Raw genomic sequence first — 52720 nt, forward strand, 5'->3', positions numbered from 1 at the left:
ATGCCGGCGCCAGATTTTTCGCGAAGTTCTTTAACTTTTGCAGCTGTAATTTCAGCCATAACCGATCCTCATTTCAATAAATGTGATTGATTTAAACTGTCACATGCCCATTGCGAGCATGTGACAATCGTCAAATTATTCAGAAGCCGCTGGTTGTTCAGCTGGTGCTTCGGCTGCTTCAGCAGGTGCGTCTGCAACTGGAAGCTCTTCTACTGGTGCTTCGAGTGCTTCGCCGAGATCTTCACCCTTCAGTTCCATTCCTTCAGAGATACCGTCGATAACGGCCTGTTTGAACAGATCACAATAAAGGTTGATGGCGCGCAAGGCATCGTCATTACCAGGAACCGGATAGTCAATGCCATCTGGGTTTGAGTTACTATCAAGAATACCAACAACCGGAATGCCCAGTTTGTTTGCTTCTTTAACAGCCAGTTCTTCTTTGTTTGTATCAATCACGACGATGATGCTTGGAAGACCGCCCATGTCTTTAATACCGCCAAGAGCCAGTTCCAGTTTGTCACGCTCGCGTGTCATTTTCAGGATTTCTTTCTTGGTCAGACCCAATTCGTCTGAAGAAAGACGCTCTTCAACCGTGCGAAGACGTTTGATTGATTCAGAAACTGTTTTCCAGTTTGTCAGCATGCCGCCGAGCCAGCGATGGTTCACATAGAACTGTGCGCACTGCTTGGCACTTTCAGCAACAACTTCTGATGCCTGGCGTTTTGTGCCAACAAAAAGGACACGACCGTTACCAGCGACAACTTTGCGAACCGCCGCGAGGGCCTGGTCCAGCATAGGAACTGTCTGCTGTAGATCGATAATGTGGATGTTATTTCTTTTGCCGAAGATGTATGGACCCATTTTTGGGTTCCAACGACGGGCTTGGTGACCAAAGTGAACACCAGCTTCTAAAAGCTGCTGCATACTGAAGAGAGGCTGTTGCGGCTGCATAATGCATACTCCTTTTCCGGTTGAACCTCCGTGAGCCTTGGTCCAGAAACATTCTGAACACCGGATGGTCGTTACCAACACAGTAACTACCGAACTCACGTGTGAATTTACAAGGCGGTGTCTATAGCCCTACTTCCAAAGATGCAAGTGAAAAGTGAGCTTTTCCCTTAAATATCGTGAACATCAACAACACCGGGAACATATTTGATCGCCTGACGTATTTCTGGAGAGATATTGTAGGTTTTGGCCAAGTCCAGCTCGACCTCTTTTGAATCGCCCTCAAGGGTCAGGATAAAGGCCACCCGGCCCCGCCCGACGCCACCATTCTGAAGAATATCCGAGACTTGTTTCAACGGACCATCATCATCGATAAAGATCTTGACCCCGTCGCCTGTCTGGGCGGCGACTGTTTCAAGCCGTTGAACTCCTTGCGCTGTCAGTCGGGGTTGTTCGTTATCGACATTGCCAAGGACGTTAATGACAAGAGAACTACCAACCTCCAGAATCTCGCGGCATTGAAACAGTACCTCTTCGAACATTGTGACCTCAAAGGCCCCTGAAGAATCTGACAGTTGAACAAAGGCGAGTGCTTTTCCCTTCTTCGTTCTCAACTGGCGTTTTCCCATAACAGTCCCGGCAAGGCGCGCCGCCGTTTCCGATGCGCCAAGCGATTCCAGGTATGTGGCGCTGCTGCGAACCCCTGCTTTCTCAAGTGTTTTCGCATAAGCATCGAGAGGGTGACCCGATAAATAGAAGCCGATTGCGTCAAACTCGTGCTTCAGGCTTTCCATGGATGTCCAACGGGAAGCTTTTGCCAAACTCGGCGTTACTTCCGCCACCGTGTCGGACCCTCCAAAAAGATTAACCTGTCCGCTGCCCCGCTCTTCTTCTGCTTGCTGCGCATATCGTAAAAGCAATTCCAATGAGGCGAAAACCTGTGCCCTGTCCGCATGCAGGGTATCAAACGCGCCTGCCCGGGTCAGGTTTTCTGCCTGACGTTTATTCATATGCTTAGGATTGATCCGGGACGCGAAATCGAACAGGTCCTTGAAGGGTCCATTTTCATAGCGTTCCTTGACGATGCCTGCCATTGCTTCGCGGCCTACATTCTTAACCGCTGACAAGGCATAGCGTACCGCGCCCTCGTCGCCCTTGAACTCGACAGAAAATTCCACCTCTGAATGATTGAGACAAGGGGGATAAACAGGGATTTTCATTCTATCCAGATCTTGTCGGAATATGTTCAGTTTATCTGTATTGTTCAGGTCCAAACTCATGGACGCCGCCATGAATTCGACCGGATAATTCGCCTTCAGATAAGCCGTGTGATACGACACCAACGCATAGGCCGCCGCATGGGATTTATTGAAACCATAACTCGCAAATTTTGCCACAAGGTCAAAAATATGACTGGCATCCTTCGCCTTGACCCCCTGCTCGACCGCCCCATCACAGAAACGCTCGCGCTGTTTGTCCATTTCTTCTTTAATTTTTTTACCCATGGCACGGCGCAGCAAATCCGCTTCACCCAGACTGTATCCTGCAAGAACCTTGGCAATCTCCATCACCTGTTCCTGATAGATGATCACGCCATAAGTTTCTTCCAGAATATGCTTCAACTTATCATGCAGCAAATTTGGCTCTTCAAGACCATGTTTACAGCGAATATAGGTCGGAATATTTTCCATAGGGCCCGGACGATACAAGGCCACAATCGCGATAATATCCTCAAACGCATCAGGTCGCATTTTTCGAAGCATGTCCCGCATGCCCGAACTCTCAAGCTGGAAAACACCAACCGTGTCGCCACTGGACAACAACTCAAACGTTTTAGGGTCATCAAGCGGGATTTTGGCAAAATCAATGGGAATATTCCGTTTTGCCAGAAGATCCTTGGCCCGGTCCAACACAGTCAGGGTTTTCAACCCCAAGAAGTCAAACTTTACCAGACCAGCCGTTTCCACATATTTCATGGAATATTGAGTAACCGGCATATCAGATCGCGGATCGCGATACAGGGGCACCAGTTTATCCAGTTCCCGGTCCCCGATCACCACGCCCGCCGCATGGGTTGAGGCATGCCGATACAGACCTTCAAGCTGCAGCGCAATTTCAATCAGTCGAGCGACATCCGCATCCGTATCCCGGGCCTCGCGTAATGGATACTCCGTATCCAGTGCTTCCTGAAGGCTCATAGGGTTGGCCGGATTAGACGGTATCAGCTTACTGATCCTGTCAACCTGACCATAGGGCATCTGCAAAACACGACCCACATCACGAATGGCCGCCTTGGCCTGCAACTTACCGAACGTGATAATCTGAGCGACCTGATCATGTCCGTATTTGTCCTGAACATACCGGATCACGCGCTCTCGTTTATCCTGACAGAAATCGATATCAAAGTCGGGCATGCTCACCCGCTCCGGGTTCAAAAACCGCTCGAACAGCAAACCGAAACGCAACGGATCAAGGTCTGTAATAGTCAAGGCCCACGCAACCACCGAGCCCGCGCCCGATCCACGCCCCGGCCCGACTGGAATATCATTTTCTTTCGACCACTGAATAAAATCCGAAACGATCAGGAAGTATCCGGGAAATCCCATCTGGTTGATCACACCGGTTTCATATTCCAGTCGGTCAAAATATTCCTTGTGCTTGGCTGCCTTGACATCCTCGTCCATGTCCGCGGTAAACACTTCTTCTTCCAGACGCTTTTGCAAGCCCTGACGGGCCAATGCTTCCAGAGCCCCGGCTTCATCCCGACCCTCAGAGGAAGAAAAGGCGGGCAGGATGGGATCCCGCGCAGGCGACAACACGGCGCAGCGTTTTGCAATCACCAGCGTATTTTGGATCGCCTCAGGCAAATCACTGAACAGGGCCTGCATCTCTTCGGCAGACTTGAAATAATGTTCCGGTGTTCTTCTTTTCCGCTCCAGATCCCCGACATAGGTGCCGTTGGCGATACATAACAAGGCATCATGGGCGTCATACATTTCCTTTTTTGGAAAAAAACATTCATTGGTCGCAACCAAGGGAATGTCGTGCTCGTAAGCCAGATCTAGCATGAACGGCTCAGTCAGTTTTTCCAAGTCCAGATCATGTCGTTGAATTTCCATATAAAGGCGGCCAGGGAAGATCGTTTTCAACCGAAGCAGATAAGATTCGGCCTCCTCCATCTGCTCGTTCTCAATCAGCTTTCCGATGGGGCCCTCTGCGCCGCCGGTCAAGCAGATCAATCCTTCAGAACAACTCTCCAGATACTCAAGACTGACCTGCGCTGTGTCGCCCGCTTCGGTTTCAAGAAAGGCATGAGAGGTCAATTTTAAAAGATTGTAATATCCAGCTTCATTCTGAGCCAAAAAGACCATGGGATCCGGATCCGGTTTCCTGCCATTTCGGTCAAGCGGTCCGGTACTGGTCACGGAGACCTGACACCCCATAATGGGCTGGACGCCGCCAGAGGGAAAAGACAGTGACATTTCCAGACTACCAAACAAATTATTAGTATCTGTCAATGCGACCGCAGGCATTTTAAAATCCTGACACAACCCTAACAGTCGTTTGACCGGTATCGCCCCTTCGGACAGGGAGTACGCGGTGTGAACCCGCAAATGGACAAAACCGGCATGGGACAAGGAAACATTCTCCATCAGTGACTTTATACGTCCCATTATCACACATCCCTTTTAAAAGATCAGTCCTTGACACCCTCCGTTTTGATAAATTCTTGTGGATAAGTTGCGGTGGCTGGATCCCCAAGCCGCAACCAATCAAACTTCATCCTGTAAAGCTGTGAACAATTTCGGCCCAAAAAACCATGGTCGCCAAAGCACCCCCGAAAACGAGACATTCAAAACCGTTTTTCATCCAATTAAAGTTCGACATTTTCATCTCCATTGTTCTTATGGAGGCCATTTTGTTCTTGTTTTGTTCTTTTGTCAAACAAAAAAAACACCCTCAAATAAAGGGTGCCTAAACTGTTATTTATCAATGTCTTAGAACGCACCCCTATTTTTCGATCAGGCCACATTCCCGCATGACAGCCAAAATATTGCTCAGCGCCTGCTCCACATCCCTTCCTGACGTATTAACGGTCATCTCGGCCCGCGCATATAATGCCTCACGGCTCATCAGGATACTTTTCAATTCATCCATCGCTTCTGGATTGCCCGCCATGGGTCGTTCGTCCCCTTGCCCCCGAACCCGTGACATATGATCATCAGGATCGGCCTTGAGCCAAATAGTGTGATAGTGGCGCAAAAGATAATTGAAGGTTTCCGGTTCCGACACAATACCGCCCGCCACAGCAAGAACGATAGAATCATGTGTGACAGCAATCCTTTCCACGGATTGTTTTTCAAGCCTTCGGTACCCCTCCTGTCCATATAAGGCAATCACCTCATTTACCGGCATACCACTGGCTTGTTCAATTTCCTCGTTCAACTCCAAAAATGGAACGCCAATTTTATCTGCGGACATCCGACCCAAGGTGGATTTACCGGCCCCGCGCAATCCAATGAAAGCAATACGCCGCGACCGCTTTATGGCAGGGTGGTCGGGATCAAGTATTTCCAGCACGCGATTTCGCTGTTCTTTTGTCGACTGCTGCAATAATGACAGAATGGGAAGAATTTCTGAATGGTAAGGGTCTTCTTCGCCAACAAGCCATTCGATTTTATAATCAAGGGCATCGGCCACCCGTCTCAACAAAACAATGGAAATATTCCCAGATCCGGTCTCCAGCTGCGCAAGATAGCGTTGCGACACACCCGAAATATCGGACAGCGCCTTACGGGAAATATTTTTCCGGGACCGCGCCTCGCGAACCCGCTGCCCCACAAGCTCCATAAAAGGAGCCGCTAGGTCGTCTTCAAAAGAGGAAGTCTCTTTCTCTCTTGTGAGCGCTTTACCGCTAAAAGACGCAATTTCATTTTCCATAGGCTGCATACCAAATCGTTCGTAACACGCGAAAAACACTATATTTCAATAGTTTCAACATATAACACGCAGTATTACCGAGGTCATTACTCAATCATCAATGGTTCAATAAGCGACCGTATATCCGGAGGCGCCGATTGCTTTTTAAAACTATCCGCCTCGACAAAAACATTGACAAATGTCCCGGTGAAACAGTCGATCCCGTCCTGACGCCCGATCACCTGAAACGTAACCGAGCTCTCGCCAATTTTGCGAAGCCTCACTTCACATTCCAGTGCAAATCGAGGCGTAACAGGGGAAGAAAAATCAAGACTCAAATGAACAAAAGGAGTTCCAACATTTCGGTCCAGATTTAAACAATACCAATCCTGCCCTACATGCTCCTGCCACCAGGCGTCGATGGCCTCTAGCGCAAAGCATGGAAGCCTGCCGGTATAGGCTATCTTCGCGGGGTCACAATCTCCCCAGCCAACCCGCACCGAATGAATAAAAGGAAGTGCGACCATTTAATCCTCAATATGTTTCCAGATGATAACGGCCGTTTTCCCGTAACTCACTTCGTATATCCTGCCAGTTCAGGCCAGCACTGCTTGCAATGGTTTCAAAGGCCTCTTCAACCCCCTCTTCCATGTCTTTCAGGCCGCACACATAGATATAGGTATGCGGAGAACTGATGAGTTGACTGATCAGCTCGGCTTTTTTGATCATTCGGTCCTGAACATATTCCTTGTCATGCCCTTCCTCGCGGGAGAATACCAGTTCTTTGTGAAGGAAACGATCAGGCACTTTTTTCAAAGGTCCAAAATAAGGAAGCGCATCCGGTGTTCGTGCCCCGAAGAACAACACCAGATTTGCATTACTTTCTGGTGCGATACGCTGGCGACGCATAGTAAATGCTCGGAACGGTGCTGATCCTGTTCCCGTACAAATCATCAGTAAGTTCGCCTGAGGGTCATTCGGCATCAGGAAGGTCGCACCAAAAGGACCAGTAACCTTGACCTTATCGCCCTTTTTGAGGTCACAGACATAGTTGGAACAGACGCCGTTTGTTTCGCGCTTTACAGTCAGCGCGATATTGTTTGTGTTTGGTCGCTCGCCATCGCGGGGGCTGGAGAGTGAATAAAGGCGTGGCAAATATGGCATCCCACTTTCATCCGTACCGGGAGGCGTAATTCCAACACTTTGACCTTCAAGAACAGGAAAGGTTTGACCGCCCATATCCAGAATAATGTGCCGCACATCATTGTCGGACTGTTCATTGGTCAGGCGAAAGTTTCCCTGTACTGTCGCTTCTGCAGGATTTCCCAGATTGAACAGGTTCACCGTCGGTTTCGATGCACTTGGCGGTGCAATGGCTTTCCCGCCTGCCCCTGCATGGGCTTCGGCCAGCAATGCTTCAATAGACTGATCAAGCGCCTCAATACTGCCGCCGCCATCCTTATCAGAAATCTCTTCCTGTTCGGGCAACTCCATCCAGAAAAACTGATCTTCCAGACTGTAAGGGGTTGTCACTACCCGCCAGTTATCGATCGACCCGGTTGGGCATGGCGCAATACAATCCATACAAAAATTACATTTTGTAAAGTCAACAACCACATTGTCATCATTATGCGTTATGGCATCAACAGGGCATGCATCTTCGCATGTGTAACACCGGATGCAGACTTCAGGATCGATTACATGTTGCTTCTGAGGAGTGCTCATAAGGTGATCTATTCCCTATTTCAGAGATGCATTGAGGACCGAGAGGCCCGGTCCTCGACTTTATCTATCTGTTACGAGTCGTGCAGCTGTACATATTCAAAGTCGCCCGGCTTATTGTCAATTCCAATACGGGGCGGTGCTATCCAGCCTGCATATTTCCCGGCCTCAAGGCAAGGCTTCATCAGGGATTGGATATAGGCTGCATCATCTGATGAGGGCAGCCACTCATCCCGGCGGGCATCATATTCTTCCTGAGAAATAATGTCACCGGCAGGCGTTGTCCGTACAGACGCAAATTCACCGATCTGGCGATGGAATGCCTGATGTGGAATGGTCATTTCGAACTGCACACCGGTTTTGGCAATCAGCGCATTCCAACGTTTCACACCACCAGCCGCATCTTTGATATAATCATCCCGCAGACGCATATTGATCGCTGACAATGCCGGAACCTCTTCCAGCGTAATAACCCCGTTTTGCAAGCGAGTTACCGGGTATGTGCTGTTTTTCAACTGATGGTCATCATCAATTTTGGTTTCCTGAAAACGACCCTTAATCCCAGCATTAAAGGCATTTGCCGCGTTCGTGGAAACTTCTGAACCAAACAGGTCCAAAGACAACGTATAATGAAAATTCAGTTTTTTCTGAATGGTTGGAAGATCAATCACACCCAGATTACGTACAGCATCGATATCGTAAGGATCTTCAATGCCCGCCTCTTTCATCGCATCACAGGTGCGCTGAATGACCCGGCCAACGCCTGTTTCACCCACAAACATATGATGGGCTTCTTCTGTCAGCATGAAACGGCAGGAGCGTGACAATGGATCAAAGCCCGACTGCGCCAGACTTTCCAATTGCATTTTACCATCCCGGTCAGTGAAATAGGTAAACATGAAAAAGGACAGCCAATCCGGTGTTTCTTCGTTGAAGGCACCCAGCATCCGTGGGGCTTCTTCCGATCCGGACTGCCGGCGTAATAACTCGTTGGCTTCTTCACGGCCATCACGGCCAAAATATTTTTGTAACAGATACACCATTGCCCAAAGGTGACGCCCTTCTTCGACATTCACCTGAAACAGGTTCCGCATGTCATACAAAGACGGGGCCGTTTTCCCCAAAAAGCGTTGCTGCTCGACAGACGCAGGTTCCGTATCGCCCTGAATAACGATCAGACGACGCAACATGGAACGGTATTCGCCGGGCACTTCCTGCCAAACAGGTTCACCGTAATGTTCACCGCACGGGATAGTTCGGTTTTCAACCTGCGGCGACAATAGAACGCCCCACCGGTATTCAGGCATCTTTACATACCCAAATTTTGCCCAGCCTTTTGGATCGACACTCACCGCCGTCCGCAGATAGACCTGACTTTCATGAAAGCCGCTTGGTCCAAGATCTTTCCACCAGTTAATATATCCCGGATGCCAGCGTTCCAAAGCTTTCAGAACACGTTTATCCGTCGACAGCCCAACATTATTGGGAATTTGTGTATCGTAACTCACATTTATCAGATCAACCATATCATGTTCCTCAGCCTAGTCAGTTATATCAAGTGGCACTGCCACACATCTTTTTTGTCGGATATTGCCTTAAACGCGGCGCATATCATATTCACCCCGAACACCGGTTCCGTAGCGTTGCAACGCACCACTTTCACCCACCGCATTCGGCCGCTGGAAAATCCAGTTCTGCCAAGCGGTCAAGCGCCCGAAAATCCTGGTTTCCATGGTTTCCGGACCAGCAAAGCGAAGATTGGCTTCCATTCCGGTCATTGCATCTGGCGAGAATTTTGTTCGTTCTTCCAGAAAAATGCGGATTTCATCTTCCCAATCGATATCATCGAACGAGTAAGTTACAAGCCCTTGCTCTTCCGCATCCTCAGCGTCAATTAATTGACCTTTCCGTTTCTCTACCATCGAGACCTGCGCCGGATCTCCCAGGAAACGGGTCTGCAATCGTGTCAGGTCATTGGACATTGGATAAGGCCCGAAATTACCATCTGTCAGCAAAATGGTCGCTATTGGACGATTATCGCCCTCAAACTCACCTTCTGCCATATAACTGCGATCGACTGAAAACAGTATTTCAGCCAGCATGCCAGCGTAACAGGACCCCGGTTCCACCAAGGCAACCAATGACCGGGATGTTAAGTCAATGCGTTTTAAAACCCGTTTCCAATAAAGAGAAATTTCCTTGGCAAACCAATGGTCCTGATTGTCCAGAACCAGTTTTTCGTGGGCTGCGACCTGCTCAGGATCTCCCTGTGTAGAGAATAAAAGAACGCCAATTTCAAGCTCGTTGAGCCGCAATTGAAGGATCGCGTCATCCAATTCACGGGAACAACGTAAAATCCAGGCATCTGCCCCCTGATCCAATAACTCTTCCATTGATTGTGGGACCGTCGATTTTGGACCGGTAATATGGATTGTGGCCGTTCCCGCATCACGGTCGATTTCAACCTCAACCGTTGAGTAAACAAGATTACCATTATCTTCGATCTCGCGGGCCAACGGTGTCAAGGCAACACCCTTATCCGCAGGACCCCGATTTGATTTTTCTGCAAAAGCCAAAGCTCTTTCTTTTACCGTTTCATCAAATTTGGAGTTGGCGAGCACTTCATCCACCAAATTCCACTTTAACGCACGCTTTCCCCGAACACCTTCTTCGAGAGAACAGAAAACATCGGCCAGATCACGGCGCACCTTACGTTTATCTGTGACACGCGTAAGGCCGCCCGTTCCCGGAAGAACAGCCAGAAGCGGAACTTCAGGAAGCGCGACATTCGAAGAACCATCGTCCGTCAGCATGATATAGTCACAGGCCAGAGCAAGTTCATAACCACCACCGGCACAGGCGCCTCTTATTGCGCTGATATAATGCTGCCCGGATTCTTCACCTGCTGCTTCAAAAGTGTTGCGTGTCTCATTGGTAAATTTACAGAAATTCACTTTATGGGCATGCTCTGCACCACCCAGCATGCGAATGTTTGCACCCGCACAGAAGACCTTTTCCTTGCCAGATTGAAGCACCACTGTTTTGACTTCCGGATGTTCAAATCGCATCCGCTGGACGATATCGGCAAGTTCAATGTCGACCCCCAGATCATAAGAGTTGAGCTTAAGCTCATAACCGTCAAACAGGCCCCCATTTTCATCAACATCCATAAAGAGATTGGCAATCTCGCCATCATACTCAATCCGCCAATGGCGATAAGATGTCGGATCTACCTGAAAATCGATGCGCTTGCTCACAACTGTTCTCCTCTAGCGTTTAGCATTATGCATAATAATGCATTAAAATGCCGATTGTCCAGAAAAATCTCTGTCAAATTTGTCAAAACAATAGACTGTTTGTGCATTATATATCATTCTACGATTTAAACTCTTCAAAAAAGGGGATGATATCCGTTAGTCTTATCTGGTATATGCTTTCACCTTTTCCCGAAAAGGCCTGCTCCAGCAATGCCCTGGACAATTCCCCCAATCGCACTGCCGCCGCAAATCTTCCCAAATCCTTTTTAAGTTTTGCATTGGTAAGCTGTATCATCGCCTGCAGAAAAAATTTTTCAGCACTGTTTGGTTGACATTCCAGCCACACGCTTTCCCAAACCTCATGGGCCTCCCAATAGTATCCCGCTTCAAAAAAAACGCATCCCAACAATACCTTCTCCTGCGATTTCAGCGAGACCTGATCCTCCCGATCCAAGAAAAGCTTAATGGCCTGCTTCGTCTCAGCGTGAATATGGTCCCGATCACCCACACGTCGATGCATTGGGCCTTGCGGCAGGATATCTGCAGCCGAATAAGGCGCTTTCTTAGCCAGTAATGTCATTTATTTTCAATGACCTATTCTGTTATCTTGAATGAAATTCTTTATCGCATGCACGACATCTTCTGGCTTTTCCAGATGCGGACTGTGCCCACAATCTGGCAGCATAAAAACAGTACCATCGCCGGGCAACTCTCTCTCAAATGCTTCAACCTGCCGGTACGTGCCATACTCGTCCTGCGCCCCCTGTATCATCAATACCGGCACGGTAATGTTGCGCACGGAGGACAGGATCTGCCAACTCATAAACTCTGGATCAAGCCAAGCTTCACACCATCCATAAAAGGCACCATCAATATCTGAATGATATTTTGCAAGCCTGCCTTTCAACCCGCCTTGCTCGAAAGCCTCTTTTATCAGGCGTATGGACGCCACACTGATATCCTCTGCAAAAAAATGAGGGGCAATCAATACAATCCCGGCCAGGTGCGGATCCGAACAGTCCCCTGCATACAAGGCGCCGATGGATGCGCCGTCACTATGCCCAATAACCACATAGCGCCGGGCCCCAACGAAGGAAATGACTTTCGGCAACCACTCCGCAGCCTCGACATTCATATAGTCAAGCGCGCGGGGCAGTGTTATCGGATCAGACCGTCCATACCCCTGCCTAGAATAAGCAAAAACCCCAAATCCGAGGCTTTTTACTAACTGAAGCGGAAAGTCCCGCCACAAGTCAATACAGCCCAACCCTTCATGTAAAAGAAGGATCGTCGGCGCTTCAGTGGGGGCCGGGCCATAGCACCGCCCCTCCAAAGACACACCGTCCACTTCAAAAGTAAAGGGGTTTTTGGTTTGCCAAATCACATCAGATCCTAATGAGACCGTAGTTTAAAGCGTTGTACTTTTCCGGTGGCTGTTTTTGGAAGATCGTCGACAATTTCGATCCAGCGTGGATATTTCCATTTGCCAACGGCCTCCTTCACATGCTCTTTCAAACGGTCTTCCAACCCTTCCTTGATGACACCGTCCTTTAAGACGACATAGGCTTTTGGTTTTTCCAGATCGTTTTCATCCATCGCGGCAACAACCGCGGCTTCCAGAACATCTTTATGGGTAACCAAAGCCTGCTCGATCTCAAACGGGGACACCCAGATCCCGCTGACCTTGAACATATCGTCTGTCCGCCCACAATAAACCAGACGGTCATCCGCCTGCTTTTCATACTTATCGCCAGTTCGGGTCCACACACCTTCAAAGGTGGCGCGGGTCTTGTCCCTTTGGTTCCAGTATCCTTCAGCAGCCGACGGCCCGTTCACCAGAAGTTCACCGATCTCGCCGACGCCAACTTCGGCACCGGTTTCATCAACCAGCCTAAGCTGATACCCCGGGACGGCTCGACCGGAGGTTCCATAAAGAACATCATCTGGTGCATTAGACAGGAAAATATGCAACATCTCCGTCGATCCGACGCCGTCCAGAATATCAACACCAGTCGCCGACTTCCACTTGCGACCGATTTCAGCGGGCAAAGCCTCTCCAGCCGAGATACAGCAGCGCAAGCGGTCCATTCCTTCAGGCACATTTTCTGCCATTGCCGCGACGAGCGCGGCATAAAGAGTCGGCACCCCGCAAAACACGGTGGGATTTGATCGCCTGATTACATCAAACACCGTGTCCGGTGTCGGCCGCCCTGGAAACAGGACGGTTGTCGCCCCCACCGACATGGGGAACGTCATACCGTTCCCAAGACCATAGGCAAAGAAAAGCTTGGCAACCGAGAAAACCACATCATCCGCGTTAATCTTGAGGGTTTGGGCGCCATAGGTATCTGACGTCGCCCGAAGGCTGCCATGTACATGCCGAACCCCTTTGGGCTGCCCGGTTGATCCTGACGAATACAGCCAAAACGCACATTCATCTGCACTCGCCTGCGCCGTTGGGCTTTCCGGAAGCATCGCCAATTCATCCTTGAAAGACAAGAATTCATCCTGCGGTTCACCAATAACAAAAACGGATTTCGGATAGTTCCTGCCCTTTAGTATAGGCTTAACCACATCCAGCAAAGCCTCAGAAACAAACAGACTTTTAGCTTTGCTGTCATCCAGTATCAGGGCATATAGATCCGCAGCAAGTAGCGTATTTACCGGAACCGGTATGACGCCCGCCTTAAGGCTTCCCCAAAAAATAATGGGAAACTCAATAACATCATGGGTTAGCATGACAACCCGGTCTTCCGGCTGGATATTATATTTCTCGAACAAAGCTGGCATCTTACCAGATTGCGCACCGAGTGCCGAATAGGTTAAGGAACGCCCACCATCAACCGCCTCGGTAAACGCAACTTTTTCAGCCGCAGCCCCCGTGGCATGACGGTCCACAAAATAGGCGGCCGCATTTTCATTGACTTGCCCCAACTCTCCATCCTCCCAGATTTGGCTTTTAATCTTACATTAAACGGCCAACTTTATCCCTGCTTATATGCAGGATTTCTTTTTCTGCATTATTATGCCTTTCAGGAGAAATAATGCAAGATTATCGGAGGATATTAGACATAAAAATACCGTTATCTGACAATAAAATGTTTATTTTCAGTATTTTAAACATTATTTGTCAGAAAAAACATCATGTGCAATATAATGCTTACGATGAAAAGAGGGCGACCAACTGTTCAGAAAATATCGCCCAAAAGCAATAACGGACTATTCTTCTATCAGCCTGTGATCCCGAACATGAACAATCCGGTCCATTCTTTTGGCCAGGTCCCGGTTGTGGGTTGCGACAAGCGCGGCAACATTGTGCTGGCGAACAAGGTCCATAAAGTTTGCAAAAACCAATTCAGCCGTCTGCTCATCCAGATTACCCGTTGGTTCGTCCGCAAGCAACAAGGCCGGATCATTGGCCAAAGCACGCGCAATAGCAACACGTTGCTGCTCCCCGCCGGAGAGTTTCGCAGGGCGATGGCTCAATCGATGCTCCAACCCCATTTTTGTCAACAGGGCGGTTGCTTTCTGCTTGGATACAGATCTGGAAATGCCTGCAATCAAATTTGGCATCATCACATTTTCCAACGCCGAAAACTCCGGAAGAAGATGATGGAATTGATAGACGAAACCAATTTTATCGCGGCGCATTTCGGTTCTGCGCTTATCGGATGCTTTTGTACAATCAGTCTGTGCGATTATCACGCGCCCACTGGTCGGAGGCTCAAGTAGTCCTGCAATTTGAAGTAACGTCGACTTGCCAGCACCGGATTGGCCCAACAAAGCGACAATCTCACCCGGTTTGATTTGCAGGTCCACATTATCAAGGATCTCAAGCGTCTCGGGCCCCTGCTTGAAGGTCCGACCTACTTTTTCCAGCTTTAAAACAGGATTACTCATAACGAAGCGCCTCTACCGGATCAAGACGCGCGGCCCGCCATGACGGATAAATCGTTGCCGCGAGGGAAATGACAAGCGCCATGATAACTACGGTTGTTACCTCTGCCGGATCAACTTTTGCAGGCAGGTTTGACAGGAAATAAATCTCGGCGGAAAAAAGTTCGGCTCCGGTCAGTCCTTCAATCAGGTTTTTGATCTGATCAATATTGGCGCAAAAGCCAAGCCCCAGTAAAAACCCGAACAGGGTACCAATAACACCAACACTCGCGCCTGCAATGAAGAAGACACGCATAATCATACCACGGGTCGCCCCCATGGTGCGCAAAATGGCGACATCCCGCCCCTTGTCCTTCACCAGCATGATCAGGCTAGAAATAATGTTAAATGCGGCCACAAGAATAATCAGGGTCAAAATCAGGAACATAACATTCCGTTCAACTTCCAGAGCGTTGAAGAAGCTGGCCCGTGATTGCTGCCAGTCATAAATGTAGGCCCGAACATTCACCGCATTAATAATATCTGATCTGAGGGCAAGTGCCCGATCCGGATCGGTTGCAAAAACCTCAATGGAGGTTACCCCTTCGCCATGCTTGAAATATTTCTGAGCGGCCGAGAGGGACATAAACACATACCCGCTGTCATATTCATACATTCCCGTATTGAACAGACCCGCGACCGTATAGGTTTTCACTCTGGGAAAGGTGCCAAACGCTGTGGAACTGCCTTTTGGCGACAGAAGCTTGATTTTATCTCCCGCCCGAACCCCAAGGGAGCGAGCAAATCGGTGCCCAATAATAACGGCTTTATCCTCAGAAAATCCTTCAAGGGAGCCGGAAACAATATTCTTCGACAGCAATTCCAGCTTATCCAACTGATCCGGCGCCATCCCTCGTACCAATGCGCCACTGGCGTTTTTACCTGCCGCCGCCATTACCTGTCCCTGAATAAGCGGTGTTACCCGCACAATATCTTTCAGGGCAGACAATCGGGCCACCAGCGGATCATAGTCCACTAATACGCCGTTTTCAGCCGCCTTGATTTCATAATGACCGTTCATTCCGAGAATTCTGTCCAGCAGGTCTGCCCGAAATCCGTTCATTACAGACATGACGATGATCAGAGTGGCTACGCCTAATCCAATCCCGAGAAATGAAAATAGGGCAATAACAGAGATAAAGCCCTCTTGCCTGCGCGCCCGCAAATACCGAAGCGCCATCGTCCATTCAAATCGGGAAAACACGGTCTATCAGCCCACCATTTTGGTCAGCGCATCTTCGGGGCTTAATTCCACTTTTTCCCCGGTCGCGCGATTTTTCACTTCAAACACACCAGATTTTAGTCCGCGTGGTCCAATTGTCACCTGCCAAGGAAGACCGATCAGATCCATCTTTGCAAATTTTCCGCCTGCCCGGTCTGAAGTATCATCATAAAGAACCTCAACACCCGCTGCGGTCAACTTCTCGTAAAAAGCATCACACGCAGCATCGCACGCCTCGTCACCAGACTTAAGGTTGATCAACCCAACTTTAAAGGGGGCAACTTCTTCAGGCCAGACGATACCGTTCTCGTCGTGACATGCCTCGATAATGCCTCCTACCAATCGGGAAACCCCGATACCGTAGGAACCCATTGAAACCGTGACATCTTTTCCATCAGGACCGGCAACACTCGCGCCCATAGCTGCTGAATATTTTTCACCAAAATGGAAAATATGGCCAACCTCGATCCCCCGCCGGGTAACCAGGTCACCCTCGGAAACCGTGCAGGTCTTCGGGTCATGCATATCATCTGCCGCGGCGTAATAAGAAGTCCAGTTATCCACAATTTCCTGTAATTCCTCAGGACTGTGGTCTTTCTCTTCAGGTGTCGCCAGTGTCAGAATGTCTTTGTGATAGAAGACTTCGCTTTCACCGGTTTCCGCAAGAACGATAAATTCGTGGGACAGGTCGCCGCCAATTGGTCCTGTGTCTGCACGCAGTGGAATGGCTTGCAAACCAAGCCGCGCATAAGTCTTCAGATAGGCTACGAACATACGATTGTAGGCGATCTTTGATGTTTCATAATCCAGATCGAACGAATAAGCGTCCTTCATCAAAAATTCGCGACCGCGCATCACTCCAAACCGCGGGCGGACTTCATCTCTGAATTTCCACTGGATATGGTAGAGGTTAAGCGGCAAATCCTTATAGCTTTTCACGTTCGAGCGGAAAATGTCTGTCACCTGCTCTTCGTTTGTTGGGCCATACAGCATTGAACGATCATGACGATCAGTGATACGCAGCATTTCCTTGCCGTAATCGTCATACCGACCCGACTCCTGCCACAAGTCCGCCGGTTGGATTGTTGGCATCAGAATTTCCAGAGCACCTGCTTTATTTTGCTCTTCGCGAACAACTTTTTCGATATTTTTTAGAACCTTATGCCCCAGTGGCAGCCATGAGTAGATTCCCGCGGATGATTGTTGGATCATTCCGGCCCGTAGCATCAACCGATGAGAAACGATTTGTGCTTCTTTTGGATCTTCTTTCAATGTTGGCATAAAATAGCGGGAAAGACGCATTGGGTCCTCGTGTTCAAATATGGAAATACCGAATTTAAACGGACCCGGTTCAGGGACCGTTTTTTCTAACTTTTATAGGGATTTCGCAAGATTGCAAGGCATAAGGCGCGCATAGGTTCGCTTAAGGCTTGCTGTATCGTTTTTTGCATTCTTCCGCGATGGCATGGATCGCCGGATCTGCCAGTTCCTGACCATTAAATGTCATGCGCCCGGACAGCAGATTGTATTTCAGCGTTCCGATATAAGCCTCGGCATTTTCAAGACCGGCAGGCGGATCTGTCAGTAAATCGGAAAGCGGCAGATTTAGATCAATGACGATGTTTTCGGGCAGAACCAGTCGGTTGTCCTGTAAGTCTGCTGGAGCCACCAGGTTCCCATCTACATCGACACCGGGTTTATAGGTAACGTCCTGCTGTGCGACATATTTTTGGATATGAGAACAATCTTCTTTGCTGACTGTGATCGTTGCTGTTTCGGCGGGTGCGTCGCTTTTTTCCACTGTTTCAGCATGCGCGATAAAAGCTACGGATGCCAAAAGGATCCATAACTGCCAAACAAAAAAGGTCCGTAGCATCATTCAACCTTCCCAAGAAACAGGTGTATTGAACAGCATACGGACATTTTCATAAAAAAGCCTGAAGAAAACGAAATCAGTTCTCGATCAAAGCCCGATAATCAATCAGGTCAAATTCTAGGGTCGACCAAAAGGCGAGGAATAACAGAGCCGTTACAAGGGTCGTAATGGCGAATTTCCTTAATATCCTTGGCTGAACCGGCGCACTTTCCACTGTGCCCGGTTCAATTTCAGTATTCTCATCTTCAAGTTGGGAACGGACCCCCCATGGCAGAACCATGAAAAGAACGACCATCCAAGTAATTGAAAAGACAACGATACCACCAACAATGGTCATAATATTCAGCCTTTAATTAAACCTGTTCCAACTCGACAAGGGTCCCGTTGAAATCTTTCGGGTGCAGGAACAAAACTGGCTTTTTGTGAGCGCCAATTTTAGGCTCTCCGCTTCCCAATATACGGGCGCCCTGTTCAACAAGCTTGTCGCGAGCCGCCAGAATATCTTCAACTTCGTAACACACGTGATGCATTCCGCCGGACTTATTCTTTTCAAGATATCCAGCAATCGGCGACCCCTCTCCCAGCGGGTGGAGAAGCTCGATCTTTGTATTGTCCAGCTCCACAAACACAACGGTAACACCGTGATCCGGTTCTGCCTGAGGGGCGCTCACTTTAGCGCCTAATACGTCCCGGTAGGTTTTCGTTGCCGCTTCCAGATCCGGTACAGCGATAGCAACATGATTTAAACGACCAATCATTTTCTTATTCCTTGTGATCCGCTTATTTACTTTATGTTCGTTTGTTAGCTTTTACACATCTTCTTCAATTCGCACAACATGCACATCGGTTATTGGCCGTCGGCCTGCAAGTTTCCGAAAGACCTTACGAATGGAACGTCGTGCGGTTTCAGCGACCTCATCGTCCCTCAGTCTATTCGGTTTTGACATTTCATAATGACGCGCCAGAATTTCTTTCTTTAAATCTGCCTGCAGATCTGGAAACAGATCCACATCAACAACACCCCGCAGATTAATCACCGGATCTTCTGTAATTTGACCCGCCTCATTGATAATGATCAACGCATTGGCGGCCCCGTTAAAAATCATGCGCCGACGGGTAGACAGAAAATCACCGTCCATAGGGGTCATTCCGCCCACATCCACGGCGAAACGGCCTGAAGGCACAGTTCCAACGATAGACGCGTCGCCGGGTGCCAGCTTTAGGACATCGCCATTTTTAATTTCAACTGCCTGCGACACTCCCAGGGATAGTGCCAATTCACAATGTGCTTTCAAGTGACGGGCTTCCCCATGAACCGGGATCGCGATTTTCGGCTGAACGGTCTTGTACATCTGTTCAAGTTCTGATTTGGCCGGGTGGCCGGAAACATGCACAAATTCATCTGCTTCAGTGATCACATTGACGCCATTTTCCGTCAACTGATTATGCAGCGCATAGAGACTTTTTTCATTGCCGGGGATCACCTTGGACGAAAAGATGACTGTATCGCCCTTTTCCAACCGGACATTCTGGTGATCATTCCGGGCAATCCTTGCCATGGCGCCGCGGGTTTCCCCCTGGCTGCCTGTACAGAGAAGCAGAACACTTTCACGGGGCAGATACCCCAGATCCTTTTCATTCAGAAAGGGCGGTATGTCATTCAAATATCCAGACTTTTTTGCAGCTTCAGTCATTCTGTGCAAGGATCGTCCGACAAGCACCACATGCCGCTGATGTTTTTCGGCAATGGCTGAAATGGTCTTAAGGCGTGCAATGTTGGAGGCAAAGGTTGTTATCGCCACACGTCCCTGTTTAAGCGTGCCCAGCAACGTATCCAGACTGGCCTGAACATCCCCCTCAGAGCCAGAGGTTCCGCTTTTAAAAACATTTGTGGAATCGCATATCATGGCAAGGACATCATTAGAGATGTCCCCCATTTTACTCATGTTACTTTCCGGGCCAACGACCGGATCAGGGTCCAGTTTCCAGTCACCACTATGCAACACCTTGCCATGCGGCGTTGTAATCATCAAAGCCTGCATTTCCGGAATTGAATGGGTTAGATCAACGAAATCCAGATGGAAATCACCGATTTGAATGGAACTACCGGGGGAGACGATATTGACAATAACGTCATCCTCCAAGCCTTCTTCGACCAGCTTATTGTGTAGTATTTGCGCCGTGAAAGGGCTGGTATAAACAGGACACTGAAACTGACGCCACATCCGGGCAACGGCACCGACATGGTCTTCATGCGCGTGGGTCACAACAATCGCCAGCAAATCAGCACGTCGCTCGGCAATCCAGCCGGCATCCGGCACAATGAGGTCAATTCCAGGAGCCCGCTCATCCGCAAAAGAAATACCACAATCAACCATCAACCATTTGCCATTACAGCAATATAAATTGAGGTTCATACCAATTTCACCGCTTCCTCCGAGAGGGAGGAAATGCAGGCTATTATTAAAATCCATAAAAAAACCAATACTTAGAGGCGCAGAAAGGAATAACTAGCAGTAACAGGTAAAAACAAAAAGTCTGAAATTCAGGAAGAGCCCAAGTTTCGCAGGCTTATAAAGGGTGGCACCATATCAATTTCCGGCAAATGCAGCCAATCCAGAACGGCTTGTGAATTCTTGATAACGTTTATATCAAAAATTTTATATTCGCTGTTATCTTTACCAGTGTGTGAATTAAACATGCGCGCAACACCATGGGCCAATGTCGTATCGACAAGATAGGCCCCTCGAAAACTCACATCAGAATGTTGAATTGTCAATTTTTTGGCCGCCAAAAATCGTATGTCGTCAGGGCTTAGGTCCAAAGAACAGCCAGAAACATCGATCAAACGGTTCAGACCTCTGCGATAAGCACTATCCTCCGCCACGGCCTTGTTACCGTTCATTAAAATTTCTTTTGTCAAAACGCCGTAGTGCTTTACGAAAAAGCATTTGGCTTCGTTGACTATAGAATACTCAAAACCTGAATTAATCACACGCCCACTCAAAATTTAAATATCAAAATTTTTATATATTAGCATTAACCTTAATCAGGACTTCATACAGAAATCGGTTGTAAGACACAAACTAAAAAGGCTACAGGACTATAAAAAGGCTATCGGATGGCCAAAAAATCCGGAAACAAATAATCGTTCCCCAAAGAAAGTGCTTTTTTAACGTCAGCACCTAAATTCGGCGCGTCCGCATACAGAATAAGGTAGCGCACAAAATCTTCATCAAGCAAACCGCTTATCACGCGTCCAAAACCAAACGCCAATGCACTATCTACGATAAGTATTTCTGTATAGGTCCCACGCAGGGCCGATTGTTCTTTTATGTAACCAGCAACGGCCCGTATTCCAGCCGGATCAATCTCAATGCTGCATCCTGTCAAATCCAGAACTCTGTTCAATCCCGGTCGGTGATCAGGGTGAGCACCAGTATCATTTGATCTTTCCCGCAAGCTATCAAAGGTGATCGACCCGTAATGTTTAATAAAAATACAGTTGGCAATCAGATCAATTTTATAGTTGTAGCCAGTTGTCGCCATAAACCATTTACACACAATTGTTGTTGGTTGGGAACTACTTTCTTATAACCACTTGATATACAATCATAATCACAAACTATTACAGCTTGTTTTTATGAAAAATCTCGACAAGACCACTTAGGGTTAAATCTTTGTCAATAAAATCAATATAATCCGTATGCCGCCCAAAAAGGCTTGCCAATCCCCCGGTTGCGACTGTTTTCAACGGCAACCCGTATTCTTCCCGGATCCGGTTGATCAGTCCTTCAATCATGCTGATATATCCCCAGAATATACCTGATTGCATACATTCCAGAGTATTCTTACCGATAACCTGCCGAGGTTTTTCTATCGCAATTCGAGGGAGTTTCGCCGCGGCGCTGTGAAGGGCGTCCAGGCTCAAATTAACGCCAGGGGCAATAATCCCCCCAGCATAATTGCCCTGCTCATCCACCACGTCCAAAGTTGTTGCCGTCCCAAAATCCAAAACGATAAGAGGTCCGCCGTATTTAGAATGCGCCGCCACAGCATCCACCAGACGATCAGCGCCTGCTTCTTGAGGATTATCAATTTGTGGGGTCATCCCCAAGTCAACGTTAGGCTCACCAATCACTAACGGTGTACACCCAAAATACCGTTTGCACATGCCCTTCAAGTTGAAAAGTGCACCGGGCACAACGGTTCCGATGATGACATCTTTTATATCGATAAGCTTAAGGTCATCCAGTGCCATCGACTGGCTTAGCCAGACACCATATTCTTCGGCTGTACGGGTTCCTGATGTCGCAATACGCCATTCATTAACGAGACTTTTTCCTGAAAAAGCAGCGAAGGTAATATTTGTATTTCCAACGTCAATTGCCAACAGCATGAGAACCTCACTTAATCATTAGGCAGAAAAAAGACCTCTCCTGCCGTTACCATTCTTTGTGATCCATCTTCTAACTGAAGCACAAGTGCCCCCGCCGTATCAAGATCAATAAATGTTCCATTAAAAGTTTCATTGGGCAAGCGGACGGTTATTTTCTTCTTCATCCCGGAGGCATATTGAAGCCATTCCCGGCGTATAGGCTCGAAACCATCCTTTTGCCAAACACGATAAAGATCCAAAAAATGAGCCGCATACAGTTCTAAAACCTGCTCAACAGAACAATCGCTTCCCTGTTTTTCGAATGATGTCGCGGGCAATCCGTCAGTATGCTCGGGAAAAAAAGCAATATTAACGCCTGTTCCAACGACCAGCCATTCAAGATTACCGTCAGACGCGCTTTTGCTTTCAAGGAGGATCCCCGCCACCTTGTGACGATCAATCAATAGATCATTTGGCCATTTTAAGGAAAGATCCGCATGATCTGGCAGGACGTCTTTCGCCGACCGGTATAATGCCAACGCAATAAGAAAGGAAAGTTTAGCACCTTCCTGAACCGAACAATTTGGTCGAAGCATCAAGGAGCAATAGAGATTACCTTCCGGGCTGCTCCAACCTCGGCCTCTGCGACCGACACCCTGATTTTGAGAACGCGCCCAAACCAGTTGGCCTTCAACGGCCCCTTTATCAGCAAGTGCCCGCGCTTCTTCATTTGTACTGCCTATACTGTCAAAGGCATGAAGGGTAAAAAAGGGCGGCAGATTAACCGGTCGGCCGCCCTGATCTTTGATCACTGAAACAGGGCTCCAGCGGCTGAAGCTGCGCCCGCCAGCAATGGAGCGGGATACACAAAGAACAGCATCGTGAAGACGCCAGACGCCCCCATAATAACAGCCAATGTTTTGGTGAGAGGTTCAAAGCCTTCTGCTTCATCATCAAAATACATGATTTTAACGATACGGATATAATAGAAAGCACCCACGACCGACGCCAACAAGCCGATAATAGCAAGAGCATACAGGCCAGCATTAATAGCCGCTACGAACACATAGAATTTACCGAAGAACCCGGCCAACGGCGGAATGCCCGCCAGACTAAACATAAAGATCATCAACAAAAAGGCCATCATCGGGCGGGATTTACCCAGACCAGCCAACTGCGAGATGTCTTCCACCATGCCGTCTTTCTGACGCATGGACAGAATAATGGCAAACGTTCCGATATTCATCACAACGTAGATGGTCAGATAGATAAGCACGCCTTTAACACCTTCTTCGGTGCCAGCTGCAAGACCAACGAGCGCATATCCGATATGACCGATTGATGAATAAGCCATCAGGCGTTTGATATTCTTTTGGTTGATAGCCGCAAACGCGCCAAGAACCATGGAAAGAATAGAAACGAACACAATAATCTGCTGCCACTGATCGACCATGTCACCAAATGGTGTCAGGAACGCCCGCATAAACAATGCCATACCGGCCACCTTCGGCGCGGCTGCAAAGAAAGCCGTTACAGGAGTTGGAACCCCTTCGTAAACATCCGGTGTCCACATGTGAAAAGGAACCGCAGAAACCTTGAAACACAGTCCTGCTACCAGGAAGACCAAGCCAATCAACAAGCCGATATTTGGACCGTCATGCCCTTCAGTTATTGACTGAGCAATCAGATCAAAATTTGTTGTCCCGGTGAAGCCGTAAATCAAAGAACAGCCATAAAGCAGCATTCCTGATGAAAGCGCACCCAATACAAAATATTTCAGACCCGCTTCTGTTGAACGCAAGCTGTCTCTTCTGAAGGCCGCTGTCACGTATAGCGACAGGCTCATCAACTCAATACCCAGATAAAGGGACATCAGGTCATTGGCCGAGATCATCAGCAACATACCCAGTGCCGCGATAACGATCAGTACCGGGAATTCAAACCGGTCAATCCGCTCCCGCGCATTGAAATCCATGCTCATGATGATCGCCAATGCCGACGCACCAAGCGCAAGAACCTTCATGAAAGAACCGAAAACGTCGACCTGAAACAGACCATTAAAAGTTACGGCTGAATTGCCATTGCCCAATAGCACCAGAACGGCTGCTATAATCAGGGAAATCGTTGCCATCCAGGAAACAGGCTTTGTTGCCCCCTTCCCTTTATACACACCGAACATCAACAAGGCCATTGAGGCCAAGGCCAGAAAGATTTCCGGAAGCGCGATTGAAAAGTCATGCAAATCCATTGTCAAATCCTACCTATTTAGCCGCTTGAACGGCTGTTTTGGCGGCATCTAGCGCCAGTTGATGCTGTTCCATGAGGTTCGTCACAGAAGCATGCATGATATTAAGAAACGGTTCCGGGTAAACGCCGATCCACATTGCGACAACAATCAAGGGTGCGAAAATCAGAAGTTCGCGTTTATTGACGTCCAGAATGTTTTTCAGGTCTTCTTTAACCAACTCACCAAAAACAACCCGGCGATACAGGTACAGGCTGTAAGCTGCGCCCAGAATAACACCGGTGGTCGCGAAGAAAGCAGTCCATGTGCTGACTTGATAGGTTCCGACCAGAATAAGAAACTCGCCAACGAAGCCACTTGTTCCGGGAAGACCAATCGTTGCCATCGTAAAGATCATGAAGATCACAGCATATTTCGGCATCCGATGGACAAGTCCGCCATAGCGGGAGATTTCGCGGGTATGAATACGATCGTAGATCACCCCCACACACAGGAACAGAGCGCCAGAGACAATACCGTGGCTGATCATCTGCAGTATGCCGCCTTCAAGCCCCTGTTGGGTGAAAGTAAAAATACCGATTGTGATGAAACCCATATGCGCGACAGAGGAATAAGCAATCAGCTTCTTCATGTCTTTCTGCACCAATGCCACCAAGGACGTGTAAATAATAGCCACCACACTCAGGGCGAAAACCATTGGGGCAAAATAATCGGATGCTTCAGGGAACATCGGAATTGAGAACCGCAAAAAGCCGTACCCACCCATTTTCAGCAAAACACCTGCCAGGATCACAGAACCTGCCGTTGGGGCCTGAACGTGTGCATCTGGCAACCAAGTGTGAACTGGCCACATCGGCACTTTCACCGCAAAGGATGCGAAGAATGCAAGCCACAACCAAGTCTGCAATTCGCTAGCAAACTGAGTTTCCATCAGAACCTGAATATCCGTTGTACCAGCGATCTGATACATGGCGATCATCGCAGCCAGCATCAAAACCGACCCGACCAACGTGTACAGGAAGAATTTGAAACTTGCATAAACCCGGTTCGCACCGCCCCAGATACCAATGATCAGGAACATGGGGATCAAACCGGCTTCAAAGAACAGGTAGAACAGCACCATATCCAACGCACAGAACACACCGATCATCAGTGTTTCCATGATCAGAAACGCAATCATATATTCGCGAACCCGAACCGTAATGGCATCCCAGCTGGCGAGAATACAAAGGGGCATCAGGAAGGTTGTCAGGATGATGAACAGCATCGAAATACCGTCAACGCCCATCCGATACCGAATGGTTTCACCGAGCCAAGCCGCATCTTCTACGAGCTGGAAACCCGCTTGAGAAGGGTCAAAGTAAACCCAGATCAAAAGAGAAACAGCAAAAGTCGCAACGGTTGTCCAAAGGGCAACATGCCGCGCATTCCGGTTGGCATCTTCTTTTTTACCGCCGGTAAGCAGGATCATTAACGCTCCTGCTAACGGAAAGAAGGTCACAAATGAGAGTATATTCCAATCAGCCATGACTTAGTGTCCACCTGCGAGGAAAAAGAAGGAAACGAACGCTGCAACACCGATCAGCATTGCAAATGCATAATGGTAAACATATCCGCTTTGAAGAACCGATGCCCGCTTGGCAAGGTCAACGACACGGGCCGCAACACCATTTGGTCCCAGTCCGTCGATAATTCTACCATCACCGAAGGTCCAGAATTTATTGCCGAGCCAACGGGCGGTTTTGACAAACAAGACATCATAAAGTTCATCAAAATACCATTTGTTGAGAAGGAACTGGTACAGGGCAGAATGGGTTTTTGCCAACTGAACCGGAATGTCTGTACGGCGAATATACATATTGAACGCCACCAGCAAGCCTAGGAAACCTGCGATAATCGGCAGAGCAATCACCCAGGTTGGAGGGTGATGGAAGTCTGTCATTACAGTATTGGTTTGAGCGATAAAGATCGCATCTCCCCAGAATTCCTTATATCCGTCGCCAACCATCGGGCCATAGAAGAAGAAACCTGCAAACAAAGCACCAATTGCCAACACATAGAGCGGAAACAGCATGACAAACGGGCTTTCATGCACATGTGACATAACTTCTTTATCAGCCCGTGGCTCACCATGGAACGTAAGAAACGCCAGACGCCAAGAATAGAAAGCAGTCAAAACCGCAGCCGCCACACCACACCAGAAAGCATATTCACCAACACCTGTTCCAGCAGCATACGCGGCCTCAATGACCGCATCTTTGGAATAGAAACCTGACAGGAACGGAAACCCGGTCAAAGCAAGAGTACCGATCAGCATCATGGCATAGGTGATCTTGATGTGTTTTCCAAGGCCACCCATTTTCCGCATATCCTGTTCATCAGACACGGCATGAATAACCGAACCGGACCCTAAGAAGAGCAACGCTTTAAAGAAAGCGTGAGTGAACAGATGGAAAATGGCAATCGGATAAGCACCAACGCCAATGGCAAAGAACATATAGCCAAGCTGTGAACAGGTTGAATAGGCAATCACCCGTTTGATGTCATTTTGAACCAGACCAACGGTTGCTGCAAACAACGCTGTCGACGCACCGACAACGGTCACAACTTCAAGCGCGATTGGTGCAAATTCAAAGATCGGCGAGCAACGCGCAACCATGAAGACACCGGCCGTCACCATCGTCGCCGCATGGATCAGCGCAGACACGGGGGTCGGGCCTTCCATCGCGTCTGGCAACCAGGTGTGCAGACCAAGCTGGGCTGATTTACCCATCGCACCCAGGAATAACAGCAAACAGATTGTCGTCAGAACATCAACGTCATAGCCAAGGAAACCGAAGGTTTGGCCAACCATATCCGGCGCTGCCGCAAATACAGTATCAAAACTGATGGATCCGAAAGCCAGATAAATGCCCATGATACCAAGGGCAAAGCCGAAGTCACCAACGCGGTTCACAACAAACGCCTTGATAGAGGCCGCATTGGCTGATGGTTTTTTATACCAGAAACCGATCAGCAGATAACTCGCCAAGCCAACGCCTTCCCAGCCAAAATACATCTGCAGAAAGTTGTCAGAGGTGACCAGCATCAACATGGCAAACGTAAACAGTGACAAATACGCCATGAAACGTTGTCTGTGCGGATCGTGGCTCATATAGCCCACGGAGTAAATGTGAACCAGAGCGGAAACCGTATTAACAACAACCAGCATCACTGCTGTCAGGCTGTCAATGCGCAGGACCCAGGACACGTCAAACGTGCCCGAAGAAATCCATGTGAAGAGCTGAACCGTCTGCGGATCACTTCCAAAAGCCACCTGAATAAGGGCGACCCAAGACAGGATGGCACTAATGGCAACAGCACCGCAGGTAACGATCTGACTTCCCTTTACGCCAATCTGACGGCCAAAAAAGCCTGCCAGAATTGCTGCGATCAGAGGAAGGAATACAATGAGGACGTACATCATTTTCTCTAGCCTTAGCCTTTCATGTGATGGATGTCCTCAACCGCAATTGATCCACGGTTTCGGAAGTAAACGACAAGAATGGCAAGACCGATCGCAGCTTCACCCGCCGCAACAGTCAGGATAAAGAGGGTAAATACCTGACCCACCATATCGCCAAGGAAAGAAGAGAACGCAACCAGATTGATATTCACCGCCAGCAGCATCAATTCGATCGACATCAGAATAACAATTACGTTCTTTTTATTCAGGAAGATCCCGAAAATACCAAGTGTAAGCAATATCGCTGACACAGTAAGGTAATGGGCAAGTCCGATTTCCATCTCGCTCTCCTAAATGCCTTGGCCGGGTTCGACTTTACGAACCGCCATTGACTCTTCTGGCCGACGATAAACCTGATCGGCAATCACCTGTTTCTTAACACCTTCACGTTGACGGTGTGTCAAAACGATCGCCCCGATCATTGCAACAAGCAGGATCATGCCCGCAGCCTGAAACAGGTAGGCATAATCTGTATAGAGCAGCGACCCCAGTTGCTCGGTATTGGTCAGGTTGCTATCCGCTGTCACCTTCGCAGTCGCAAGCTCGATGGCTTCAGGTGACAAGGACCAGCTGCCAACAACAAGAAGCAGTTCTACAAGCAGGATAAGCCCGATCAATGCACCAATTGGAAGATACTGAAGAAAGCCCTGCCGAAGTTCAGAGAAGTTGATATCCAACATCATCACAACAAACAGGAACAGGACAGCAACGGCACCCACATAGACGACCACAAGGATCATCGCCAGGAATTCCGCGCCAAGCAGAACAAACAGGCCTGCTGAATTAAAGAAAGCCAATATCAGGAACAGTACCGAATGAACCGGGTTTTTTGACGCAATCACCATAAAGGCGGCAGCAACTGTCAATATGGCAAAAAGATAGAAAGCAAGAGTAGCGATTATCATTACTTCCCCCCCCCTGTTGATGAAGACAACATTTTGATCACTGGAGACACAGCGTTCATCCTACCTTATCTGTATGGTGTGTCGGCGTTCAGGTTTTGAGCGAGCTCTTGCTCCCACCGATCACCGTTGGCAAGTAGTTTTGCCTTGTCATAGAAAAGTTCTTCGCGTGTTTCGGTCGCAAATTCGAAATTTGGACCTTCCACAATGGCATCGACCGGACAGGCTTCCTGACAGAAGCCGCAATAAATGCACTTCGTCATATCAATGTCATACCGTGTCGTCCGGCGACTGCCGTCCTCGCGCGGTTCAGCATCAATCGTAATCGCCAGTGCAGGACAGGCCGCTTCGCATAATTTACAGGCAATGCAACGCTCTTCCCCATTGGCGTAACGGCGCAATGCATGTTCGCCCCGGAAACGCGGGCTCAACGGCCCTTTTTCATAAGGATAGTTGATGGTCGCTTTTGTCCGAAACATATACCGAAACGTCATGGCAAACCCGGAGACAATTTCCCCAAGAAGCAGACTACGCGCCTGTTTATCTATAAAGCCCATTATGACAAGCCTTTACCGTTAAATTTTCTTTTCCAGCGTCTGTTCAATAACAACAGACACCTTCTCATTCATTCTATCGCTGTCCTTTGGTGCTTTATCAAACGCCACAAGGAAACCTGCTGTCGCAACAACCCAGAACAGGGATAGTGGCAGGAACACTTTCCAACCCAAACGCATCAACTGGTCATATCTGTAACGAGGCAACGCAGCCCGCGCCCAGATAAAGACAAACAACAGGAACGCAACTTTCAAACCGAACCAGACAACCCCTGGAATCCAATTGAACGGCACAATATCCACGATCGGCAACCAGCCGCCCATGAACAGAACAACACAGATACCGCACATCAGGATCATGTTCACATATTCACCCAGGAAAAATAAAGCGAACGCCATGGATGAATATTCTGTTTGATACCCTGCCACCAATTCGGCTTCCGCTTCCGGAAGGTCAAATGGATGCCGGTTTGTTTCCGCCAGAATTGAAATGAAGAACACGATGAACATTGGGAATAGCGGCACAAAGAACCAACTGAACAGTCCGAAATCGCCCTTCTGAGCTAAAACAATGTCCGTAAGGTTCAGCGAACCCACACACAGCAGCACAGTAACAATGACAAAACCGATGGAGACTTCATACGATACCATCTGAGCCGCAGAGCGCAGGGCCCCAAGGAAAGGATATCGGGAGTTTGACGCCCAACCGGAAATGATAATGCCATAAACACCGAGAGAAGAGATCGCAAACAGATACAGCACACCAACATTGATGTCGGACAAAACCATGCCTTCATCAAACGGGATGACCGCCCATGCAATCAAGGACAGGAAAAACGTAATCATTGGGGCCATCAGGAACAAAACCTTGTTCGCGCCGGATGGAATGACGGTTTCCTTGAAGAAAAGTTTGGCGCCGTCTGCAAAAGGCTGCAACAGACCAAAAAGGCCAACAACGTTCGGTCCGCGGCGCAATTGCATGCCCGCCATGACTTTGCGTTCGTACAAAGTCAGGTAAGCCATCGCAACGAGCATCGGCACAACAATCAGCAGGATCTTACCGATGATGATCAATGTCGGTAAAAGATATGTATCCCAGAACTCAACCATTGGTGCCGGTCCCCTCTTCGCTGTCTGCCGCAAAAGCAGCACTACATTCGGCCATGATACCACTGGCCCGTGAAATGGAATTGGTCAGGTAGTTGTCTTTGATTGGATTGACAAACGCCGTATCGTCCACGTTACCGGCTGTCCCAAAATCGCCCCATTCAGCTTTTGAAACTTCATCAATCTCTGCAAAATGAGGAGCCGCTTCAACCATCTTACCCCTTAATTCAGCAAGGGAATTGTAGGGTAGTGTTTTACCGGCTTCTTCAGACAACGCCCGAAGGATCGTCCAGTCTTCCCGCGCATCGCCAGGAGGGTAAACCGCCCGGTTACCAAGTTGCGGCCGACCTTCTGTATTCACCCAAAGGGCATCTTTTTCAGTGTAGGCAGCGCCTGGCAGGATCACGTCAGCCACATGGGCTCCCGCATCACCGTGGCTTCCCTGATATACCACGAAGGCTTTTTCAAGCTTTGAGGTTTCAATTTCGTCGGCACCCAGCAGGTAAACGACTTCGAGGTCTCCGCTCGCTGCTGCATCCAGTATTTCGGCCACTGATTTACCGCCTTCACCCGGTGTTAATCCAAGATCAAGACCTGCAACACGGGCTGCGGCTGTATGAAGAACGTTAAATCCGTTCCAATCATCAGAAATGAGACCGAAATCATCCGCTACTTTTTTAGCCAACGCCAAAACCGCCGAGCCGTCTGCTCTGTTCAGCGCGCCCTGACCCAAGATAATCATCGGCCGCTCGGCTTTTTTCAGAACCTCTGAAAACGAATGTTTGCCATCAGCAACTTCCTGCAACGTAGACGCACCGGCTCCCAGATACTCGTGATTGTAAGTGAGGTCCGCCTGCTCTCCGATCAAAGCGATAGGGAAGTTTCCTTTTTTCCACCGCTTGCGGATGCGGGCATTCAGAAGCGCCGCTTCAACCCGTGGGTTTGAGCCGACGATCAACAGAGCATCTGCCTCTTCAATTCCAGCAATTGTTGTATTGAAAAGATAAGAGGACCGGTTTGACGGGTCCAGAGCGGCGCCATCCTGACGACAGTCAATATTTTTGACGTCAAAGGCATCCATCAGATCTTTAAGCGCTTTCATGCTTTCTGCACAAGCTAGATCTCCCGCAATGGCACCGACTTTTGACGCCTCTGTCGCATTCAGCTTCTCAGCAACGACGGACAATGCTTCGGACCAGCCAACAGCTTGTAATTTGCCGTCCTTACGAACATAAGGCGTATCAAGACGCTGACGTTTCAAACCATCATATGAAAAACGGGAGCGGTCAGAGAGCCATTCTTCGTTCACATCTTCGTTCAGACGCGGAAGAACACGCATTACTTCCTGACCTTTGGAGTCAATCCGGATATTGGCACCGACGGCATCGAGAACGTCAATGCTTTCCGTTTTGCGAAGTTCCCAAGGCCGGGCGGTAAACGCATAGGGTTTAGACGTCAGTGCGCCGACGGGGCAAAGATCAATGATGTTCCCGGACAGTTCTGAATTCAAAGCCTGTTCAAGATACGTAACAATTTCAGTATTTTCACCGCGGTTCAAGGCGCCCAGATCATCAACACCGGCAACTTCCGTTGCAAAACGAACGCAGCGCGTACAGTGAATACAGCGGGTCATGGTGGTTTTCACCAATGGTCCCATATTCTTTTCTTTAACAGCACGCTTGTGTTCCAGATACCGGCTGTTGCCAGAACCATACGCCATGGACTGATCCTGAAGATCACATTCACCACCCTGATCACAAATCGGGCAATCCAGCGGGTGATTGATCAGCAAGAATTCCATCGCGCCTTCGCGACCGTTCTTCACCTTTTCTGTATTGGTGTGAATGACCATACCATCGCCGGCAGGCATCGCACAGGAAGCCACCAGTTTCGGGGCTTTCTCCATTTCGACAAGGCACATGCGGCAGTTACCGGCAATCGATAACCGCTCGTGATAACAGAAGCGTGGAATTTCTGCGCCTGCTTCTTCGCAAGCCTGCAGAATTGTCGCTCCGTTCTCGACTGTGACTTCTACACCATCAACTGTAAGTGTCGGCATGTTTCGCTCCTTAAGTAGCGTGCCAATCAGGCCGCTTTCACGGCTTTCTTGTTTTTGATTCGCTCTTCCACCAAGGGGCGGAAATGACGGATCAGACCCTGAATTGGCCATGCAGCCGCGTCACCAAGGGCGCAGATTGTATGACCTTCGATACGTTTCGAAACATCGATCAACATATCGATTTCTTCAATTTCCGCATCTCCGGACACGAGACGCTGCATCATGCGCCACATCCAACCGGTACCTTCCCGGCAAGGCGTGCACTGACCACAGCTTTCATGCTTGTAGAAATGCGACAGGCGTTCGATTGCCCGGATAACGTCCGTAGATTTATCCATCACAATAACGGCTGCGGTTCCAAGACCACTTTGCACTTCGCGCAAGCTATCAAAGTCCATCAGCACATCATCGCAGATGCTTTTAGGCAGAAGAGGAACGGAAGAGCCGCCCGGAATGATTGCCAGCAGATTATCCCATCCACCGCGCACGCCACCGGCATGCTTTTCAATCAGTTCACGAAGAGGAATACCCATCTCTTCTTCAACATTACAAGGGTTGTTCACGTGCCCGGAAATACAGAACAGTTTTGTTCCAGTATTATTCGGGCGGCCAAGACCGGCAAACCAGTCAGCGCCGCGACGCAGAATTTCAGGACCAACGGCAATGCTTTCCACATTATTCACTGTGGATGGACAACCCCAGGCACCAACATTCGCTGGAAAAGGAGGTTTCAGGCGTGGCTGGCCTTTATTGCCTTCAAGGCTTTCAATCAGGGCTGTTTCTTCGCCGCAGATATACGCACCGGCCCCACGATGAACATAAATGTCAAAATCGTATCCGCTGCCGCAGGCGTTTTTACCGATCAGGCCGTCTGCATAGGCTTCCTGAATGGCTTCGTTCAGATGAATGGCTTCATTGACGAACTCGCCCCGAATATAGATGTAGGCAGCCACTGCCCGCATGGAGAAACCAGCGACCAGACACCCTTCGAGCAACCGATGTGGATCAAAACGCATGATTTCCCGGTCCTTACAGGTACCAGGTTCAGACTCATCCGCATTAACGATCAGATAATTCGGACGACCATCTGATTCTTTGGGCATGAAAGACCATTTCAGGCCGGTCGGGAAACCCGCACCACCGCGGCCCCGAAGACCACTGGCTTTCACCTGTTCAATGATTTCATCCTGCCCCATTTCCATGAGTTTCTTGGTGTTGTCCCAAACACCTCTGGCTTTCGCACCGGCGAGACGCCAGTCATGCTGTCCATAAAGGTTGGTAAAAATACGATCCTGGTCTTTAAGCATCAGGCGTCTCCCGCTTTTTCAAGCAACGTCGTAGGACCGCCCACTGGGGCAGAATTGATCCGATCAATCTGCGGTCCGTGATCGGGCACGTCGCCTTTAGCAAGTTTATCAAGCAGAGTTTCGAAATTCTCGGCGTTCAAATCTTCGTAGAAGTCATCGTTTACCTGAATGACCGGCGCATTAACACATGCCCCCAGACATTCCACTTCCAGAAGCGTGAATTTTCCGTCTTCTGTCGTTTCTCCGTTTCCAATACCGAGCTTGTCTTTACAAACCTTCTCAAGATTATCGGATCCGCGAAGCCAGCATGGGGTTGTCCGGCAAAGCTGCAGGAAGAACTTACCAACAGGTTTCAGGTTATACATGGTGTAGAAGGACGCAACCTCCAGAACACGCATATACGGAACATCCAGATACTGACCGACATATTCAATCGCTTCTTTTGACAGCCAATTTTCATTTTGACGTTGCGCCAGATCCAAAAGCGGCATGACAGCACTTTGCTGCCGACCTTCTGGATATTTTGCGATAAAGACATTGGCCTTTTCAATATTCTCTGGCGTAAACTCAAACGCCTTGCCAGTTTTAATGACCTGACTCATCGATCCACCTCGCCAAATACAATATCCAAACTACCCAGAATAGCTGACGCATCGGCCAGCATATGCCCCCGTGTGAGGAAGTCCATGCCCTGCAGATGGGCAAATCCTGGTGCCCTCACCTTGCAGCGATAAGGCTTGCTGCTGCCATCTGCGACCAGATACACACCAAGTTCGCCTTTCGGCGCCTCAATGGCCGTATAAGTCTCTCCAGCAGGCACCCGAACACCTTCGGTATAATGTTTAAAGTGATTGATCAAAGCTTCCATGGAGGTCTTCATATCGGACCGCCGCGGAGGAGCAATCTTCGGATCTTCACTCAAAACAGGTCCTTCAGGCATTTTATCCAGACACTGTTCCATAATTTTCAAAGACTGACGCATTTCTTCCAGACGCATCAGATAACGGTCATAACAGTCACCGTTCAGTCCCACTGGAATATCAAAGTCCAGCTCACCGTAAACGTCATACGGTGTCGCCTTACGAATATCCCAAGCCAGACCTGTTGACCGCAGCATGACGCCTGAAAAGCCCCAAGCCATGGCTTCTTCCTGGCTAACAACACCAATATCAACGTTCCGCTGTTTGAAAATCCGGTTTTCAGTCAGCAGTGTTTCAATATCGTTCAAAACCTTTGGGAAGCCTTCAATAAAGGTGCGAATATCATCGTCAAGACCTGCAGGCATGTCCTGATGAACGCCGCCAATCCGGAAATAGGCGCCATGCATCCGGGCGCCGCAAACACGCTCGTAGAATTCCATCAGCGTTTCGCGCTCAACAAACCCCCACAGCATCGGGGTTGTTGCCCCAACGTCCATGGCCTGTGCGCAAACATTCATCAGGTGATTCATCAAACGAGAAATTTCTGCATACAGAACACGAATGAACTGACCCCGGCGAGGCACTTCACATCCAAGCAAACGCTCGGCGGCCAAAACAAAAACATGTTCCTGCGCCATCGGTGCGGAATAATCCAGCCGATCAAAATACGGCATGGCCTGCATGTAGGTTTTGTTTTCGATTAGTTTCTCGGTACCGCGATGCAGAAGGCCGATATGCGGGTCAACCCGCTCAACGATCTCGCCATCCAGTTCCAGAACCATCCGCAAAACACCATGGGCGGCTGGATGCTGCGGACCAAAGTTCAACGTATAGTTTTTAATTTGCACTTCAGCCATTAGCCCTGCTCCGTCGCTTTTTCATCACCCGGAAGAACATATTCAGTTCCTTCCCACGGGCTCTGGAAGTCAAATTTACGGAATTCCTGAACCAAGGAGACAGGTTCATAAACAACGCGTTTTTCATCTTCGCTATACCGCACCTCAACATGTCCGGTAAGCGGGAAATCCTTGCGAAGGGGATGGCCTTCAAACCCGTAATCCGTCAGCATCCGTCGTAGATCCGGATGATCTGAGAACATGATGCCGTACATATCCCATGCTTCACGTTCAAACCAGTTGGCTGTCGGGAAAATCGGAACGACGGTCGGCACAGGCGTGCGCGCGTCCGTTTGAACTTTCACAGTAATCCGCTGGTTGTTGCTGAGGCTCAACAAATTGTAGACCACATCAAAACGCAGCGGGCGTTCAGGATAGTCGACGCCACAGACATCACACAAAACCTGAAACTTACATGTCGAATCATCACGAAGGAAAGCCAGCACTTTATCAATGACGTCAGCACGAACTTCGATAAAAAGTTCATTATGCGCGACTTCAGTCGATATCACCTCGGATGACAATTCACCTGCGATGTGGGCGCCAAGTTCCTTTAAAGCGTTTTCCATTTGTTTTCCGATCTTCGCGCTTTATCTGACGAAAGTACCGGTCCGGCGAATCTTCTTCTGCAATTGGAAGATACCGTAAACCAGGGCTTCTGCTGTTGGAGGACAACCCGGAACATAGACATCAACCGGAACAATCCGATCACATCCACGAACCACCGAATAAGAATAGTGATAATAGCCGCCGCCATTTGCACAGGATCCCATTGAGATCACATACCGAGGCTCAGCCATCTGATCGTAAACTTTACGAAGGGCTGGCGCCATTTTATTGGTCAGCGTTCCGGCGACAATCATGACGTCGGCCTGACGCGGTGACCCACGCGGCACAACGCCCAACCGTTCCATGTCGTACCGAGGCTGCCAGGCATGCATCATTTCAACAGCACAGCAGGCCAAACCAAAAGTCATTGGCCAAAGAGATCCGGTACGGGCCCAATTCACCAATTTGTCAACTTGTGTAACAACATACCCTTTGTCATCAAGCTGGCTGCTCAAATCCCGGAAAAAATCGTCTTGATCATCCCCTGGGATTGCTGTTGGCATTCCCGTTGTTGAAGGATTTACTCCCATTCCAGGGCTCCCTTCTTCCATTCATAAACAAATCCGATTGTCAGGATGCCCAAAAACACCATCATCGACCAGAAGCCAAACATGCCGACATCGCCCAGGGACACAGCCCATGGGAAAAGGAAGGCAACTTCCAGATCAAAAATAATGAAAAGAATGGCAACCAGATAAAACCGAACGTCAAACTGATTCCGCGCATCATCGAAGGGTTCAAAACCACATTCGTAAGGAGAAAGTTTTTCCGCATCAGGATGCTGAGCCGCTACAATCATCGAAGCGATAACGATAACGGCGGACAAACCGACGGCGATTCCCAAGAAAATCAGGATCGGCAAGTATTCTAAAAGTAGTGCTTCCATATCAACGACAATGACAATTTCCAGCAAATGGACGCTGGTTTACGTCACTCCCTCTAGCTCAATTTCGGGCGCATTATAGTGCTGGGTTATACGGAAAAATAGCCGCTTGGCAACATAATTTCGCCAAATTCTTTTAACGCATAAATCCAAGCATACCAATACTTGGGGCGCATTAATTATGTATTAACTATCGGAAAATTCACAGCGGGGAAAGTGGCGGGAGTGACGGGACTCGAACCCGCGGCCTCCGGCGTGACAGGCCGGCGCTCTAACCAACTGAGCTACACCCCCGCTGTGAGGCCGTGTTTTATTGAAGGAGGGCCCACCTGTCAAGCAACATAAACAGAATAATGAAAGAAAAATTACATCGCTGTTTCAGAGAGGCGAAAATCGCAGTTTTAAAGGTGTCCAGAATAGTTTACTTTTCTGATATGGGGGACTTCGGCAAATTATATTGGTCTTCAAAAGATTTTATTTCCGTCGTTACAGAAAGAAAGTCTCGATTTTTTTGAATCACACACAAATCCAATTGAATCAGTTTTCTTCAAACCCAGTTTTTTTTTAAAATAGGAAAGCTGCAAAACAGGTCAAAATGTGATTTTTCTAATAGAATCCGAGCGTTGCTATTTAGACACACATGGTTAACGTTCCCGTTCATTTTCACGGTTAGGGATCCCGACCCGATTCAAATTTCAAGTCGGCATCCGAAAAGTACACCCCTTTTCGCACCGTTTTATTTCATCCCGCAACAAAACCCCCACACATCAAACGGGATTGAGAACGACATAAACGGGTAAAATGGTTTTTATTATCGGCGTACGGTCGGACATCGACCTTATTGCAGTAAACCTTATTACCGGGAAAGACGCGCGGTTTGCCCTACCGGCGCGCAGATGAACTCACTTCAAATCTCATATCCCTAAAAAAGAAGACAAATGACGGTCAGGCAAACTATGGCAGCTGGGGATTAGCCTTAAGGGGTGCGTCTGATCGCCCTTTTGATTACAACGAACTGCAATGTCGTAGACCAGATATGGCCTCTCAATTCTGGGATATCCGGGGAATTAGATCTCGTTACAGATCAGCCCGCACTGGAAAGGTAAGTTGTTATGAACGTGGCCCTGACCAATGCCATTTTAGGTGCCCTCCACTATATCCGTGAATTCCTGAACCCAGATGCTCTGCCCTGCCCTTCACTGCGCCCTTCATTGTGCATACTGGTCGAATAGCGAAATACCGGCTGACGCAGCGGCCAAAGTAAGGGTTCCCCGCCTCATGACGTCACGGGCCGCAGAATATGGCCTATTGGGCTTGCGGCAGGATACACTCCGACCCGGTATCCCCTGATATCAATGGAAGGTGCCAAGGCGGCGACAATTGGCTTTAAATCACAGACCGCGAACCTACAGACCTTTAGCCACATGGTCCAACCGGCAGAGAATGCCAGCATCGCGTCGTTTCAAGCATGCAGAGCGTCCAGTTTCACGACCGATCGATCGCTTATTATCAGCGGTGGTTTTTCGATCTTGATAGATGCCTGCCACATAATAGAGGGTGGCCCCCTAAAAGCGGGTGCGCGTCACCTCGTCTATTGGCGGCACGTTACAACAGATCCCTAAGGAATTTGCGAACCTTTCTGCCATTCTTTCAACAGGCCCGTGAGCATCCCTCTCTGCTCTGTATTTAGAGTTGAGACAAGGGATGCCTGCGTAATCAGATGATCCTCAAGTGCCGCATTGATGACAGTCAGGCCTTTTTCCGTCAAGGTCACGACCACACTTCGGCCATCTGTGTCATTTCGTTGACGTCTCACCAACCCTTGCTTCTCAATCTGGTCGATCCGGTTGGTCATCGTTCCCGAAGTGACCATCATGCGCGCAAGCAACCCGTTAGGGGTCAACGAATGCGGGGGGCCTTCTCTGACAAGAGTCGCAAGGACATCAAATCCTGCCTGGTTCAACCCATGTTTTGCAAAAGTGTTTTCCATTTGCTGGGATATAAATTGGGAAACCCGCAGCAAGCGACCAATTAATTCTGTCGGCTTCGTATCAAACTCGGGTCTTTGCTCGGCCCATTGTTGCCTTATGTGATCAATCTCATCCATTCGTTGATAGGTAGTGGATTTTATCTTGATGTCAAGATATTGTAGATTTTTAATATGGAATGTTAGTGTGGACCTAATGAATAAAAACAGCACTCTTCTGATTACGGCACTCGCACCTATGATCTGGGGTAGCAGCTATATTGTTTCCACACAGTTTTTGATCAATCTAAGCCCTTTGACCATTTCGTTTTTCAGGGCCGTTCCAGCCGGTTTGTTGTTGTTGATACTCGTGCGTGAACTCCCGAAGGGTATCTGGATCCCCAGAATGTTTTTGTTAGGCGCCTTAAACTTTTCAATTTTCTGGTCCCTGCTCTTTTTTGCAGCGCACCGTCTTCCGGGAGGGGTAGCCGCAATTCTTGGCGCACTTCAACCCTTTATCGTCATTTTTGCAGCGCGGTATTTTTTAGGCAGCCCCATCAGAATATGGTCATTGGTTGCTGTATTGGCGGGGTTTATCGGGGTTGCTCTTTTGATACTAACACCAGACGCCTCGCTAAACTTTTCGGGGGTCGTTGCCGGGCTCTTGGGGTCAGTTTCAATGGCCTTGGGCACTGTTTTAAGCCGCAAGTGGCATCCGCCTGTATCCTCCTTAACTTTTACAGCTTGGCAGCTGACGGCCGGAGGCCTTTTATTGCTCCCTTTCCTTCTTCTTAATCCCTCTGAATTAACCGAAATAACAACGAGAAATATCTGGGGATTAGCCTATCTGGGATTGGTTGGTGGGGCCATTACCTATGTCATCTGGTTGCGAGGTGTTAAACTCATTCACCCTTCAGCGGTCTCTATTTTAGGATTTCTGAGCCCCACAACGGCAACCCTTTTGGGCTGGCTTCTGTTAGAAGAAGTATTAAGCGGCATACAAATCACCGGAATACTGATTATTCTAAGCAGCGTATTCTGGGGTCAATATACCTTGCGGGAAAAGAGCCCTGCGTAAAGGTACACTCGGCGCACTGAACCTTCATCCAAGATGAGAGCCGTAGAATCAAAAAGGCCCGCAAAGAGCGGGCCTTTTTTGAAATGATGGTGGGTGATGAGAGATTCGAACTCCCGACCCCCTCGGTGTAAACGAGGTGCTCTAACCAGCTGAGCTAATCACCCATCGTACGGTGCGAGGCAGTGTATAACAGGCCCGAAACACAAAGGGAAGACAAAAAAAGAGGCCAGCACCATTTTTTTTGGTCTGGCCTCATTTTATCGGAAAAAACGGGAGTTTTTAGCCGTTTACAGAGTCTTTCAGAGCTTTACCAGCTTTGAATTTTGGCTGCTTTGACGCAGCGATCTGGATAGTTTCGCCTGTACGTGGGTTACGACCCTCGGAAGCTTTACGTTCAGCAACGCTGAATGTACCAAAGCCAACCAGACGAACGTCATCCCCTGATGCCAGAGCTTTTGTTACTGCTTCCAGTACAGCGTCAACACCTTTACCTGCATCCGCTTTACCAAGACCAGAAATTTCTGCCACCGCGGCAACGAGATCGTTCTTATTCACTATAAGCCCCCTTTAGTTTTAATGACGTTTTTTACGTCGCATGTATTCCAACAAAAGACCGATGAATACTAGAGCGCACATTCCATTCGGTCAAAGGGAAAATGAAAGATATCCCCAGCTTTTCTGCGCATTTCAGAGAATTTTATTAAAACTTAGTGCGTTGTTAGGCCGTCTGTTCCTTTTTGTGCAGATGCAGCACTGGCCAGCTCCTGAGCAAGACGCTCTTCGCTCCAATTAAGAGGCTCTAACGGCTTCGTCAAAGCGACTTTTAACACCTCACTAACGTCAGATACTGGAATAATTTCCAACCCTTCTTTTACGTTATCGGGAATCTCTGCCAGATCTTTCTCATTATCATGAGGAATAAGAACTGTTTTGATACCGCCACGTAACGCTGCAAGCAGTTTTTCTTTCAAACCACCGATCGGAAGAACACGGCCCCGAAGAGTAACTTCGCCCGTCATCGCCACGTCTTTATGTACAGGAATATCCGTTAGCACAGAGATGATGGAGGTAACCATCGCGATACCGGCAGACGGTCCATCTTTGGGGGTTGCCCCTTCAGGAACGTGAACATGGAAATCGTGTTTGTCAAAATCTGTTGGCTTAACACCCATTTCAAGACAACGAGATTGCACGAAGCTTTTCGCTGCCTGAACAGATTCCTGCATCACATCGCCAAGTTTACCCGTGATTTGCATCCGGCCTTTACCATAAAGCTTAACCGCTTCAATTGTCAGCAATTCGCCGCCAACTTCTGTCCAGGCAAGTCCGGTTACCAGACCGACGCGATCTTCTTCTTCGATTTCACCGAACCGATGACGGCGAACGCCAGCATAGGTTTCTAGATTTTCCGGTGTAACCGTGATGGATTTGGTTCCATCGGTAATGATCTCTTTAACGGCCTTACGCGCCAGTTTCGCAATTTCACGTTCCAAATTACGAACGCCCGCTTCACGGCAATAATAACGGATCAAATCCCGAACCGCTTCATCCGTCAGCGTCCATTCACCTTCTTTCAGGCCATGGTTCTTACGCTGTTTCTTGATCAGATGGCGTTTTGCAATCTCTACTTTTTCATCTTCCGTGTAACCGGACAGATTGATAATTTCCATACGGTCGCGAAGCGGTCCCGGCATGTTCAGGGAATTTGCTGTGCAAATGAACATAACTTCTGACAGATCATACTCAACTTCGAGATAATGATCGGCGAAATGTGTGTTCTGCTCCGGATCGAGAACTTCCAACAATGCAGAAGATGGATCGCCGCGGAAATCATTCCCCAACTTGTCGATCTCATCAAACAGGAAAAGGGGATTAATCGACTTTGCTTTCTTCATGGACTGGACGACTTTACCTGGCATAGAGCCAATATAAGTCCGTCGGTGACCGCGGATCTCCGCTTCATCCCGTACACCGCCCAAGGCAACACGCACGAAATTACGTCCTGTCGCCTTCGCAACAGATTGACCCAATGATGTTTTACCAACACCGGGAGGGCCAACAAGGCAAAGAATAGAACCTTGAATTTTGCGAACCCGCTGCTGAACAGCAAGATACTCCAAAATCCGTTCTTTTACTTTTTCCAGGCCATAATGGTCGTCATTCAGGATTTTCTCTGCAAGCGCAAGATCCTTTTTAACGCGGGTTCGTTTGCCCCACGGAATTCCTAGAATCCAATCCAGATAATTTCGAACCACCGTTGCCTCGGCTGACATAGGACTCATGCTCCGCAGTTTTTTCATTTCCTGCTGGCATTTCTCACTCGCCTCTTTTGTCAGTTTGGTTTTACTGATTTTTTCTTCAAGTTCAGACAGCTCATCCCGGCCATCTTCGCCTTCGCCCAGCTCCTTTTGAATGGCTTTCATTTGCTCATTCAAATAATACTCGCGCTGAGTTTTTTCCATCTGCCGTTTTACACGGCTGCGGATTTTCTTTTCTACCTGAAGAACACCGATTTCGTCTTCCATCAAGCTGTAAACACGCTCCAAGCGCTCAGAAGTTCCTTCAATTTCAAGGAGTTCCTGCTTCTCGGAAATTTTCAGCGCCATGTGGGACGCCATTGTATCAGCAAGTTTAGACGGGTCATCGATCTGGTTTAGAGAAACCAGGACCTCTGGCGGAATCTTTCGGTTTAATTTCACATATTGCTCAAACTGGGCAATAACGGAACGAGCCAACGCTTCCAATTCCGCAGATTCATTTTCTTTATCGTCGATAACTTCCGCATGCGCCTGAAAGAATTCTTCGTTCTCTGTAAAGTGATGAATACGGGCGCGTTCAACACCTTCGACAAGAACCTTCACTGTTCCATCTGGCAATTTCAACAATTGCAAAACGGAAGCAATGGTTCCGACGCGGTGAATATCATCTTCGCCCGGATCATCCTGATTGGCATTTTTCTGCGCGACAAGAAGGATCTGTTTGTCATCCTTCATCACGTCTTCCAGAGCCCGAACAGATTTATCGCGGCCTACAAAAAGCGGAACAATCATGTGAGGAAACACCACGATGTCCCGAAGAGGCAGCACTGGAAAAGATTGAGTATGAGGTGTGTCGATCATTATGTTGCCTTAAAAGACACCATCGCCATTCTTTGCAAATGGGCAAATGATGGTCGTCCGAAGTGGAAAAATTGACTAAGGGACAGGAACGCCCCTTAGTCGAAAATAGTTAAGCACTACTGGTTGCGTCTTGCTTCTCAGCATAGATATAGAGCGGCTGTCCTGTTCCTTCAACAACATCGCCACTAATCACGATCTCTTCAACGCCTTCCAGTGTTGGAAGATCATACATTGGATCTAGCAGGATATTTTCAAGGATTGAACGAAGGCCACGTGCACCAGTTTTACGTTCGATCGCTTTTTTCGAAATCGCGGACAATGCATCTTCGCTAAATGTCAGCTTAACATCCCCCATTTCGAAAAGGCGCTGATACTGTTTTACAAGCGCATTTTTAGGAGTTGTCAAAATTTCAACGAGCGCGTCTTCGTCAAGATCTTCAAGCGTCGCAAGCACTGGCAAACGACCAACAAATTCCGGGATCATTCCAAATTTTGTCAAATCGTCAGGCTCAACGCCTTTTAGCAATTCACCAACATTGTGATCTTCTTCGCCACGCACATCGGCGCCGAAACCAATGGATGTGTCTTTTCCGCGCGATCCGATAATTTTATCAAGACCGGCAAAAGCACCACCACAGATAAACAGAATATTTGTTGTATCGACCTGCAGGAATTCCTGCTGAGGATGTTTACGGCCGCCTTGCGGTGGAACAGATGCAACTGTTCCTTCCATAATTTTCAACAATGCCTGCTGTACACCTTCACCGGACACATCCCGTGTTATGGATGGGTTGTCTGATTTGCGACTAATTTTGTCGACCTCATCGATATAAACGATACCCCGTTGAGCCCGTTCAACATTGTAGTCCGCTGACTGCAATAGCTTCAGGATGATGTTTTCAACATCCTCGCCTACGTAACCCGCTTCGGTCAGGGTTGTTGCATCTGCCATCGTAAAGGGAACATCCAGAATCCGCGCCAAGGTTTGCGCCAGAAGTGTTTTACCACACCCGGTTGGCCCCACTAGCAGGATATTGGACTTCGCCAATTCGACATCATCCGACTTGGCACTATGGTGCAAGCGCTTGTAATGGTTATGAACTGCAACCGACAAAACCTTCTTCGCATGCTTCTGACCAATAACATAGTCGTTCAGCACTTCACTGATTTCAACGGGAGTCGGCACACCATCACTAGACTTAACCAGGGTACTTTTATGCTCTTCGTGAATGATATCTTTGCAGAGTTCAACGCACTCATCACAAATGAATACGGTAGGCCCTGCTATCAGTTTGCGCACTTCATGCTGGCTCTTGCCACAGAAGGAACAATACAGGGTATTATTTTTCGAATCTCCGCCACTCGTTTTGCTCATAGGCACTCCAATTATTCTTTGGGCAGTTCCATATTAGCCGCCGACCAGACAGTGGACAACAAGAATGTGTAATTCTTGTCACGAAGTACTGAAAATGACGACTTCCTTGCCCATAGAGGCCATCATATTACAGACGGCCTCAACATTTCGTTAACATCTAGATAATATCGGCCCTAGAAAGGCACAAGCTCACAAAATTAAAATAATGTGTGAAGCAACAATTATGATGATGTATCGGTCGCGAGAGAATCCGGGCGCTTGGAAACCACCTCATCGATCAAACCAAAATCCTTGGCTTCGTCGGCGGTCATAAAGTTATCACGCTCCATCGCATTTTCGATAACGTCCAAGGCTTGGCCTGTGTGATGAACATAAAGGTCATTCAGGCGGGCCCGGACTTTAAGAATTTCCCGAGCCTGAATTTCAATATCCGTCGCCTGCCCTTGTGCACCGCCTGAGGGCTGGTGAATCATGACCCGGGCGTTCGGCAGCGCATAACGCTGGCCTTTTGTGCCTGCTGTAAGCAGGAAAGAGCCCATTGAAGCGGCCTGACCAATACAAACCGTTGCAATATCAGGTTTGATATATTGCATGGTGTCATACATCGCCAAACCAGAGGTAACGACACCCCCTGGTGAGTTGATATACATCGAAATCGGTTTGTTTGGGTTTTCCGCTTCAAGGAAAAGGAGCTGCGCGGTGATCAGGCTTGCCATGCCATCATGAACTTGCCCGGTGATAAAGATAATTCTCTCTTTCAACAGACGTGAGAAAATATCATATGCCCGCTCTCCCCTTGCGGATTGCTCCACAACCATCGGGACCAGAGTGTTCATATAAGTATCAATCACATCGACCATCACGCATCTTCCTCAAAATAATAAGTGGTTATTTCAATTTGCATATCGTTTCAGAAATTACCACCCAAAATCCGAAATTTATTTTTCGGATTTTTTAGCTGCTGCTTTTTTAGGGGCCGCTTTTTTAGCAGCTGGCTTATCGCCATCCGCTTTTTTCTTAGCAGGCGCCTTCTTTGCAGGTGCTTTTTTAGCCGCAGCTTTTTTCTTTGGCTTTTCTTCCGTCGCTTCATCTGGATCCGCTGTCAGTTCCTCTACAGAAACTTTCTTTTCGGAAACAGTTGCAAGCTCAGCGATGAAATCGACAACTTTGTCTTCAAAGATCGGTGCGCGAAGTGAATTCTGCATCTCAGGGTTTTTCTGGAACATCTCAAAAATCTGCTGTTCCTGTCCTGGGAAGTTACGAGCCTGTACGAGCATTGCCTGCTGTACTTCTTCGTTACTTACATCGATGTTGTTCAAACGACCAACTTCCGCAAGCAGCAACCCCAAACGAACACGACGCTCTGCGATTTCTGTGTATTCCGCTTTCAGCTCTTCTTCAGACTGGTCCTGATCTTCCATTTTCTGGTTAGACCGCTCCAGTTCCTGTTTGAACTGATCCCAAATGTTGTTGAATTCGGACTCTTTCATTCCAGGAGGAACTTCGAAAGAATGGCCGTCAGCCAACGCATCCAGCATGTTACGCTTCAATGTCTGACGTGAAAGCTGGCTGTATTCTTCTTCCATCCGACCCCGTACGGCATCTTTCAATGCTGCAAGGTCATCAAGGCCAAGTTTCTTGGCGAAATCGTCATCAATCTCAACCGGAGCCGCTTCCTGTACTTCGTGAACAGTCACGTCAAACACAGCGTCTTTGCCGGCTAGATCCGCAGAACCATAATTTTCAGGGAATGTCACTTTAACAGCAACTTCGTCGCCGCCTTTTTGACCAATCAGCTGCTCTTCAAAGCCAGGAATAAATTGTCCTGAACCGAGCTCAAGCTGATGACCTTCTGCTGTACCGCCATCAAACGCAACACCATCCACTTTACCGACAAAATCGATCAGGACTGCATCGCCTTCTTTGGCTTTACGGTTACGGGCTACTTTTTTGAAGTTTTTCTGCTGGCCAGCAATCTGTTCCAACGCCTCTGCTACTTTTTCGTCAGCAACATCTGCGACAAGCTTTTCAAGCTTCAGCTTGGAAAAGTCCATTGGTTCGAATTCAGGCATGATTTCGACTTCGATCGTGAATTCGAGATCCTCACCTTCATCAAATTTGGTGATTTCGATTTTCGGCTGCTGCGCAGGACGAAGTTCGTTATCTGTCAAGGCTTTCTGGCTGGTTTCATTAACCGTTTCTTCCAGAATTTCACCCATGACTGAACGGCCAAAACGCTGACGCAGAATGTTCATGGGAACTTTACCTGGACGGAAACCAGGTAATTTTACCTGCTGACCAACTGTGGTCAGTTTTTCTGTCACTTTGCTTTCAATTTCTGCCGCCGCAACAACGACTGTGAAATCCCGTTTCAGCCCCTCGGAGCTAGTCTGTGTAACCTGCATGAACGATTACCTGTCAATTCTGTTAAAAGATCTATTTTGGCACCGGCGGCCGACACATTCGTCAGCCGCGAAAATTTTTGGTGCGGGTAGAGGGAGTCGAACCCCCACGCCTCTCGGCACCAGAACCTAAATCTGGCGCGTCTACCAATTCCGCCATACCCGCATTTTTGTCCACACAGCCAACTGAAAAACAGCCGTTTCCATATGGAGCGGCAGTCTATAGCACAACATTTCTTCAATTGACTAGGGGAATTGTGGACTTCTGGAAAAGAAATCTGAAAAAAGCAACCACGGCCGATTAAAAACCGCAGTTTTCTGCCAACTCATAAAATATGAAAATCGGAAAAAAATTATAGGAAAACAGGAATATACCGTCTCAGTTGGTTAACCGGAAGTCTTTGGCAAAGGTATCCAGTGCCAAAACGCGCACACCCTGCGGATCCTTATACCCACTTCCAAGAAGCGTTCTTTCAAAGTGAACGTGAGGAATGCCAAAATCATCATCACTGACATAAAGCACTTTTGCTTCTTCCTGAGCATTAATTTGCATTGCTCTATAATAGATATCGCCTTGAACGATTTTCTCTCTTAAATCTATCTTCTTAAACAACATGGCCAATCCAAACGATCAATGTAATCCAGTATTCTTTTGTAATATATAGGAAAATCGTAAATAAACCCTTTATACGGTAAAAACCGGTTTTTTGGTTCAATATACAGTACCCTTTATTACAGAGACTGGAGGATTGCAGGGATTTCCTTTTCGATGTCTTCAGCAATCAGTCCGGGCCCAAACCGATAGCCCGCCTGACCATGCACCCACGTTGCTGCCATCGCCGCCAGAAAGGGCTTCATCCCACCCGAGATAAGGCCTGCGATAATCCCGGCAAGGGCATCCCCAGAACCTGCTGTTGCCATCCACGGCGGCGCATGGACATTCAAGGCAACCGTTCCATCTGGATCCGCGATTACAGTTGTCGCTCCTTTCAACAAAACGATTGCGCCTGACAGACGGGCCGCAGCCCGGGCTGACGCTATTGCATCAGTCTCTTGTTTGAACAGACGGGCAAACTCCGCGCTATGCGGTGTCAACACAACGGCACCGATCTTCTTTTTGCCAATGGCCGCAAACAGACGATCAGGATCTTCCTGAAAGACAGACAGGGCGTCTGCATCAAGGACGACCTCTGCATCTGATGAAACTGCCGCCAAAGCATTTTCCATCGTCTTTTCTGTTACCCCGTTGGCAGGCCCGACAACAATTGTCCCCAATCGTTTTTCTTCAATAATCTGGTCAAGCGGTTGATTGTCCTGTTTTAATAACATCACCGCTTCCAATGCCGCGCTATAGGTCATTATTCCAGACGGTGGCGATATAACGGAAACAGCCCCCGCACCGGCCCTAAGCGCACAGCGGGCGGTTAATCGTGCGGCACCAGTATGGGTCATTCCACCGCCGCAAATTCCAGTATGTCCTCGGTCATATTTATGGCCGCTTCGCTTTGCAACGGGCATGGCATCAACCCATAAGCCCGGCTCGTTCAACCAACACAAATTGTCCAGCTCATCCAGCACGTCCTCTGGAATTCCGATATCAATCAGCTTTAAAAGGCCAATAAGATCTTTGCCAGGATCCAGATAATGTCCACGCTTTGCCCGGAAAAAACTGACCGTCAAAACCGCTTCCGGAGTACCCGGACTGATCGCCCCGGTATTACCATCCAACCCACTGGGAACATCGACAGCAATAATGTCAGCCTTCTCTCGGCGGATATGCTCAAAAGCTTCGACGACCTTGGCGGGGAGTGTTCCTCGAAACCCTGCCCCGAAAAGAGCGTCGACAAAAATACCCGCTTCAAACTGCCCAATCTCAGAGAGGGGTGCTGTTGAAACAGGGCATTTTTCGTACATTTCCAACGCATCACCGGAAAGCTTGGAAACATCCCCATAGACGAAGACCTGAACAGGCCAGCCAGCCTCAAAGAGCGCCCGGGCAACGACATATCCGTCCCCCCCGTTATTGCCCGGCCCGCATAAAATTCCGATCGGACAGAGATCCCAGCCTTCCTCAATGAAAGCCGCAACCCCCTGCCCTGCATTTTCCATCAACTCTCGGCCCGGAACACCTTTTTTTATCGCCCAGTCATCACACTGGTACATTTGTTCAACCGTTAATATTTCAGGACCAAGAGTCATTTTATCTTACACCAGTTTGGAAAGATCCGGGCGCGCGCCACGTACCGGAGACATTTCTTCAAAGGCCGCAGCAGCGGCCAGCACCATGTCATCACGGTGCATCGGTCCCACGATTTGTAATCCGACCGGCATTCCATCATCTCCGAACCCACATGGGACAGAACAGGCAGGTTGCTGTGTCAGGTTAAAAGGATAAGAGAACGGCGTCCAGTCAACCCATTGCCCCCCAACCTGACGATCGTCCGGCGTAAGCTGTGAAACTGGAAAGGCTGTGACGGAAAGCGACGGCGTTAACAACAGGTCATATTGTTGATGGAATTTACGCATCTTAATGCCCAGCTCTGTGCGGGCGACAGAAGCATCCATCACATCATTTATGCCATACCCTGCCGCTTCCTCAATTACCTGTTTAAGCCCAGGATCCAGCATATCCCGTTTATCTTCAGGAACATCTTTCATGGCGTAGGCCGCGCCGGAATACCAAAGTGTTTTGAACATTTCGATCGGATTTTCAAATCCGGGATCGACTTCCACAACATCCACGCCAGATGCCCGAATTAAATCAACCGCCTTGTCCACGGCTCTGGCAACATCATCATTAACAGCGGCATAGCCAAGATTTCGGCTATAGGCCACTTTGCGACCTTTAAATCCATCCTTAAGGGAAGTTCGATAATCCACATCCGTGGCAGGAAGGGAAAACCAGTCGCGATAATCAAATCCGATCATACTTTGCAGCATTAATGCTGCATCAGCAACGGAGCGGGTCATTGGCCCAACATGTGAGACAGTCCCAAAAGCCGACGCTGGCCAGACGGGCACCCGACCGAAACTTGGCTTTAGACCAAATATCCCTGTAAATGCGGCTGGAATGCGAATGGAACCACCGCCATCGCTTCCCGTATGAAGAACCCCCATACCCGCGGCACAGGCCGCAGACGCACCGCCACTGGACCCACCCGGCGTCATTGCCGGGTTCCATGGGTTTCTGGTCGCGCCGCTTAATGGACTATCCGTGACGCCCTTCCATCCAAATTCCGGCGTTGTCGTCTTCCCCAATAAGACAGCGCCTTGCTCGCGCAGCCTTTGAACCGCTGGCGCATCGTCGTCCCAAGGTCCTGCAGGATCGACAATGCAGGATCCCTTCAATGTAGGAAAGCCCTTCATCAGCATTATATCTTTGATCGTCGTTGGAATACCGTCAATCATCCCCTGAGGCGCGTTGTTTTTCCAACGGTCTTCCGACTGTTTCGCGGCGGCCAACGCCCCTTCTTCATCGACAAAGACAAATGCATTTAACGCACCATCATACCGCCTGATTTGATCCAGTGCGGCTTGTGTCGCATCAACCGGAGAGATATCTCCGGATGCATATCCTTTTAAAAGTTCTGTCGCCGATGCATAGGCCAATTCTTCCGACATAACGCCCCCATATTTGTTTTTTATTTGTCATTTTCAAAGAAGAATAGAATTCAACACGGTCACATGCAATGGAAGAGACGTTGGTAAAAGAATATTCTTGGGAAAAACGTCGAACGGTTATATATGCAGGGTGTTAGTGACTTATCCAATTATGGCCTTATGAAAAATTTCAGAGAAAAATTTAAAATTCCGAAAAAGAAGTCTCACAGGCTCCTCTTGGGCTGGGCTCTTATGTTTGGCGGGATTTTTGGCTTTATGCCCATTGCCGGCTTCTGGATGCTACCGCTTGCTATTCTAGTATTGTCTGTTGATATCCCGTTTGCCCGCCGCCTACGCCGCCGGGTAGAGGTCTGGTGGGGCCGCAGAAAACAGAATAAAACGAAACTTCACTGAACCAAATTCACACTTGAGGTGCTGAAACGGGCGCGACAATCAAGGCAAATTGGACCTAAAGTATAAAACCGCGCTTCCAAGAAGCAAAAAACCCCCGAAAAACCGAAGCTTTTCAAGGGGTTGTTTGGGGCGAGTGACCGGGATTGAACCGGCGACCTCCTGAGTCACAGTCAGGCGCTCTAACCAACTGAGCTACACTCGCCATTGGGTGGCGCTTTATTTACCGATCATATCCCTACCGGTCAAGCAGGTTTCTTCAATTGTTAGAAAAAAAATCATTCAGTCGGGACACCGCATCTGACAAGACTTGCTCTTTCTTACAGAAACAAAAGCGGACAAAATGATCAACCGCGTTATCGGACGTATAAAAAGCACTCACAGGCAAGGCTGCGACACCGGCCTGTTCGATAATCAACTGACAGAATTCAGCATCTGTTCCCTTGAAACCTGACGCCCTGATATCCGCATTGATAAAATAAGTTCCGTCGCAATCTGCTGTTTGAAGACCCGCAGATTCCAAACCAAACTTCATAAAGTTCCGTTTCGCCTGCATATCTTCTCGTAGCGTTTCGTAATAATCATCATCTTTGTTCAGGCCATAGGCAACCGCGTGCTGCAAAGCAGGCGGGGTTGTAAAGGTCACAAACTGATGGGCCTTTGCAATCCGCGCAATCATTTCGGTGCAGCCGGTCACATATCCCACCTTCCATCCGGTCAACGAAAAAGTCTTCCCAGCCGAACCAATACGGACAGTGCGCTCTCCCATCCCCGGAAAGGTCGCAATCGGGATATGGCGGGATAATCCAAAGACGATATGTTCATAAACTTCATCACAGACAACATAGGCATCATTTTCAAGCACCCGGTCAGTGATCATCTGCAATTCATCCAGATTAAACACTTTCCCAGTGGGGTTCATGGGGGTGTTCAACAGAACAAGTTTGGTTTTTTCCGAAAACGCTTCTGCAAGCCGGTCCGCATCCAGGGTCCAATGAGGAGGATCCAGACGGACAAATTTTGGAATACCCCCGGCCCGCAGGACAAGAGGTAAATAGCAATCATATAAGGGCTCGAATAAAACAACTTCATCGCCCGGCTCGATCAATGCCATCAGACTGTCATTCAATGCCTCAGTCGCACCAGACGTGATCAAAATATCTGTTTCAGGATTAACGGCGATTCCATAAAAACGGTGATTATGATCGGCAACAGCCTGCCGCAACTCCATTGTACCCATCATCGGGGGATACTGATTGGGGCCCTCCATTAAGGCTTTTGCGGCGATGGCACGAATGTCTTCGGGTCCATCCTCATCCGGAAATCCTTGCCCCAGATTAATCGCCCCTTTTTCATTTGCGAGCGCGGACATGACTTCAAAAATTGTTGTCCCGAAGCCTGATAAGGCACTGTTTGTCTGTTTAACCATTGCTGCTCTCAATCTTCCCTTGCGGTCATTGATTTCAACAGGCATATCTTTCCCTGTCAATGGACGCAAGCAATAAGGACACAGGAATGGGCAT

General features: G+C 48.6%; 47 protein-coding genes and 4 tRNA genes. 2 read left to right on the forward strand and 49 right to left on the reverse strand.

The window, feature by feature from the left end; all coding sequences use genetic code 11:
- Nucleotides 1-135: 135 nt before the first annotated feature.
- From rpsB to ACJAYR_RS11725, 37 genes are all read right to left on the reverse strand, one after another.
- Nucleotides 136-951: a 30S ribosomal protein S2 gene (rpsB, locus tag ACJAYR_RS11545; protein ID WP_415236746.1), complete on the reverse strand. Its 816-nt coding sequence runs from the start codon at nt 949-951 to the stop codon at nt 136-138.
- A 167-nt stretch (nt 952-1118) separates the two neighbouring features.
- Complete coding sequence (gene dnaE, locus ACJAYR_RS11550) at nt 1119-4622, reverse strand: DNA polymerase III subunit alpha (protein ID WP_415236747.1); 3504 nt, start codon at nt 4620-4622, stop codon at nt 1119-1121.
- 337 nt (nt 4623-4959) lie between these two features.
- Nucleotides 4960-5889, reverse strand: coding sequence for a helix-turn-helix transcriptional regulator (locus ACJAYR_RS11555; RefSeq protein WP_415236748.1), 930 nt, complete (start codon nt 5887-5889; stop codon nt 4960-4962).
- A gap of 86 nt (nt 5890-5975) precedes the next feature.
- Nucleotides 5976-6395: an acyl-CoA thioesterase gene (locus tag ACJAYR_RS11560; RefSeq protein WP_415236749.1), complete on the reverse strand. Its 420-nt coding sequence runs from the start codon at nt 6393-6395 to the stop codon at nt 5976-5978.
- Nucleotides 6396-6402: 7 nt separating this feature from the next.
- Nucleotides 6403-7593 (reverse strand): benzoyl-CoA 2,3-epoxidase subunit BoxA, encoded by a 1191-nt coding sequence (gene boxA / locus ACJAYR_RS11565; RefSeq protein WP_415236750.1) that lies wholly within the window; start codon nt 7591-7593, stop codon nt 6403-6405.
- Between the two features lie 71 nt (nt 7594-7664).
- Nucleotides 7665-9116: a benzoyl-CoA 2,3-epoxidase subunit BoxB gene (boxB, locus tag ACJAYR_RS11570; protein ID WP_415236751.1), complete on the reverse strand. Its 1452-nt coding sequence runs from the start codon at nt 9114-9116 to the stop codon at nt 7665-7667.
- 69 nt (nt 9117-9185) lie between these two features.
- On the reverse strand, nt 9186-10847 hold the full coding sequence (gene boxC, locus ACJAYR_RS11575; protein WP_415236752.1) for a 2,3-epoxybenzoyl-CoA dihydrolase: 1662 nt from the start codon (nt 10845-10847) through the stop codon (nt 9186-9188).
- A 118-nt stretch (nt 10848-10965) separates the two neighbouring features.
- Nucleotides 10966-11427 carry a DUF309 domain-containing protein gene (locus tag ACJAYR_RS11580; RefSeq protein ID WP_415236753.1) on the reverse strand — a complete coding sequence of 154 codons (462 nt, stop codon included), beginning with the start codon at nt 11425-11427 and terminating at the stop codon, nt 10966-10968.
- A 6-nt stretch (nt 11428-11433) separates the two neighbouring features.
- A complete protein-coding gene (locus ACJAYR_RS11585) occupies nt 11434-12231 on the reverse strand; it encodes an alpha/beta fold hydrolase (protein ID WP_415236754.1) in 798 nt (265 codons plus the stop codon).
- Between the two features lie 8 nt (nt 12232-12239).
- The gene (locus ACJAYR_RS11590; RefSeq protein ID WP_415236755.1) at nt 12240-13781 is read right to left on the reverse strand and encodes a benzoate-CoA ligase family protein; all 1542 of its coding nucleotides are present in this window, start codon (nt 13779-13781) and stop codon (nt 12240-12242) included.
- Between the two features lie 285 nt (nt 13782-14066).
- Nucleotides 14067-14747 (reverse strand): ABC transporter ATP-binding protein, encoded by a 681-nt coding sequence (locus ACJAYR_RS11595; protein ID WP_415236756.1) that lies wholly within the window; start codon nt 14745-14747, stop codon nt 14067-14069.
- Complete coding sequence (locus ACJAYR_RS11600; protein ID WP_415236780.1) at nt 14740-15963, reverse strand: lipoprotein-releasing ABC transporter permease subunit; 1224 nt, start codon at nt 15961-15963, stop codon at nt 14740-14742. The genes ACJAYR_RS11595 and ACJAYR_RS11600 overlap by 8 nt, the downstream gene beginning before the upstream one ends.
- Nucleotides 15964-15993: 30 nt before the next feature.
- Nucleotides 15994-17307 (reverse strand): proline--tRNA ligase, encoded by a 1314-nt coding sequence (proS, locus tag ACJAYR_RS11605; protein ID WP_415236757.1) that lies wholly within the window; start codon nt 17305-17307, stop codon nt 15994-15996.
- A gap of 121 nt (nt 17308-17428) precedes the next feature.
- Nucleotides 17429-17884 (reverse strand): hypothetical protein, encoded by a 456-nt coding sequence (locus tag ACJAYR_RS11610; RefSeq protein ID WP_415236758.1) that lies wholly within the window; start codon nt 17882-17884, stop codon nt 17429-17431.
- A 73-nt stretch (nt 17885-17957) separates the two neighbouring features.
- Nucleotides 17958-18218 carry a DUF1467 family protein gene (locus ACJAYR_RS11615; protein ID WP_415236759.1) on the reverse strand — a complete coding sequence of 87 codons (261 nt, stop codon included), beginning with the start codon at nt 18216-18218 and terminating at the stop codon, nt 17958-17960.
- Nucleotides 18219-18234: 16 nt separating this feature from the next.
- Complete coding sequence (gene mce, locus ACJAYR_RS11620; protein WP_169545602.1) at nt 18235-18639, reverse strand: methylmalonyl-CoA epimerase; 405 nt, start codon at nt 18637-18639, stop codon at nt 18235-18237.
- Nucleotides 18640-18690: 51 nt separating this feature from the next.
- Nucleotides 18691-20355 carry a ribonuclease J gene (locus ACJAYR_RS11625; RefSeq protein WP_415236760.1) on the reverse strand — a complete coding sequence of 555 codons (1665 nt, stop codon included), beginning with the start codon at nt 20353-20355 and terminating at the stop codon, nt 18691-18693.
- Nucleotides 20356-20426: 71 nt separating this feature from the next.
- Nucleotides 20427-20786: a hypothetical protein gene (locus tag ACJAYR_RS11630; RefSeq protein ID WP_415236761.1), complete on the reverse strand. Its 360-nt coding sequence runs from the start codon at nt 20784-20786 to the stop codon at nt 20427-20429.
- Between the two features lie 209 nt (nt 20787-20995).
- On the reverse strand, nt 20996-21430 hold the full coding sequence (locus ACJAYR_RS11635; protein ID WP_415236762.1) for a hypothetical protein: 435 nt from the start codon (nt 21428-21430) through the stop codon (nt 20996-20998).
- Nucleotides 21431-21509: 79 nt separating this feature from the next.
- On the reverse strand, nt 21510-22280 hold the full coding sequence (locus ACJAYR_RS11640) for a type III pantothenate kinase (protein WP_415236763.1): 771 nt from the start codon (nt 22278-22280) through the stop codon (nt 21510-21512).
- An 11-nt stretch (nt 22281-22291) separates the two neighbouring features.
- Nucleotides 22292-23071, reverse strand: coding sequence for a biotin--[acetyl-CoA-carboxylase] ligase (locus tag ACJAYR_RS11645; RefSeq protein ID WP_415236764.1), 780 nt, complete (start codon nt 23069-23071; stop codon nt 22292-22294).
- Complete coding sequence (gene nuoN / locus ACJAYR_RS11650; RefSeq protein ID WP_415236765.1) at nt 23068-24513, reverse strand: NADH-quinone oxidoreductase subunit NuoN; 1446 nt, start codon at nt 24511-24513, stop codon at nt 23068-23070. Before nuoN ends, ACJAYR_RS11645 begins: the two co-directional genes overlap by 4 nt.
- Before the next feature lie 7 nt (nt 24514-24520).
- The gene (locus tag ACJAYR_RS11655) at nt 24521-26032 is read right to left on the reverse strand and encodes an NADH-quinone oxidoreductase subunit M (protein WP_169545609.1); all 1512 of its coding nucleotides are present in this window, start codon (nt 26030-26032) and stop codon (nt 24521-24523) included.
- A gap of 3 nt (nt 26033-26035) precedes the next feature.
- Nucleotides 26036-27967 carry an NADH-quinone oxidoreductase subunit L gene (gene nuoL / locus ACJAYR_RS11660; RefSeq protein ID WP_415236781.1) on the reverse strand — a complete coding sequence of 644 codons (1932 nt, stop codon included), beginning with the start codon at nt 27965-27967 and terminating at the stop codon, nt 26036-26038.
- A 14-nt stretch (nt 27968-27981) separates the two neighbouring features.
- Nucleotides 27982-28290: an NADH-quinone oxidoreductase subunit NuoK gene (gene nuoK, locus ACJAYR_RS11665; RefSeq protein WP_415236766.1), complete on the reverse strand. Its 309-nt coding sequence runs from the start codon at nt 28288-28290 to the stop codon at nt 27982-27984.
- A gap of 9 nt (nt 28291-28299) precedes the next feature.
- Nucleotides 28300-28914 (reverse strand): NADH-quinone oxidoreductase subunit J, encoded by a 615-nt coding sequence (locus tag ACJAYR_RS11670; protein WP_169545611.1) that lies wholly within the window; start codon nt 28912-28914, stop codon nt 28300-28302.
- A 65-nt stretch (nt 28915-28979) separates the two neighbouring features.
- Nucleotides 28980-29468: an NADH-quinone oxidoreductase subunit NuoI gene (gene nuoI, locus ACJAYR_RS11675; protein ID WP_169545612.1), complete on the reverse strand. Its 489-nt coding sequence runs from the start codon at nt 29466-29468 to the stop codon at nt 28980-28982.
- 18 nt (nt 29469-29486) lie between these two features.
- Complete coding sequence (nuoH, locus tag ACJAYR_RS11680; RefSeq protein ID WP_415236767.1) at nt 29487-30575, reverse strand: NADH-quinone oxidoreductase subunit NuoH; 1089 nt, start codon at nt 30573-30575, stop codon at nt 29487-29489.
- Entirely contained in the window at nt 30568-32631 is a 2064-nt protein-coding gene (nuoG, locus tag ACJAYR_RS11685; RefSeq protein ID WP_415236768.1) for an NADH-quinone oxidoreductase subunit NuoG, read from the reverse strand. The genes nuoH and nuoG overlap by 8 nt, the downstream gene beginning before the upstream one ends.
- A gap of 26 nt (nt 32632-32657) precedes the next feature.
- Nucleotides 32658-33938, reverse strand: coding sequence for an NADH-quinone oxidoreductase subunit NuoF (nuoF, locus tag ACJAYR_RS11690; protein WP_415236769.1), 1281 nt, complete (start codon nt 33936-33938; stop codon nt 32658-32660).
- Nucleotides 33938-34540, reverse strand: coding sequence for an NADH-quinone oxidoreductase subunit NuoE (nuoE, locus tag ACJAYR_RS11695; protein ID WP_169545616.1), 603 nt, complete (start codon nt 34538-34540; stop codon nt 33938-33940). The genes nuoF and nuoE overlap by 1 nt, the downstream gene beginning before the upstream one ends.
- Entirely contained in the window at nt 34537-35715 is a 1179-nt protein-coding gene (locus ACJAYR_RS11700; RefSeq protein WP_415236770.1) for an NADH-quinone oxidoreductase subunit D, read from the reverse strand. Before ACJAYR_RS11700 ends, nuoE begins: the two co-directional genes overlap by 4 nt.
- Nucleotides 35715-36323: an NADH-quinone oxidoreductase subunit C gene (locus ACJAYR_RS11705; protein WP_415236771.1), complete on the reverse strand. Its 609-nt coding sequence runs from the start codon at nt 36321-36323 to the stop codon at nt 35715-35717. The genes ACJAYR_RS11700 and ACJAYR_RS11705 overlap by 1 nt, the downstream gene beginning before the upstream one ends.
- A gap of 21 nt (nt 36324-36344) precedes the next feature.
- Nucleotides 36345-36914: a NuoB/complex I 20 kDa subunit family protein gene (locus ACJAYR_RS11710; protein WP_169545619.1), complete on the reverse strand. Its 570-nt coding sequence runs from the start codon at nt 36912-36914 to the stop codon at nt 36345-36347.
- The gene (locus ACJAYR_RS11715; RefSeq protein WP_169545883.1) at nt 36884-37249 is read right to left on the reverse strand and encodes an NADH-quinone oxidoreductase subunit A; all 366 of its coding nucleotides are present in this window, start codon (nt 37247-37249) and stop codon (nt 36884-36886) included. The genes ACJAYR_RS11710 and ACJAYR_RS11715 overlap by 31 nt, the downstream gene beginning before the upstream one ends.
- 214 nt (nt 37250-37463) lie before the next feature.
- Nucleotides 37464-37540 (reverse strand) — tRNA-Asp (locus tag ACJAYR_RS11720).
- A 1324-nt stretch (nt 37541-38864) separates the two neighbouring features.
- Nucleotides 38865-39353, reverse strand: coding sequence for a MarR family winged helix-turn-helix transcriptional regulator (locus ACJAYR_RS11725; protein ID WP_415236772.1), 489 nt, complete (start codon nt 39351-39353; stop codon nt 38865-38867).
- 76 nt (nt 39354-39429) lie between these two features.
- Here ACJAYR_RS11725 and ACJAYR_RS11730 point away from each other — a divergent pair, with 76 nt between their 5' ends.
- Entirely contained in the window at nt 39430-40290 is an 861-nt protein-coding gene (locus tag ACJAYR_RS11730) for a DMT family transporter (protein ID WP_415236773.1), read from the forward strand.
- An 87-nt stretch (nt 40291-40377) separates the two neighbouring features.
- On the opposite strand, the gene ACJAYR_RS11735 is transcribed toward ACJAYR_RS11730, so the two are convergent.
- The 10 genes from ACJAYR_RS11735 to ACJAYR_RS11780 form a co-directional block, all read right to left on the reverse strand.
- A tRNA-Val gene (locus ACJAYR_RS11735) sits at nt 40378-40454 on the reverse strand.
- Nucleotides 40455-40569: 115 nt separating this feature from the next.
- A complete protein-coding gene (locus ACJAYR_RS11740; protein ID WP_169545622.1) occupies nt 40570-40845 on the reverse strand; it encodes an HU family DNA-binding protein in 276 nt (91 codons plus the stop codon).
- Between the two features lie 152 nt (nt 40846-40997).
- Nucleotides 40998-43409: an endopeptidase La gene (lon, locus tag ACJAYR_RS11745; RefSeq protein ID WP_169545623.1), complete on the reverse strand. Its 2412-nt coding sequence runs from the start codon at nt 43407-43409 to the stop codon at nt 40998-41000.
- 109 nt (nt 43410-43518) lie between these two features.
- Nucleotides 43519-44784, reverse strand: coding sequence for an ATP-dependent Clp protease ATP-binding subunit ClpX (clpX, locus tag ACJAYR_RS11750; RefSeq protein WP_169545624.1), 1266 nt, complete (start codon nt 44782-44784; stop codon nt 43519-43521).
- 221 nt (nt 44785-45005) lie between these two features.
- The gene (clpP, locus tag ACJAYR_RS11755) at nt 45006-45644 is read right to left on the reverse strand and encodes an ATP-dependent Clp endopeptidase proteolytic subunit ClpP (protein ID WP_169545625.1); all 639 of its coding nucleotides are present in this window, start codon (nt 45642-45644) and stop codon (nt 45006-45008) included.
- 78 nt (nt 45645-45722) lie between these two features.
- Nucleotides 45723-47189 carry a trigger factor gene (tig, locus tag ACJAYR_RS11760; RefSeq protein WP_415236774.1) on the reverse strand — a complete coding sequence of 489 codons (1467 nt, stop codon included), beginning with the start codon at nt 47187-47189 and terminating at the stop codon, nt 45723-45725.
- A gap of 78 nt (nt 47190-47267) precedes the next feature.
- Nucleotides 47268-47352 (reverse strand) — tRNA-Leu (locus ACJAYR_RS11765).
- 213 nt (nt 47353-47565) lie between these two features.
- A complete protein-coding gene (locus ACJAYR_RS11770; RefSeq protein ID WP_415236775.1) occupies nt 47566-47802 on the reverse strand; it encodes a hypothetical protein in 237 nt (78 codons plus the stop codon).
- Between the two features lie 116 nt (nt 47803-47918).
- Complete coding sequence (locus tag ACJAYR_RS11775; protein ID WP_415236776.1) at nt 47919-49385, reverse strand: NAD(P)H-hydrate dehydratase; 1467 nt, start codon at nt 49383-49385, stop codon at nt 47919-47921.
- 6 nt (nt 49386-49391) lie between these two features.
- Nucleotides 49392-50807, reverse strand: a complete 1416-nt coding sequence (locus ACJAYR_RS11780) for an amidase (RefSeq protein ID WP_415236777.1) — start codon at nt 50805-50807, stop codon at nt 49392-49394.
- Nucleotides 50808-51038: 231 nt separating this feature from the next.
- Here ACJAYR_RS11780 and ACJAYR_RS11785 point away from each other — a divergent pair, with 231 nt between their 5' ends.
- On the forward strand, nt 51039-51200 hold the full coding sequence (locus tag ACJAYR_RS11785; protein ID WP_415236778.1) for a hypothetical protein: 162 nt from the start codon (nt 51039-51041) through the stop codon (nt 51198-51200).
- A 125-nt stretch (nt 51201-51325) separates the two neighbouring features.
- Here the strand turns inward: ACJAYR_RS11785 and ACJAYR_RS11790 are convergent.
- Nucleotides 51326-51402 (reverse strand) — tRNA-His (locus ACJAYR_RS11790).
- 54 nt (nt 51403-51456) lie between these two features.
- Nucleotides 51457-52720, reverse strand: a 1264-nt coding sequence (locus tag ACJAYR_RS11795) for an aminotransferase (RefSeq protein WP_415236779.1), incomplete at its 5' end; no start/stop codon positions are given.

It is taken from the genome of Sneathiella sp., assembly GCF_047631475.1.
In the GTDB taxonomy this organism is placed as follows: domain Bacteria; phylum Pseudomonadota; class Alphaproteobacteria; order Sneathiellales; family Sneathiellaceae; genus Sneathiella.

Coding starts and splice junctions, on each gene's coding strand:
- rpsB (WP_415236746.1), bottom strand. CDS start 951: ATGCAGCCGCAACAGCCTCTCTTCAGTATGCAGCAGCTTTTAGAAGCT.
- dnaE (WP_415236747.1), bottom strand. CDS start 4,622: ATGGGACGTATAAAGTCACTGATGGAGAATGTTTCCTTGTCCCATGCC.
- ACJAYR_RS11555 (WP_415236748.1), bottom strand. CDS start 5,889: ATGGAAAATGAAATTGCGTCTTTTAGCGGTAAAGCGCTCACAAGAGAG.
- ACJAYR_RS11560 (WP_415236749.1), bottom strand. CDS start 6,395: ATGGTCGCACTTCCTTTTATTCATTCGGTGCGGGTTGGCTGGGGAGAT.
- boxA (WP_415236750.1), bottom strand. CDS start 7,593: ATGAGCACTCCTCAGAAGCAACATGTAATCGATCCTGAAGTCTGCATC.
- boxB (WP_415236751.1), bottom strand. CDS start 9,116: ATGGTTGATCTGATAAATGTGAGTTACGATACACAAATTCCCAATAAT.
- ACJAYR_RS11580 (WP_415236753.1), bottom strand. CDS start 11,427: ATGACATTACTGGCTAAGAAAGCGCCTTATTCGGCTGCAGATATCCTG.
- ACJAYR_RS11595 (WP_415236756.1), bottom strand. CDS start 14,747: ATGAGTAATCCTGTTTTAAAGCTGGAAAAAGTAGGTCGGACCTTCAAG.
- ACJAYR_RS11600 (WP_415236780.1), bottom strand. CDS start 15,963: ATGGCGCTTCGGTATTTGCGGGCGCGCAGGCAAGAGGGCTTTATCTCT.
- proS (WP_415236757.1), bottom strand. CDS start 17,307: ATGCGTCTTTCCCGCTATTTTATGCCAACATTGAAAGAAGATCCAAAA.
- ACJAYR_RS11610 (WP_415236758.1), bottom strand. CDS start 17,884: ATGATGCTACGGACCTTTTTTGTTTGGCAGTTATGGATCCTTTTGGCA.
- ACJAYR_RS11615 (WP_415236759.1), bottom strand. CDS start 18,218: ATGACCATTGTTGGTGGTATCGTTGTCTTTTCAATTACTTGGATGGTC.
- mce (WP_169545602.1), bottom strand. CDS start 18,639: ATGATTGGTCGTTTAAATCATGTTGCTATCGCTGTACCGGATCTGGAA.
- ACJAYR_RS11625 (WP_415236760.1), bottom strand. CDS start 20,355: ATGGATTTTAATAATAGCCTGCATTTCCTCCCTCTCGGAGGAAGCGGT.
- ACJAYR_RS11630 (WP_415236761.1), bottom strand. CDS start 20,786: ATGAACGGTAACAAGGCCGTGGCGGAGGATAGTGCTTATCGCAGAGGT.
- ACJAYR_RS11635 (WP_415236762.1), bottom strand. CDS start 21,430: ATGGCGACAACTGGCTACAACTATAAAATTGATCTGATTGCCAACTGT.
- ACJAYR_RS11640 (WP_415236763.1), bottom strand. CDS start 22,280: ATGCTGTTGGCAATTGACGTTGGAAATACAAATATTACCTTCGCTGCT.
- ACJAYR_RS11655 (WP_169545609.1), bottom strand. CDS start 26,032: ATGGCTGATTGGAATATACTCTCATTTGTGACCTTCTTTCCGTTAGCA.
- nuoL (WP_415236781.1), bottom strand. CDS start 27,967: ATGTACGTCCTCATTGTATTCCTTCCTCTGATCGCAGCAATTCTGGCA.
- nuoK (WP_415236766.1), bottom strand. CDS start 28,290: ATGGAAATCGGACTTGCCCATTACCTTACTGTGTCAGCGATATTGCTT.
- ACJAYR_RS11670 (WP_169545611.1), bottom strand. CDS start 28,914: ATGATAATCGCTACTCTTGCTTTCTATCTTTTTGCCATATTGACAGTT.
- nuoI (WP_169545612.1), bottom strand. CDS start 29,468: ATGGGCTTTATAGATAAACAGGCGCGTAGTCTGCTTCTTGGGGAAATT.
- nuoH (WP_415236767.1), bottom strand. CDS start 30,575: ATGGTTGAGTTCTGGGATACATATCTTTTACCGACATTGATCATCATC.
- nuoG (WP_415236768.1), bottom strand. CDS start 32,631: ATGCCGACACTTACAGTTGATGGTGTAGAAGTCACAGTCGAGAACGGA.
- nuoF (WP_415236769.1), bottom strand. CDS start 33,938: ATGCTTAAAGACCAGGATCGTATTTTTACCAACCTTTATGGACAGCAT.
- nuoE (WP_169545616.1), bottom strand. CDS start 34,540: ATGAGTCAGGTCATTAAAACTGGCAAGGCGTTTGAGTTTACGCCAGAG.
- ACJAYR_RS11700 (WP_415236770.1), bottom strand. CDS start 35,715: ATGGCTGAAGTGCAAATTAAAAACTATACGTTGAACTTTGGTCCGCAG.
- ACJAYR_RS11705 (WP_415236771.1), bottom strand. CDS start 36,323: ATGGAAAACGCTTTAAAGGAACTTGGCGCCCACATCGCAGGTGAATTG.
- ACJAYR_RS11710 (WP_169545619.1), bottom strand. CDS start 36,914: ATGGAAGAAGGGAGCCCTGGAATGGGAGTAAATCCTTCAACAACGGGA.
- ACJAYR_RS11715 (WP_169545883.1), bottom strand. CDS start 37,249: ATGGAAGCACTACTTTTAGAATACTTGCCGATCCTGATTTTCTTGGGA.
- ACJAYR_RS11725 (WP_415236772.1), bottom strand. CDS start 39,353: ATGGATGAGATTGATCACATAAGGCAACAATGGGCCGAGCAAAGACCC.
- ACJAYR_RS11730 (WP_415236773.1), top strand. CDS start 39,430: ATGAATAAAAACAGCACTCTTCTGATTACGGCACTCGCACCTATGATC.
- lon (WP_169545623.1), bottom strand. CDS start 43,409: ATGATCGACACACCTCATACTCAATCTTTTCCAGTGCTGCCTCTTCGG.
- clpX (WP_169545624.1), bottom strand. CDS start 44,784: ATGAGCAAAACGAGTGGCGGAGATTCGAAAAATAATACCCTGTATTGT.
- clpP (WP_169545625.1), bottom strand. CDS start 45,644: ATGGTCGATGTGATTGATACTTATATGAACACTCTGGTCCCGATGGTT.
- tig (WP_415236774.1), bottom strand. CDS start 47,189: ATGCAGGTTACACAGACTAGCTCCGAGGGGCTGAAACGGGATTTCACA.
- ACJAYR_RS11770 (WP_415236775.1), bottom strand. CDS start 47,802: ATGTTGTTTAAGAAGATAGATTTAAGAGAGAAAATCGTTCAAGGCGAT.
- ACJAYR_RS11775 (WP_415236776.1), bottom strand. CDS start 49,385: ATGACTCTTGGTCCTGAAATATTAACGGTTGAACAAATGTACCAGTGT.
- ACJAYR_RS11780 (WP_415236777.1), bottom strand. CDS start 50,807: ATGTCGGAAGAATTGGCCTATGCATCGGCGACAGAACTTTTAAAAGGA.
- ACJAYR_RS11785 (WP_415236778.1), top strand. CDS start 51,039: ATGTTTGGCGGGATTTTTGGCTTTATGCCCATTGCCGGCTTCTGGATG.